Below are 57671 nucleotides of genomic sequence, written 5' to 3' on the forward strand. Positions count from 1 at the left end.
AACGCGCCAAAGCCACCCAAGCCCCCCATGGTGCCGGGGCGGTCCGTTGCCTTGGCGGCCGGACGGATGGCATCAATCAGGGCTTCTCCAGCTTCAATATCCACACCAGAGTCACGGTAGGTCAGGCTGGAAGATGGGGTGGAGGGAGAAGAGGTCATGGCGGCACTCTTAATTATTAAGGGTCGATGCAACGGGCTGGGTAGGGTAGATTCCCTGCGGGTAGTCTTTACGGCAGGTGAAGCGACACGCAAAGCGGCATGACACGGAATACAGGAACAAAAGCAGTGCAGAAGCCTGTTATTCTCCCATCCAGGCAGGGCGAGGCCTTACACGGAGGGGGCGAAGAGGGGTATTTCGCCCCATTAATGCCAGATGACGGTATGTCAGATGTGCAGGCGTCAAGCCGCGCCCCTGCGCAGATTGCGCTGCCTTTTGCGTACCGACCCCGATTCGGGCGCTCAGACTTTGTCGCGGCTCCCTCTAATGCTGCGGCACGCGCATGGGTGTTGGATGCAGAGGCGCAATGGCGCTGGCCGGAAGGCCGCATGGTTCTGTGGGGGGATGAGGGGACCGGCAAAACCCATTTGCTCTCCATCTGGGCTGCGCGTCATGGAGCGCCGGTTGTGGAAGGCAGCCTGTTGAATGCCCACGATGTTGCTGCCTTGTTTGAGGAAGGTGGCTTCAGGGCGTTAGCGCTGGATAATGCGGACCGCGTACAAAACGAGCGAGATCTGCTGCATCTGATTAATCTTGTTCGGGAGCAACGCATGGTTTTGCTGATGGCGGCCCGCACTCCTCCGGCCCGCTGGCAGGGCATTCTGCCAGACCTTGCCAGCAGGGTGCGCGCAACGTCTTCCGTGCCGATAGGTCAGGCTGAAGAGGCTTTATTACGCCGCCTGTTTTTGCGGTTGCTGGCAGAACGGCAGATTGTTGTGGCGCAACCGGTTACGGAATGGCTCTTGCGCCGTCTGCCACGGACTGCACGAGCAATACGCGACATAGCAGAGCGGCTGGACCATGCCGCTCTTGCGTCAGGCGGGAAAATTACGCGCGCTCTGGCCAGCACCATTCTGGAAGACGCCCAACATGAACGTGACCGCGCAGACGATCTGTAATGGTGGGTGCAGGTGGGGTGAGTATGGTCAGGAGCAGCGATTTTGCATTTTTCAGCTTTGATAAAGGAACGATCAAAAAGTAAATAAAGTACGTTGTATTTATTGTTGTAAATAGTCGAGACAAAAATATAGAAAGCAGAGTTGTTAGAAATTTCAAGTTAAAGCGGCTTAATATGTTTTGTAATAACAAACTAAGTTTTTTGACTCCATAACGATGTCTAAACGTAAAATGATGCCGAGATGGTTTCTAATATTCCCGTTATTTTTCACAGCCTTACATCTCTTATTAATCAGCTAAATGCATGAAACAAAGAGAAAATTAGAAAACATCCGGTAGATAATGTTTTTCAAAAACAAACACGGCAGGCCCCTCAACTTTTTTCGATTGTTCAATCATAGTAAACGAAAATACCTTGGCATGACAGAAAAAGCCAAACGGTACTCATGAGTGTATTTGTGTAGTGTTTGGCGATTTTGATGTCTAATTCAAGAGAGAGAACACATCATGACTGCTGTAACAAGTGGATTACTTTGGGTAGATAACTATACCTCCGGAAATAGTAACGTTCCAGGCGGTAGTTATAATGGAAGTTCTTTTTCCGGTGTTGTTATTGAGGCAGGAGGGACGTGGGCAGGCAGCCATGTGGTTGGAAGCGGTGGCACCATTACTCTCTATAATAATGGTGCTCTTACAGGGAACGTCGTTCTCAATGGCGGCCATATTGCCTCCTATAATAAAATTTCCGGTAATCAGAATTTCTCCTGGGGAGCATCTGGCGGAACCCTGGAACTGCGACAGGGCGCGATTGATTATGGTGAATCTCCCTTAGCAGGAAGTGCTGTAATCACAGTGTCCTCCGGAGCAACCATACAGTCCACGGCGTTGCAGTCTGGCAACCTCATGACGGTAAAAGGGAGTGCAATCAGCGCTATTATCTCTAGCGGTGCCACGCTGACATTCACGGATGGCGGGAGCGGCAGTTATACCTCTCTAGGTGCGGGCGGCACGCTTAATATTGGGTCTGGTACCGTTTACGATAACCAGCATACGACATCTCTGACAGCAGTATCCGGCGCCAGAATTAACGTGTTGTCCGGTGGTGTTCTCTCTAACGCAGATGCCGGAAATCTGGGTGCTATTATCGTGAGTGCTGGCGGTTCGGCTGCCGGTGCAATCGTCTCAAGCGGTGGTGGGTTAGGGATTCAGGGTACAGCCCTCAACACCGTTGTGAAGAATGGTGGTGTGGTCGAAATTGCTTCCGGCGGGAGTGCTGTCAGTAACACGGTAACTTCTGGCGGGTCTATTCAGGTTGATTCCGGTGGCACAGTCGCCACAACAACAGTGAGCAGCGGTGGTTCTGTGACGGTAAGAGGTACCGCCACCAGTACCACTATCTCCAGTGGTGCCACACTGACGTTCACAGATGGGGGCAGCGGGACCTACACGGCTCTGAATGCTGGCGGCACGCTTAATATTGGGTCTGGCACGGTTTACAATAACCAGCATACCACCTCTCTAACAGCAGTATCTGGCGCAAGAATTAATGTGTTGTCCGGTGGTGTTCTCTCTAATGCAGATGCTGGAAATCTCGGTGCCATTATAGTCAGCGCTGGCGGTTCGGCTGCCGGTGTAGTCCTCTCAAATGGTGGTGGTTTAGGCGTTCAGGGTACAGCTTCCAACACTGTCGTGAACAAAGGCGCTGTGATTGAAGTTGCTTCGGGCGGTAGCGTCGTAAGTAATACCGTGAATGCTGGCGGTTTTATTCAGGTTGATTCCGGCGGGACTGTAGGCACAACAACGGTCAGCAGCGGTGGCTCTGTGAATGTTGCCAGTGGGGCGAGCATTTCTGGCGTTCTGACAATTCAGAATGCGGGGTCAGCAACGATCTGGAACACGGCGAGTGGTACGGTTGATCTGCAAGGTGACACCAACGGTGGTCTGGTTATTTCCGGTCTGGCGTCTGGCGGCACACTTAATACCGTCATTAGTGGTTTCAGTGGCACTGCCGCAGGGAATTCCGACAGCATTGAGTTGGTGGGTGTAAAAGCTGCGGATGTAACAGCAGTCACCTATCAGGGGACGGATCAGGTTACGCTTGCCCTGACGAACGGTAACGCCATTGTTCTGAACATTGTTGGTGTCAGCACACGTGGCTTCGCGCTGACGGACGGAAGTAATGGCTGGCTGGATTACGAAGTGTGCTTCCTGTCTGGCAGCATGATTCAGACATCGGAAGGGGATGTTGCTGTAGAAGACATCCGTATGGGGGACTCTGTTGTTTCCTACACACAGGGAACAGCGCAGACTGCGACTGTCAGCTGGGCAGGCAAGGCACATGCTGTTGTGCGGTCAGAACTGATGGCTGATGAGGCGGGTTATCCCGTCCGTATTCTGGCCAATGCGATTGCTGAGGGCGTGCCTTACAAAGACCTGCTGATTACGCCGGAGCACAGCCTGTTCTTCGACGGTCGGTTTGTACCAGCCCGTATGCTGGTGAATGGCTCGTCTATACTCTATGATAAGTCCATCACCTCTTACGACTATTATCATATTGAAACGGAACAGCACTCTGTCATCCGTGCCGATGGCATGCTGACGGAAAGCTACCTTGATACCGGTAATCGTCGTGCGTTCCAGCAGGAAGGCGGTCTTGTCAGCCTTCACGGGGCTAACCGTTCCTGGGAAAACGATGCCGCAGCCGTGCTTTGTGTTGAACGGGAATTTGTAGAGCCTGTTTACCAGAAAATCAAAGCACGCGCGGAGGAACTTTACGAAGGGGTTTCAGCATCCTCTCTGCCTGAAGTCACCACTGATCCTGACCTCCATCTTGTGACACAGCAGGGGGCTACTTTGCGTCCGGTCCGGCACGAAAATGGGCAGTACAGCTTTATGTTGCCACCAAATACGGACTCTGTGCGTATCGTCTCCCGTGCAAGCCGCCCGGCAGATACGATTGGTCCTTTTGTTGATGACCGCAGACTGCTGGGTGTCGCTGTTGGCACTGTAACGCTTGTTACCTCCAACGGTAAGCTGGATATTATTGCTCATTTGCGGGCAGATAAACCAGCAGGCTGGCACGCAGAAGCTGAAGGCAGCCAGAGTGTCTGGACAAACGGCAATGCTGTTCTTCCTCTGGTTGAAAAACTGTCTCGTGACGAGATCAGATTGCTGTCTCTCAGCATTCATGCGGCAGGCCCATATCTTCTGGCTGAAGACAAACAGGCAGATGCTCGCATAGCATAATGGCTACATGATAAAGAAAGGGGCCGCCTCAGGAATGAGGTGGCCTTTTTTTGTTTCAAGGGTGAGAGGAGTGCATGAGGGGCAGTGTATAAGCATCCTGAAGGCTATTTATAATATCGAGTATTTTTGAAATCATAATGAATCCAATTATACTGGAATTTTTCCAACACAATATAGGCTTATAAGCTCTAAACAGTCTTTAAACGGAATGCAGTGTTGGAACTAATCAATATATCCCAACATATTTTGGCCGATACACTCACAGGCTTGCTGTGGACTGCTGCACTCTTGTGATTTGGTGACGGACGACGCACAGCGGGGTCAATATTTTCTGTCGGATGCCCTGATCATCAGGAAGATCCTTATATTGCGCTGAAAGGCTCATCAGTGGCTTTTAAAAAGAACACTGATGAGCGGTGTTGTATAATTTTAAAAAATTAGGAACCGATATAGTAACGGGTTAAAAGAATGGGAATAACGGAATGTACCGAGAATAGGAAAGTCAGGACAAAAACAGAAAAAGCGCACAGGTTTTTCCCGGTTATTTCGAACTTACCTAAAGAATAAGCCAGAAATAAAGCAGGTACGAGGAAGTAGCGCCCTTGAATGCCTTCAATAACCGGAGAGTCTGGGGCAGTCCAGGCCGCGTAGAGTGCAATGAAAATAAGAAGGAAGGATGCACATCCAGCAAAAAGCAGAAGCCCGGATGCTTTAAGCATGGCAAGAGGCTTGTCCCATTTTATGGATAATATCGTGATAACACATAAAAGAACGAGCATGGCATGGTAAAAGCGTGCAGGCAGAGGCGTGTCAAGCCATCCAAGATTGCCAATAAAAGAGGTAATATAAAACTCCTGCTTATCTTGGTTTAAGAGAGTACTCCCCACCAGATGCAGGAAATGAAATGGGTGGACAATAATGTCTTTGAATTTGCCAGAAGCAGATGCGTTGGGGGTCAGTGAAAAGACGTTTATTTTCATGGCAAGTAGCGTCCATCCTATAGTGAAGACGGAGCAAAATACGGCTTGCCACAACAAGGTTTTTTGCCGGGTGTAATACCATGCTGCAAAAGGTAACAGGAGCAAGGGGAAGGCGTGGAGCCTGCTTGTGGCAACCAGTGTTACTGCAATGGAAAGAAGGTAGAAAAGGTATAATGGAGCCCGTGTTTGTAATCTTACGATCTGGCAAAATGTAGAGAGGGCCAGCAGGGTAAATGCAGTAGCAAGACCATCCAGACTAGCGGAAGCGGATTGAAACAGGCTCATGGGAAGAACCACAAGAGCCAGAACAAGTACATTGGGACTGTAAATTGCAAAGGCTGCAACTGTAACAGCCGTTGCTGTGAGTGTGGCAAGAACCCGAGCTAGCCGGTAAGAGCGATCAATGGAAAGATGGCTCGCATGTCCGGCTAAAAGCCCGATAGCCTGCGGTGTGTAAATGAGGGGAAAATAATAGCCGGTACCTTGCGCCACAGCAAAATGCTGCTGATTGCTCCACGGAGTAGTCAGTTCAAAACGTGAATCACCTTCTGTGATTTTTCTTTCTTGATGAGCGGCGAAAGTGAAGAAATGAGCAAGATAGTCGTCCAGGCCAGAGTCAATATCTCCTCCGGATGCTTCGTGAGGTGGGGCTGTCAGGAGGATATGCCCCTGAGACAGAAAATATGCTCGTCTAAGATGTTGAACCTCATCCGGAGACTGTAGGGGAGGAATAATGCTTGTCGCGCAGAAGCAAAAAAAGCCGATAAAAAGCGCTGAAATGATAAAAAGAAACTTGGGTGATATTTTTTCTTTAATAAGAGAAAAATTCATAGTTTTTGCCCTATGGAAACAAGTATGCCGCTTATAATAAGGAAAACACCGACAGCGTATTGCCAGGTAAAATTTTCATGCAGGAAAATATAGCTGAGTAACGGGACGATAGCGAAAGCAAGCGCCATAAAGGGATAAACTCTCCCCAGTTCCGACCTTTGTAGAACCCAGACCCAGCCAATGGTGGTCACGCCATAAAGTGCTAGGGCAACCAGCAACACACCAAGGGCTGTGGGGTCCGTAAAACTGCCTGCTTTATGAAAGCCGTTTGCACTGACTTTGAAAAGAATTTGGCCAATTGAAATGCCAATGACACAGAGAATGGCAAAGAAAATATCAATCATCAGGGGTTTCCGGGAGGGATATTGGATGTGAGAACATGCAGGCTGGTCGCACCACTTTTTCCGGGTTCAGACTGTATGTCATAAGACAGGAAGCTTAGAAGAAGCTGAATGCCAAGAATGATAGGCAATGCGGCAAGCATAACGGTGCCAGCAGACGCATAAGTGCCCGTGTGCAAGCTGTTAAACCACCAGAAAGCGCCAAAAACCAATCCCCACGTGAGGAGGAATAGACCTGCAGGCAGCTCAAACGAGGAAATTGACATATCGCGAAGGTAGTAATTGTAAAAAATACGCTTCATGAAATTGCGAATATTCTTAGTCAAGAATTCAAAGAATATCTTCTTAATTTTAAGGCCACTGACTTCATCGCCGTAATGGGCCCGCATGGGAATATCTCGAACCACGGCTCTAACGGTATTTAGCCGGAAGAGAATATCTGTCTCAAAAAAATACCGAAGACTCAGTTTGTCAAATGGCAACAAAACAGCGGCATCCCGATGGATTGCGGTGTAACCATTTGTGGGGTCAAAGATGCTCCAATATCCGGACGAAAATTTGGTCAGGAATGATAGCCCTGCATTCCCGAAAATTCTTATTTTGGGCATGCTGACAACGTCTTCCGGGTTAAAGAAGCGGTTCCCTTTTGTGTAATCTGCCGCCCCGGCGAGAATGGGGCCGACAAAACAGGGAATGAGGGCTGGGTCCATTTGCCCGTCGCCATCAATTTTGACCATAATATCCATGTCATCTTTGATGGCTGCGGCGTAGCCGCTTAGCACAGCGCCCCCAACACCTTTATTGGTTGTGTGCCAGATGACCTCAACCCGGGGGTCGAGGCAATGTTCGGTCACATACGCCCCGCTTTTTTCCGGGCAGCAATCGTCAACAACATAAATTTTGGAAATATCAGCCCCAATGCGGCTAATGACATCCAGAATAAATGCTTTTACGCGATATGAAGGGATAACAACGGCAATATTAGTGTTCTTGCTTATACTCACCTGTTATTCCTCCTTGACGCGGTAAAAGCTGATTGTGCAGTAGTTAGGCGATTTGAAGCGCAAAGGCGATAGAAAAGGCATCAGATTATTATGCAAGGCGAACTTGAGGTTCAGTGATCGCTTATAAATCCCCTTGCTGATAAGAACCGCCCAGACGACTGAGGGCGCTTAAATTAATACGTGCGCTTGCTCTGTGAGCGCATCTGAGTCACAGTTCGGACACCGAAATGTTATGGTGTAACATTCTTAAAAGAAAGTGTGTCTGAACATGGCAAAAATTATAGGGCGAGCCCTTGTGCCGCTGGCGCTTCTGGCCTGCGCTCCCCTGACAGTGCCTTATGCCCATGCTGATGAAGGCATGTGGACAATGGATAATCTGCCCATCAAGCAGATGGAAGAACGTTACCATTTTACACCTTCCAAGGAATGGATTGAGCGCGTCACCAAAGCTTCAACCCGTCTGGCGCTAGGGTGCTCAGCATCTTTCGTTTCAGCCGATGGTCTGGTTATGACCAACCATCACTGTGCGAACGAATGCCTCCAGCAATTGTCTGACAAAACGCACAACTACTTTCAGGATGGGTATTCCGCCAAAAATGCAGCCGCTGAGCAGCGCTGCCCGGCTATGGAACTGAACCAGCTTGACTCCATTACCGATGTGACAGACCGCGTGCAGACTGCCCTGAAAGGCAAGGAAGGCGAGGCCTACACCAAAGCCCGTCAGGCAGAAGAAAGCGCGATTGAGAAAGAGTGCGCTGGCTCTGATGCCAAGGCATGGCGTTGCGATGTTATCAGCCTGTACCATGGTGGCCGTATCGCGCTGTATAAATACCGGCGTTATCAGGACGTGCGGATGGTCATGGCACCAGATCAGAACGCTGCGTTCTTTGGTGGCGACCCAGATAACTTCAATTTCCCGCGCTATGATCTGGATATGGCTTTTCTGCGCGTTTACGATAACGGCAAGCCTGCCAAGGTTTCTGCTTATCTGCCGTTTGATGGCGCAGGCCCTAAGGCGGGGCAACTGGTCTTTACGTCCGGTAACCCCGGTTCAACCGAGCGTGAAGTGCCCTTGGCGGACCTGGAGTTTTCCAGAAATATCTCCGTACCATTCGTGATCGATAATTACTCTGCGCTTAACGGTGCCCTATGGCAGTACAGCCGGGAGAGTGCTGCGCACCATCAGGAAGCGCAGGAACGCGTGTTCGGGATCGAAAACAGCCTGAAGGTTTATCGTGGCCGTGTTTCCGTGCTGGCAGATCCCAAATTGCTGACAGCCAAAGCCAAGAGCGAAGCCGAACTGCGCGACTGGATTAACGCAGACCCAAGCCGTAAAGCGACCTATGGAGATCCGTGGGCCAAAAATGCACAGGCTCTTGCTGTCAAGCGGCGTATCTTCAAGCCCTATGCCATGCTGGAAGGGTCTTTTGGTATTCAGGGTGAGCTATTCAGTTATGCCTCGCTGTTGGTACGGGCTGCCAATGAACGCCAGAAGCCTGATGGAGAGCGCCTGAGCGCGTATCATGATGGCCGCCTGCCTGCGCTGGAAGCAGAACTTGGATCAACAGCTCCGGTTTATCCAGACCTGGAAAAGACCGAACTGGCTTTCTCGCTCACCAAGCTGCGCCAGATTCTGGGTGCTGATGATGACAACGTAAAGCTGGTTTTGGGCAAATCCGCGCCTGATGAACTGGCTGTAGAGCTGGTGAATGGCACCAAACTGGCTGACCCCAAAGTCCGTCTGGCTTTGTGGAAAGGTGGTGCAAAGGCTATTGAGGCCTCTCAGGACCCCATGATTGTTCTGGCCCGCAAGGTGGAGCCGGTAGCGCGCGCCCTGCGGAAACAGATGGATGATGATGTTCTGGCTCCATCACGTCAGGCTACGGAAGCCATGGCTAAAGCCCGCTTTGCCATGAAAGGCATGACATCCTACCCGGATGCCACGTTCACGCAGCGCCTGTCTTTCGGGCAGGTGAAAGGCTGGGATGAAAACGGGAAAGAGGTAGCACCCTTCACCTATTTCTCCGGCCTGTATGACCGTGCAACCGGCTCTGACCCGTTCAAACTGAGTAAGCCATGGGTAGATGCGAAAAACCATCTGAACATGCAGACACCGTTTGATTTTGCATCAACCAATGACATTATTGGTGGCAATTCCGGTTCTCCGGTTATTGATGCGCAAGGTCATGCCGTTGGCCTGATTTTTGATGGCAACATCCATTCCCTGGGTGGGGACTTCTATTACGACGAAAGCACGAACCGTGCGGTCGCTGTTGATAGCGCTGCCATTCTGGAATCCCTGAAATCCGTTTACAAAAATCAGGCTCTGGCTAACGAACTTGTGACAGGCCACCTGTAACATGTAGTGCGTTCCCAATAGTCTTATTGTAAGCTCGCTGCACAGCCCACCGGGAAGGCATTTCCGGTGGGCTGTTGTGTTTTTGGCTGACATAAAAAGGTAACACTTGCTGCGCTTTTCCTGTGCAAATGCTTTGCGTTATGCTTTGCTTACCGACACTTGAAGTGGGTTGGTGCCTGCATTGGCACCAGATAAATATGACGCAAGGGAGAAAAGAGCAGTGACGGCACAGGGTAAAACAACAAGAAAGCCCGCTACCGCCACCTCAGCAAGAAAGCGGCGTGCTCCCAGCCGTTCTGTCGCGCCAAAAAAGCCAGCTGCTCCGGCTTATACACTGGAGACGCCACAACGCTTTATCAACCGTGAGCTCTCTTGGCTGGACTTTAACCAGCGCGTGGTGGAAGAGGCGGATAACTCCCGCAATCCTTTGCTTGAGCGGCTTCGGTTTCTCTCTATCAGCGCCAGCAATCTGGATGAATTTTACTCGGTGCGTATCGCCGGTCTGGTCGGGCAGGTGCGGGAAGGGTTGGTCAAACTTTCCCCCGATGGCCTGACACCCGTTGAGCAGCTTGAGGCAGTGCGTGAACGCTGTGCCTCCCTGTTGCGGGAGCAGCAGCGGATATGGACCGAACTGCGCGGCCTTCTGGCTGATGATGGCATTGTTTTATGTGAACCAGCCGACTTGAATGATGCCGACCGTGCATGGTTGGAAAACTGCTTTATGGATAGGGTTTTCCCGGTCCTTACGCCACTTGCCGTTGACCCGGCACACCCGTTGCCTTTCATTCCCAATATGGGGCTGGCTCTGGGGTTGCGTCTTTTATCAGCCGATAACGGCGCGTTTGCCATGAACGCCCTTATTCTGCTGCCAGCACAGGTTGAGCGGTTTATTCGCCTGCCGAGTGCGGCCGATGGTACGCGCTCCATACGCTTTATTCGTTTGGAAGACCTCATTACGCTGTGCATGGACAAGCTTTTCCCCGGTCTGACCGTGGGGGAAAGCGGTATGATGCGCGTTGTGCGGGATACGGACGTTGAGTTTGAAGACGAGGCCGAAGATCTTGTCCGCTCCTATGAAAGTGCGCTCAAACGCCGCCGGCGGGGTGTGGTCATCCATCTGGACATGGAGAAGCGCGTACCGGATGAACTGGCCGAGGCCATTGCGTCTGACCTTGACCTGCCGCCGGAAGAAATTGCCATCCATTCTGGCATGATTGGTGTGGTTGACCTCAAGCAGATGATTGTGGATGACCGACCGGATCTGCTGTTCCCTCCCTACACACCCCGTTTCCCGGAACGCATTCTGGACTTCAACGGCGACTGCTTTGCGGCTATCCGGGCTAAAGACCTTCTGGTCCACCATCCGTTCGAGAGCTTTGATGTGGTGGTGCAGTTCCTGCGGCAGGCGGCGCTGGACCCGAATGTTATTGCCATCAAACAGACCCTTTATAGAACCTCCCGCGACTCTCCTATTGTCAAAGCGCTGATTGAGGCTGCTGAAGCCGGCAAATCTGTCACGGCTATGGTTGAACTGCGCGCCCGGTTTGATGAGGAAGCCAATATCCGTCTGGCGCGGGCGCTTGAGGCAGCGGGCGTGCAGGTGGTGTTTGGGTTCTCGGACCTCAAAACACATGCAAAGCTCAGTCTGGTTGTGCGGCGGGAAGGAAACCAGGTTCGGTCCTACGCCCACTTTGGGACCGGCAACTACCACCCCATTACAGCCAAGATTTATACGGATCTTTCCTTCTTCACCTGCAAGCCGGAACTGGCCCGGGATTCTGCACGCCTGTTCAACTATGTGACCGGCTACGCCATGCCTGCGGAAATGGAAGCTATTTCCTTCTCGCCCATTACCATCCGCTCAACTCTGGTAGAGTTGATTGAGCAGGAAATGGCGCATGCCAAGGCGGGCAGGCCTGCCAATATCTGGCTGAAAATGAACTCACTGGTGGATCCAACGCTGATTGACCACCTCTATCGGGCCTCCTGTGCCGGTGTAAAAATTGCAGCGGTTATCCGGGGTATCTGCTGTCTGCGGCCGGGTGTTCCGGGCTTGTCTGAGAACATCCGTGTTAAATCCATTGTGGGGCGGTTTTTGGAACATTCCCGTATTTTTGTATTCGGGAATGGCCACCGCGTGCCATCGCGCTACGCAAAGGTCTATTTGTCTTCCGCTGACTGGATGACCCGCAACATGGACTGGCGGGTTGAAAGCATGGTGCCTGTCACGAACGAGACCGTGCATGCGCAAATGCTGAACCAGATTATGGTCTCCAACATGAAAGACAATCTACAGTCTTGGGCGCTGGAACAGAACGGCGTGTGGCGCAGGCTTTCACCGGGGGCACGGCCTTTCTCGGCGCATGACTGGTTCATGACACATCCGTCACTTTCAGGGCGCGGTTCTGCGGCGCATGAAGGGCCAATTCGTGCGCCGGCATCCTTACCTGCTTCCAAAGGCTTGATGTTTGGTGAATAAGCACACCTGAACAGGAGCGGCGGGGTTTTCGCTGCTCTTTTTACAGAGTAGAAAGCTGGAATGCAGACTGATACGCCACGCCGTTCGGCGGTTGTAGACCTTGGTTCAAACTCAGTGCGCCTTGTGGTGTTTGAGGGCGTATCGCGCAATCCAGTTCCTATTTTTAACGAAAAGGCAGTCCTGCGCCTTGGGCGTGGGCTGACCACCACTGGCCGCCTGAATGAAGAGGGTGTCAGTATGGCTATGGAAGTGCTTAATCGCTTCCATGCCATTGCGCGGGGCATGAGTGCAGACCCGTTTGAAATTCTGGCGACAGCCGCCGTGCGGGATGCCGCGAATGGTCCGGAATTTGTGGCTGCTCTGCGTGCCAATATGCCAGATGTTCCCATTCGTATTTTGTCAGGGGAGGAAGAGGCCGATCACTCCGCCATTGGGGTGATGTGCGGTATTCCCGGAGCCTCCGGTCTGGTTGCGGATGTTGGCGGTGGCTCATTGGAACTGATTCGCCTGACCAGTGACGGCAGGCACGATGCCAATACCCTGCCTCTGGGAGTTATTCGGCTGGGTGACCGGTCTAAAGGTGATTTAACAGCCGCTAAAAATCTGGCGGATGCGGACATCAACGGCGTTGAGTGGCTGTCCAAAGTTAAGGGCGACACGCTGTATCTGGTAGGCGGGGCCTTCCGTGCCATGGCGCGGTTGCACATTGCCCGGATGCAGTATCCGCTCAATATTGTGCACTACTATACTCTGGCAACGGAAGAAGCGCGGGAAATGACAGGCTGGCTGCTTCACGCACCCCGCCGCGCCCTTGAGCGTTTGCCCGGAGCCCCCAAGAAACGACTGGATGACGTGCCGTTTGCCGCTACGGTGCTGCGCCGTTTGCTGCGTAAGGTGCAGCCAGACCGGGTCGTGTTCTGTGTCGATGGCCTGCGTGAAGGCTGGTACATGCTCAATGTCGCGCCGGACTGCCTGCCACAGGACCCCATGCAGGCTGTGGCGCAGGACATGTGTGCCCGGTTGGGCCGTAGCAATAAGCTGCCAAAAGCCCTGATAAAATGGACCGCACCGCTTTTTGCCAAGGAAACTGAGCGCCAGCAGCATTTGCGGCATATTGCCTGCTGGCTTTCGGATGTTGGTAGTCACGACCACCCGGAATACCGGGCTGAGCAGACCTACTGGCGTATTCTGCGCGTACAGGGGGTTGGGTTTGACCACGAGGCACGCGCATGGTTGGCCTTGGCTCTTGCCGTGCGATACGCCGTGGACATAAACGCAACCTTTCTGGCGTCCTCCCGCGCATTGCTGGATGAAGCCGCATGGAAGCAGGCTGTGGTGCTGGGGCAGACGCTTCGGTTGGCCTATTCTGTCTCGGGTGGTACCGCAATCCTGCTGGATGGGACTGAGTTGGCGTGGGAGCAGAAAGAACTGGTGCTTCGGCTTGAAACGTCCCGCGTTGCGGTTAAGGGCGAAAGCGTCGGGCGCGGCCTGAGCCGCCTGGGGCAGGCGCTCTCTGTCATGACACGTCTGGTCGAGGCCGAGCACGACGCCAAGTAAACCCAGACCCAACACTGTTTACGCTATCTGACCCTGCCGCTATGGGCGGCGGGTTCTTTAAGGCTGGACAGACCTGATGGTTCTAGGCCAATTTGGTGGGGAAGCACCTGTTTTCGGCATCTGCTCGTCAAGGGGTGGAAACAAGCGGCACTGACCTACACAATGGGATGTGCATGACCAAGTAGTCAGTGGAAAATAGCCTGTGTCTTCTGATGAGATAGTTGATCCCACCTTCCAGCATGACGTTTCAATACGCCGGGTGCTGCTGCACCTTGTGCTGCCTTTGCTGGCCCTTGTGCTAGGTATTCTGGCTGTTGTGCTGATTGGCGTGCATTCCTACCGCACCACACGGGCAGGGGTTCAGTCTCTTACGCACGAACTGCTGGGTGCGGTGCAGCATTATATCGGGCAGGAAGTCTCAGATTACATCATGCCCGCTGCCGCAGGGAATATTATTGCGGCCGGTATGATAGGGCATGTGCCCGCCGCCGTGCAGGACCGTGTTTTCTACTCCTACGGCGGGGCAATGCTGCGGAGCGTGCCGCAGATACAGTCTTTTTATCTGGCAGATGATGAAGGGCACTTCACGCTTATTACGCGCCGTAAGGATGGTAAAAACCAGGAGCGCACAACGCTCCAGGTGCGGAATGGCCATAAGGTCTTCCATCATGACTATTATACCGATGATGGTGAAAAAATTGGCGAGGCCGATGATGACGCCAAGGATTATGACCCCCGCAACCGCCCCTGGTACCAGAACACTGAAAACAGTAACGAGATAAAATGGACACAGCCTTATCTGTTCGCAACAGATAAGCAGTTTGTCATGACCAGCTCCATGCGCTTCAAGGCGCAGGACGGCCACACGCTGGTTTTTGCCACCAATATCTCCCTGAACGAACTCAGTGGGTTTCTGGATAAAATCAAGGTCGGCAAGACAGGCAACGCTATTATTCTGGATAGCAAAGGCCGGGTCATGGCTGGTCGGCACCTGATGCAGCAGGCCGAGGCTGCCGGGTGGGACCCCAATAAAATGGTCCTCAATCCCAAGACGCATCCGGTTTTTGCGCGTGGTTTTGACCATTACCGTGTGCGCGGCGTTGGCGCACACAGCTTTGCCCTGAATGGCAAACGCTATGTCACCATAGCGTCGCTCCTGCCTAATTCTTCTGAAGGCTGGATTTTGCTGCTTTCCGCGCCGGAGAGTGATTTTTCGAGTTTTGCAGAACAAAGCAGCCGCCAGAGCCTTCAGTTTGCGGGCATTATTATTGTTTTCTCCATTGTGCTGGCAGGGTTGCTGATCCGGCAGGTGCGGCGTTCTGAGCGCAGTGACCGTAGGCTGGAAGCACAGGCAAACCAGATTTCGCGGGAAGTATCAGCGGTACAACAGGTGGCTGTCACGCCACGACTGTTTGAGCTTTCCAATGATTCTCTGGTGCTGACCGAGCAGTTGGCTCATATGGCGCAGGCCCGCAGAGCCAGCATCTGGCGCTTCCTGCATGATGGCTCTGCCATGATCTGCGAAGATTCCTACGACCTGAAGCAGGATACCCATTCCGGCGGCTTTGAAATGTCCCGCACGGAAATGGAAGCATTTTTCCAGGCGATTGAGGAAGGCGAGGCCTTTACCGTTGCCCGCGCTGCGTCAGACCCACGCACGGCACAGTTTGAACGACTGGTCATGCGTGAGGTTGGTACGCGCGAACTTTCGGTGCACCCGGTACATAATGCCGAAGGTATTGTGGGGGCACTGGTGCTGGAGGATGCCAGCATGGCTGAGCATCTGGTCTATTTTGTTGACCTTGTGGGCTCCATTACCGGTGTACGTCTGGCGTCTATTTATAACCGCTCAGCCGAGCAGCCGGATGCACAGAGCACTGCGGATGCAATGCATCAGGCGCTTCAGCAAGCGGCGTCTCTGCCTGCAACCCGGTTTGACAATATGCTCATGCGTGCGCCGCAGATGGGTGGTGTGTCAGCCTCCGGCATTTATCCGGCGGTGGCTGTGCTGGTCATTACCTTTAGTGACCCGGTGGTGGATGGCAGTGCAGAAACCGCGCAGCTTCTGGCGCTTATCGACCATCTGGCAACAGAAGTGCAGCGTATTGCACTGGAGCGCCATCTGTTTGCTGTAGAAGTGGCCGGTCACAGGCTGATTTGCATGGCAGGCTGCACGGCGGAAGAAGACCCAACTGCCCTTATTCGTATGGCAGATGCCGCCCTGACAATGCGTGAAACCTTTATGGCTGCATTGTCAGCGTCCAACCTTGAACCGGTCTTTACCATGGGGCTGGACTACGGTGCAGCCTTTGGTGGTGCCGTGGGGGAAGAGCCCAAGGTGTTTAACCTGTGGGGGCAAACTGTGTCCGTGGCCGAACTTATGGCGCAAGGGGCATCAGACGCCGGGACCATTCAGGTGACCGAGCGGGTTTATACTGAACTGCGGGACCGCTACCTGTTCAGAAGCCGCGGCGCGTTCTTTGCTCCGCACCTTGGCCTTGCCCGCGCTTATATTCTGGCCGCGCGCCGATGAGTGAGAGCAATGCTAACCCGCGTGAACCGGGCAGCGACCGCGACCCTATTCTGGAAGCCGAAAGCAAACGGCAGACACAGCATACCCCGTTTGTGCTGCATGTCTGGGTCCGGCAGAAACTGGCCCTGCTGGGGCGGCTAACCCGGCACCAGCTCTGGTTTTTCCTCATCATGCTGGGGGCCTGCTGGGGTGTTGTGTTTGAGAGCTTTCGTGCCCATTCCTGGCGCAGGACGGTTCGGTATGAATTTGGGGTGACACTGAACAGTGTTGTTGGTGGCGGGCTGATAGCAACCCTGTTTGCTGGCACACTGACCGGCGTTGCGGCAGTTTCCCAAACCATTTACTGGCTGGGTCTGGCTGGGTTGGCCAAAATGACCGGGTCCATTCTGGTCAATGTGGTGGTGCGGGAAATTGCGCCCATTCTGGTTGGTATTCTGCTGCTGGGCCGGAATGGCATGCTGTCTGTAACCGAACTAGGGTTGCTGACTACCAGCGGGCAGATCCGGTCCTTTCAGGCGCAGGGGCTGGACCCGTTTCTGCTGCTGGTTCTGCCGCGCACATTGGCCTTTACGGTGGGCGGGTTCACGCTGGGTATTCTGTTCTCGTTTGCATCACTGGTGACGGGGTATGTCATCAGTCGTATTTCGGGCGTGATTACCAATCCGGTCTGGACATTTTTTTATGACGTAGTGGGCGGCATGTCCGGTGCGGACTATATCATCATACCGCTCAAGTTCATTACGGTCGGGTTCGTGGTTGGCGTTGGCGGGTGCCTGACCGGCCTTACGGCGACCAATCAGGATAACCTGCGTACCTTGCTCCCCCGGGGATTTTCTCGTGGCCTGCTGATTGTTATGGCCGTGAGCGTTCTGTTCAGTCTGGATCTGTAACGCCATGGATACACGCGCCACAGGCCCCGTTCTGGAGTTGAACAAGGCCGTTCCATCCTTTGATGAAAGTGGGTTGCCACCTGTACCCTTCAGCATGAGACTCATGCCGGGGGACTGTGCCGTTGTGGAAGCGCGCGATGCCTCCCGCACTACTATTTTTGCGGATATGTGTTCCGGTCTGGTGCCGCTGACAGATGGCTCTGTTAAGTTCATGGGGCTGGATTGGAACGAACTGCACGACCGGGAAACAAACGCCCTGCGTGGCCGTATTGGCCGTATGACACGGCGGCAGAGCTGGGCGGATTTTCTGGGTACGCATATGGGTATTATGCTCCAGCAGCTACACCACACCACGCGGGATATGGAAGATGTGGTGGCTGAAGCGACACGACTGAGTGAATGGTTTGGGCTGCCCGGTTTGCCGGTGCTGCGGCCAACCATGCTCTCGGATGGAGATTTGTTGCGGGCGGCCTGTGTTCGGGCTTTTATGGGCCGTCCGCGCCTTCTGCTTCTGGAAGACCCGCTGGAAGCAAGCTCCGCAGACCTGGAGGCCGCCTTTCTTGGCGCGCTGACAACGGCGCGGGACAAGGGGGCTGGTGTTATCTGGCTGGTGCGCAATAATGCCGTATGGCAAGGCTACCGGCAGGGTATAACCAGTATGTGGCGTCTCGCCGATGACGGGCTAGTAGCAGTACGGACGGGGTAATGTTCCAGATCCGCTTACGACAAAAAGTAAAACCGCTGATCTCTCTTCGCTATGCGGATGAGTGGGTAGGCTTCCTTGTACTTCTGAGTCTGGTGCTTTTTGCAGGTGCCGTGATTGAGGCCGGGGTACTGCGGGACTGGTTGACGCCCCCGGCCAAATTGCGGGTAACCCTGCCAGATGGCGGCGTTGGCGGCCTGACGGTTGGGGGCGATGTGCAGCTTCTGGGCGCACATGCCGGGACTATTCGGTCCATCAAGCTTAATCCGTCTGGCGATATGTATGTGATGGTGGACCTTGACCCGCAGGCCAAGCCGTTCATCCGCCGGGATAGTACCGCCCTTATCCGCAAGCAGTTTATTGTGGCCGGGTCAGCCTATCTGGACCTCAACCGTGGCCACGGAGACGCCATGGACTGGGATTACGCGGTTATCAGCGCAACGCCTGCGCCAAACCCTGCTGATATGATTACGGCGACCTTGAATGACATTCAGGCCGAAATTATGCCTGCGCTGGGGAATGCGCGCCACATGATGGCCCAGATGGATGCCACCATTACAGACATGCATGCCGGCAAGGGCACTATTGGCCAGTTGATGACCAATGATGATCTGATCCGTCAGGCGCAGTCTGCGGCTGTGTCGCTCAACACGATTATTGAGCGGTTGAAGCCTCTTGAAAAGCAGATGTCCGGCATCATGGCAAAAACCGATTCAACAATGGGTAATATCAAATCCGCGACCCATGACCTTAAAGGCGCTACGCCACATCTGCCCGCTATTGCTGGCAGCCTTGAGGCCAGTACGGCAGACCTGCCCGCCATGTTGGCGCAGGCGCAGGCCACCTTGTATGGGCTTGAAAAGCTGACCGATCAGCTCCGTGGGATGTGGCTGTTGGGAGGCTCAAAAGTGGATAGCAAGAACCGTCTGGCACCACAGCAGGTACGCCCATGATGCAACTGAGAGTTCTGGTCCTGTTTGCTCCCCTGACGTTAGCGGCCTGCGGCGGGGCGCAGGAAGCCCCAACCGCGCGTGATGATGCCCAGTGGGATCAGGCCATGACGGCAGGGAAAAGCGCTTTTGACCTTGGCCGCTATAGTGTTGCCATCAGTCAGTACCGGCGGGCCGCCAGTCTGGCCCTGCTGCGCGATGATGGTGTGGCAGCCAGTGAGGCAGGATATGATCTGGCTGTAGCGCAACTTGCGGCAGACCAGCCGCAAGACGCGCTGCAAACACTTCAGGCCGCCCGTCAGGCTGCGGCCGCGCGGGGTGATACGCATACAGCATCCTTTGATCTTGTGCAGGCCGCAGCGTTCTACCGGTTGCATAATACAGCCCAGTCCATTGACGCGGCTGAGCGCGCCGTTGGGGATAGCGATCAGGCGTTAGCAGGCCGAGCCGCACTGATTATGGGTCTTGCCGCGGACGATGCTGGCAATAGTGCGGCCTTGCAGCGCGCCAACACGGTTTTGCAGGGCTTTAAAAAGCCACTCCCGCGCAGTGTGCAGGCAGGTCAGGCGGAAATAGCTGCTCGGGTTGCCTTGTCCTCCACCCCTGCAACGGCGCTTGGCCTTGCCAAACACGCAGCGGAACTATGGCGGGATGAAGCGTCTTACCGGGATATGTCTCGCGCTTTGGCCTTAGGGGGCACGGCGGCCAGCCGCATGGGGGACACGGCACAGGCCAAAAGCCTATGGGCACGGGCGGCGCAAAGTGCTGCCATGCAAGCCAGTGATGAAGCGCAGGGTGATGCAGCCACCTTGGCGCATGGTGCGATCAGCCGTGGCAACCCGCATACCGCCCAGAGCGATGCGGCTCTATGGAGCCAGCAGGCAGGGGGTGTGCTGCTGCACCCCTTTGAGAAGCCAAAGACCCACTAGCGGCTGAGAGCCTTTCGTCAGTTCTGTTATTTCAGGCGGCATAAGTGTGAAAAATCGCTTATGTCTGTCCCGATAAGTTCTCGGCCGGCGGTCAGTTTTTTCTTCTCGTAACGGGGGACCTGGGTGGTCGTGCTGGGATAATGGCGGCCACTGAACTCCAGCCGTTCAGCGTAACCATGTTCCTTGCCTGCCTCAGCGTTTCCAAACCCAAGGTCAGGCCATTTATAGTGTTCGCTGGGTAGCACCTGAATGGGAAGGTGGGCAGAGGCCACATGCCCTACCACTCTGTACCGGTTTTCCGGTTTTTCAGGATGGGAGGATATCTGATTCAAAATCAGCATACCGCACCCGCCAGATGCACAGAAGTCTTTGGAAATCAGATAAATCAACACGTCATCATGACCCTGGCGGAGAGTCGCAACGGACACGACTGCTGCACCATGTTCTAGCAGTGTTTCAAACGGCGTTGTCTTCACCCCATTTCGGGTCGCGTGGAATTTCTGGACATATGTTTTCAGCATATCGCTCTGCTCTTTGGTGAGCGCGCCGCCTGTACAGTCCGGGAGGGAGCGGAAGGCGTCCTCCACAGACCGAGCCTGAGCGGACTGAAGAGGGACCGAGAAAGCTGTGACCAATAAAGCCGTGAAAAGCCCATAAATCTGTTTCATGCGAGTAAGTATACAAGGAAATTGACACAGATTTAAGGCGAAGCACGGAGGCTGCCTGCTGCTTTCATGAATTTGTCAGATTTCATGCACACACGCACCATGGACCCACGTTGCCTGTATGCATCTGTCATCCCCCAGCATCATCAGGGCGAACAGAATATCCGCCATAGTCTTGCTGGTCTTGACCCGTTGTTTCAGCAAGGGCGTTGCATTGGGGTTCAGGACGCACAGGTCAGCCTCCAGACCAGGCGCAATGGTGCCAATTTTATCAGCCAGATGCAGAGCCTGCGCGCCGCCCGCCGTGGCCAGCCAGAAGGCCTGAATGGCATGCAGTTTGGTTCCGCCTGCAAGGAGTGACACCTTATAGGCTTCCGCCATGGTTGCCAGCAGGGACAAGCTGGTACCCGCGCCTACATCCGTGCCCAGACCAGTCCGTACAGGGCGTGCTTTTGAGGTTACGTCGAAAAGCCTGAAAATACCGCTCCCCAGAAACAGGTTGGAGGTCGGGCAGTGGCAGAGCGTGCAGTCTGCTGCGTGACAATGCTGAAGATCGTGCTCGTTCAGGTAAATGCCGTGGCCAAACAGGGCGCGAGGGCCAACAAGGCCAGCTTTGTCATAAACATCCAGATAGGAGGATCTGTTGGGGAAAAGTGTCGCAACATCCGCACATTCCTGCTGTGTTTCCGCCAGGTGCGTTTGCATGAACAGGTCATCGCGGCTTTTAAAAAGCGCGCCTGCCATTTCAAGCTGTTCCGGGGTGCTGGTAATGGCAAAGCGGGGGGTCACGGCATAAAGCTGGCGGCCGTTTTTATGCCAACGGTCAATAAGGGCGACAGAGTCTGCATAGCCCTGCTGCACGGTGTCCCGCACTGTATCGGGGGCATTGCGGTCCATCAGCACTTTTCCGGCAATCATGCGGGTGCCAATACGGCTGGATTCTTCAAAAAAGGCATCAACAGACTGAGGGTGAACGGTGCAGTAAACAGCGGCGGTGGTGGTGCCGTTACGCAGCAGTTCGGTCATGAAACCACGGGCAACGGCGTGTGCCAGCGCTTTGTCTTCAAAGCGTGCTTCGGCGGGGAAGACGTAGTGTTTCAGCCATGCCAGCAGTTCTTCCCCCCAGGAGGCAGTAACCGGCATTTGTGGGTAATGGACATGGGTGTCGATAAAGCCTGCGGTGATGATGCTGTCCGGGTAATGCGTGATGGTGCAGTTGTCCGGCACAAGAGGCCTAACCTGCGTATAAGGCCCACAGTGTGTAATCATGCCGTCCTTTATCAGAATGAGCCCGTCTTCCTCCACATGCAGGGCGTCTTCCGGCGGCATGATAAAAGGGTTGCCCCGGAACGTGATGAAGCATCCACGCAGGGCCGCGTGGCGGGAGGGCAGGGTCATACACAGGGTCCTGAACACTGAGGGCAAAACCGATCATGTAAATGTTATGCGCCACAACGCAACGGTTCCATGCGCTTTTGGAGGCTTTGCACTGGCAGGGGGGCGTGTATCACCTTTGCTGGTAGCATAAAGGCAAACAGCATGAAGAGCATGTGGCGACGGCTGAAAGACAAGCGGGAGGCGCGGCTTGCGGCCCGTTATACGCCGTTGGACGAGGTAGCCGCACCCGAAGACGCTAAAACAGGCTCTTCCCACAAGCTGCACCTGACCACCAAAGAGGCGGTCAGGCGGTTCAAGGCACATGCGCTGGTTGAAGAAAAAACGCACCGGGATATTGTGCGTGTGGGTTTGCGGGACAGTATATGGACCGACTTCTACCACCACGCCCTTACCGCAAGCTGGCCAGCTTTTGCCTATTCCGCAGTGGTTTTTTACTTTCTGATAAACTTGTTCTTTGCGCTACTTTACTGGATTGCGCCTGATCAGGTGACAGGGGACGGTCAGCATACCCTGCTGTCTCTGTTTTTCTTCAGCGTGCAGACCCTTTCAACCGTTGGTTACGGGGGGATGGTGCCTGTAGGGTTGTATTCCAACACGGTTGTGTCCTTTGAAGTGCTGGCAGGCATGATGATCAATGCTCTGGCAACAGGCGTGGTTTTTTCCCGTTTTGCACGTCCACGGGCGCGCATCATGTTCAGTAATACCGCCGTTATCAGTAATGAAAACGGTGTGCCCGCACTGTGTATTCGTATCGCTAATCTGCGCGTCAGCGTCATTTTATCGGTGGATGTTGAGGTCGCGCTCTCACGGTTGGTTATGAGTAAAAACGGGCATCTGGTCAGGCAGTTTGACCAGTTGCTTATTGTACAATCTCACGTGCCGGTGCTGCGGTTTGCGTTTGTCATGGCGCATGTGATTGGTCCGGACAGTTCGTTACACGGTAAAACGGTTGCAGAACTGGAGCAGGAAGAAGCGGAAATAGTCGTAACCGTTACCGGAACAGATGAAGCTTTGGGCCAGACGGTCTTTGCCCGTACCGCGTATCGTTTTGACCATGTCCGCCACAATCATCGGTTTGTGGATATTGTCGTGTCACGCCCGGATGGTCGCATTTCCGTGGATTACACCCGCTTTCATGACATTGAGGAACATGCAACCCATAACGCCCCCTGACAGCCTGTTAGGGGTGCTGTTGGGAGGAGACGTGGAAGCGGCGGGTTGTGTCCAGAAACGTCGCATTAGTCTCCAGTTCGTATCCTATTACTTCCAGACAACTGATAACCCGTGTGAGTTCTAGATGAATGGAGAGATTGCCCTCTGACAAGGCAACCGGCAGGAGCTGGTTGAGCGCGCGCGTTGCATTCTGTGCAGGCTCAAGCGTGTAACCCCGAATATGGGCAATACTTTCCAGCACTGTGCGGACTGGTTCTGCCTGTGCCTCGGTCAAGCTACCATCCGCCAGAACATGCCGGAGGCGTAACACCAGCAGCCCTACTGTCATCAGCCCCATGGCTCCTGCCAGATAGGCTTCGGTCGTGGCATCCGGGGTGTTCCCGGCATGGCGGATAATTTGTGCCAGCCTGCCGCCAGACCGGGCAATCCAGTCAGAGGCGGTACACGGCGTGTCTGATGCCGCAACGTGGCGGAGGTCGCGCACCAGTTTGCACCGCAAGCGCCACCGCTCGCCAGCAGCATCAAAAGGCAACACGAGCCGGAAGACCCACACGCCAAGCCCTATGCCAAACACCACGGCGGTGGTGGTGTTAAACCACAGGAGTTCGTTCAGGCGGCTATGGTTGGCAGGCCCCACCATAAAGGGCAGAAAATTGTTATAGGCTGCGGCTGTACCAATGGAGTTTGGGGCTCGCACAGCCAGCCCGCCAATCAGCATGGGAAAAAACAGGGAGGCCACAAGTGTCTCGTTGCTGGCCTGTTGCGGCAACACCAGAAAGACCAGAAAAAACGAGACAACCGCCGCCCAGGCTGCACCACGCAAAAAACCACCTGATGCGACAACGGGGTTTTCGAAGGATGCAAAACGTGTGCTGGTCACTGCAACAAACATGGCAACGGTTGCCCCCTCCGGCCAGGCCGTCACCTCCCACAATAGGCCACCCAGACAGATGGCAACGGCGGCGCGTAAGCCATTATTCAGGGCGAGTGTAAAATCTTTTTCCGGGTGGCGGTCAAAATGGAAATGGTCTTTGGCAGGTGGCTCCTGGGTGGCAATGAAGTGCGCTAGAGCAACGTCAAATTCCAGAAGCAGCTTTGTCAGTGCGGCTTCCAGAATACGGCATTCCAGCAGTTCACGCATGAAGGGCGTTGGTGTGTCAGACAGCACCCGCAGGCGTTCAAATTCCGTCAGATAGTCAACGGAGCGTTGGAGAGAGTCTGACCGATAACGTTGCAGATCGTCCCGTATGGTTTTTGCGGCGGCAACAGGGTCTGCCCCTTTCAGCCTATTGGGGATCTGACTGAGCAGGAGGGAGAGGGCGCGTAACCTGTCCTGAAAGAAGTCCGGCAGGTGCGGGGTGGCTTGCATGTGCCGTTGGAAGCTCAGCCCCCTCGCCAGAAAAGTGGAAATGGCGGCAAGAGCTGCGCGGGTGTGATCACCGGCATGGCTATGTCGGCCCATCTCAATATCGCTGAACTCTGTTTGGTCTGCGAGGGATGGGATACTGCCAAGCAGTGCGCGAGACCGCATCAAGCCATCCTGCTGCCCTAAAAGCAGGTCGGTCATGCTGCGGCTTGCCCCACACAGGGCGTCTTGCAGGCGCGTGCGTATTTCCTGCTGCGCGACTTTATCAAGGCGCGGTGCAAACAGTCCCGCCAAAGCACTTTCACATACAATACCCAACGTAATGTAGGTTGTGCGGGAAAGCGCGATCATAAAAACATTGTCTGGCTGGTTGGCAGCACTCAGCACAATAATGGTGCAGGTAAAGGCAACAAGAACTAGAGCGTAGGATCGAAAGTTCCTCAGGAAGGTAGCCCATGCGCAACATGCTCCGGCACCCAACGCCAGAAGAGGAAAAAGCAGCCACGGGCTTTGCGGAAACGCTGCCAGAAAAGCAATGCCTGCAACAGCCCCAATGAATGTGCCAATTAGTCGCCAGCGCGCCTTGGAAAGGCTTTGCCCGCGGGAGTTCTGGGCCACAATCCAGGCGGTCATGGCGGCCCATTGGGGGCTGTCCATTTCCATCCAGAAGGCAATGCTTAGTGCCAGAAGGGCCGCGCAGGTTGTGCGCAGGGCAAACCCCAGATTGGCGGGGGAGGGCGCAAACAGCCAAGCCAGCGGCGTGTTCTCGGACAAACCAGAGGGAGCGCGTGCCGTATTATAAACCCAGTTGCGTAAGCGCTGAGGAAAAAGGGCCGCCAAAGAAAATACAAGCACGGGTCAGACATGTCCTCCTTCCTTGTTATAACACGAAGAAGAAGGAGCGGACGATGTTAAAATAGTTTTTCAAATAGCGAGGGAACACCCCTTACAAGAAGGGGTTTTGGGTGTGTTCAAACGGCCTTGTAGGGTTTGGACGCATCAAGGAAGACGGCATTGGCCTCCAGTTCATGGGACACCACAATCAGGTAGGCGATGGCGCGTGTCATCTCAATACGGGTGGTAATGTTTGGCTCCATGGCTTCAATGCGCCGGAGGGTTTGCGTGGCAATGCGGGCGGAGCGGGAGGTACGCCCATACTTCCCTGTAAAGCGGCTCATGCGTTGCATCACCACTTCAATCGGGCGGCGGGCATTGGGGGGCAACTGGTCTCGGGCCAGCAGGGTGCGGAGCCGAATAATATTCAACCCGATTGTCATGGCCGCCAGCGTGCCTTGCAAGCAGCCTTCAATCGTGGGGGTGGGGGTGGGGCCTGCATGACGAATAAGGCGGGCAAACCGGTCAATGTTGCGGCCAATCCAGTCGCGGGTTTGCGGCATGGGCTCGGCGGAGGCCAAGGTACGCAAATCCCGAAGCATGGTGCGGCGCATCCGCCACCGCTCCGCCGCACTGCTGAAAGGCAGGATGGACCGGAACATGACCACGGCAAACGCCACCCCGAGCAGAATAGCGGTCGTGGAGTTGAACCACCCCAGTTCGTTCTGTCTGCCTTGGTTTAGGGGGTGTACGAAATTTGGCAGCAACAAGGTGTAGGCGGCGGAATGGAGCGCTGTTGCCGCGTTACGGGCGGCCAGGCCGCCAGCAATCATGGGAATAGCCAGAGATGCCACGAGCATTTCGTAATTGGCTTGGGTCGGTAGCACAACAAACACCAGAAAGAACGAAACCAGTGCGGCCCACATGCTGCCAATCATGAACTGGGTGCTAGCCACAACCGGGTTTTCCCGGGTGGCAAAAAGCCCGCAGACAATGGCGACAAAGGTAATGAAGGTCAGGCCGTCAGACCATGCCGTCACTTCCCAAACCAACCCGGCGCAGGCAATGGCAACGGTTGCCCGAATACCGTTTGATGCAGCCTCACGCCGGTCAACATGGGATTGGAGGCGGAAATGGAAGTGGTCACCGCGAATAAAATGCTGGCTGGCATCATATTCCCGAATGGCCTGCTCAAGCTCACCCAACAGCTCGTCCAGAGCATTATGCAGGATGCGCCCATCCAGCAAAACCTGAATGGCGTCCTCATTCCGCTGGTCAGCCGAGAGGCTGATTTCATGGGTCAGGGCGTCCACAATCTGCTGGCGGCACTCTGCACGCAAAAGTTGCAGGTTGCGGAGCAGTTCCTGCACACTTTCATCCGTCTCCAGTTGCGGGGAGAGGGTGTTCAGGAATGTGCTGACACGTACGGCTGTCTGGCGGAAATTGGCTTGGTCTGTATCCAGATATTGTAGACGGACTGCCATACCCAAGCCGCGCGACAGCAGCACGGAAACAGCAGCCAGAGCCGCACGCGCATGGTCCCCCTCGTGGCCGTGGGGGCCCATTTCCACTTCTGAAAACTCGATCTGATCATTAATGGACAGCAGGGGGCCGAACATGGCGCGTGACCGCACCAGCGCCTCGTCATCTCCTGAAAGCAGGCTGGCCACGGAATTTGAGACATTTCCCAGAGCTGTGCGGAGCTTATCTCGGATGTTCAGCCGAGCCGTTGTGGCCAGATTATGGGCAAATATGCCAGCAACAGCGCTTTCACAGACTATGCCCAGCACAATATAGGTGGCGCGGGACATGGCGGTGATAAAGACGTTTTCCGGGTTGTTAATGGCCCCAATGGCAATAATGGCGCAGGTATATCCTGCCAGTACCAGTGCATAGGAGCGGAAGTTCCGCACCAGCGTTGCCAGCCCGCAGCAGAGCCCTACCCAGATGGCCAGTGCCGGGAAAAACAGCCATGCCTGCTGTATGAAAGCGGAAATAAGGGTGATGGACATAACCACCCCCACACCCGTGCCCACCAGACGCCACCGCGCTTTGGACAAGCTCTCCCCGCGGGAGCCTTGGGCCACAATCCAGACCGTCATGGCGGCCCATTGCGGGTCATCCAGTTCCATCCACAAGGCAATGACCAGAGAGATCAGCGCCGCTATGGTTGTGCGGATGGCAAAGCCCAGAGCGGGCAAGGACGGGGCAAAAAGCCATTGCAGCCGCATGTTCTGCTGCTCGCCGGGGCGCCGCAAGGGGCGGAAATGGCGCAATGGACCAATACGGTCCAGAATGAAGAGCGGAAGACTTGGCAAAGCAGGTACTTTACTGACTGCGGCTGTAAGGCAAGGCGGAGGCACGGAACTTAGCGCGATTCCCGGAAATTTCCTTGGGGTGTCCTCTGCATATCAGCTATCGTAAAGCCTAATGCGATGGATGGTTTTCCAGAATGGCCGGGTTATAGCTCTCGCATATGTCAGCTATTTGGTCCATGATGAAGTATCGTAACCATTCTTGCTGCTGGTACAGGCGAGTTGTGGTGCCTAACTGAGAGAACAAGTGGAGACCTGCCTGATGTCCGATTTTCTTTCCGGTCTTGTTGGAAAGGTAGAGAGCGCACTGGGGACCAGCCTGTCTGGCGCTGTCCAGCAGCAACTGCAAAGCCTGTTGCAGCCCGGCACACTGGAAGGCATTTTGTCCAAGGCGGATGAAGCTGGCCTTGGCGACAAGGTGCGCTCCTGGATTGGGCATGGTGAAAACCTGCCAGCAACACCTGATGAAATTCGGGATATTCTGGGCAGCAGCACGGTCCATGACCTTGTGGCGCGCACCGGCCTGCCAGCGGATGCTGTTTTAACGGCCGTGGCACATTTTCTGCCAGCCGCAGTGGACAAAACCACGCCTGATGGCACCTTGCCCACGCAGGCTCCAACCAAAGACGCCTGAATTGCACAGCGCCTTTCCGGCGGGGCCTATCTTCCTGCCCGGAAAGGCGACGCGTCCGGCTGCCCGTAAAAGCTGGAGAAAGTGCAAGGTGCGTTCAGGACCATAATCCCCTATGGTGGACACATGAGTTTAGGTGAACGCATAACCGCAATAGATAGCTGGCTGCTGGATAAAGCGTGCCAACCCTTGGCTGACCGTCTGCCCGAAAAGCTGAATGCGCTTGATCTGGGCATGAGTTTTCAGTTGGGGTCTTTGCTCTTTTCGGCCGTCTCCATCATTGCGGTTTTTGTGCTGAATGGCATGAGTGACTTCAGCAACATGATTTTCAATGTGCTGATATGGGGCCTGTGCATTACCTTTTTTGTCGCCCTGACCCGTATGCGGGTTCTGGTCAAACCGGGGCATCCAAACCCTTTCCGGTACATGCTGCAAGGGGTCAGGCTTATGTCTATCCCTTTCACGCTTTATACGCTGTATCAGGCCTATACCGTGCCGCCACCGTATTTTATGCCAATGTGGTTTAATGCCCTGTCCAACCTGGTTTTTGTGGTTGGCCTGTATCTGATTTCCTGCCAGCCTCGTCCACCCAAAGCGCGTGCGCGAGAGGATGTCTGGACCCGTCACCTGCGTGAAGTGGGTACCAACTAATTTTCTGGCAGGGTCTGGCCGGAGCCTGCATTCACGGCGGCAGTAGAGTGTTGGTCCGCTGGATAGGTATGGGACGGACCATGCAGGCTCCGCCCCAATAGCGTGGCTCACCTAAAAAAAATTATAGCAAGATCCTTCGTTTGTGGCCCGATACCAGCATAAACTCCGTTGATGTTTGCCTGAATAATCCGAACAAAAAGCAGTCCGGCCTTCTTGGAGGTGCGGCTTTACCCTCCTTTTTTCTAAGCCAGTAAGGACAAGTGTGTGACCACGACAAACATGACCGAACCGGGGCAGAAACTGCCCTCCGCAAAACTAGCGCTGCTTTCTCTGGCATGTGGTGCGTTTGCAATTGGCGTGACGGAGTTTACCCCAATGGGGCTGCTGCCAGTGCTTGCTGAAGGGGTGCATGTCAGTGTGCCCAAAGCAGGCGGCCTGGTAAGTGCTTATGCCTTTGGCGTGATGGGCGGTGCGCCTGTTATCACGCTGTTTCTGGCACGGTACCCGCGTAAATATGCTTTGATCGGGCTGATGGTCCTGTACGCCATTGGAAATCTGGCCTCTGCCATGAGTGGGAGTTACAGCCAGTTGCTATGGGCGCGTGTCCTGACAAGTTGTGCCCATGGGGCCTTCTTTGGTCTGGGGGCTGTTGAAGCCGCAAGTCTTGTCGCACCCAACCGTCAGGCGAGCGCTGTGGCCAGCATGTTCATGGGGCTGACTGTTGCCAATATCTTCGGTGTGCCTGCGGCTACATGGCTGGGGGACACACTGGGCTGGCGCTCCGCTTTTGCAACCATATCCTCTTTAGGGCTGATTGCCGGTGTGGCGTTGTGGAGCGCACTGCCCTTGGCAGAGGCTGGCCCGAGGCCGGATGTTCGGGCGGAGCTGAAAGCTATCCTGCGGCCCAATACCCTCATGGCGCTCGGGGTCACGGTGATCGGGGCGGGGGCGATGTTTGAACTCTATACTTATATCGTGCCCATGTTGGAGACGATTACCAAAGCAGGCCCCACGCTCATAACAGCAGCCCTAATGCTTATCGGGGTTGGTTTTAGTGTCGGGAACAGTCTGGGCGGACGTGCTGCGGACCGGTCTCTGGTTGGCACATTGCTGACAGTGTTTCCGCTGCTTGGCGCGATTATGCTCATCTTCCCGTTTGCGGCGCGTACACCTGTGGGGGCTTTGGTGGGTGTGTTTCTGTGGGGCGTGGCGTGCTTTTCCCTTACACCAGCCTTACAGATCCGTACCATGACAGCCGCACACGATGCCCCGGCCTTGGCTTCAGCCGTCAATATTGGTGCATTTAATCTTGGGAACGCACTCGGGGCCGGTTTGGGCGGTGCTGTTCTGTCCCTTGGGCTCGGCTACCCCATGGTCTCTGTTGCTGGTTTGGGGCTGGGGCTGCTTGGCGCACTGATGGTACTTATGTCGCGCACCGGGCGGCTTGCTCCCTAACGGGCTTTCTTAAGCCTAAGGTCTGCACGCATATTTCACCATTTATGCGTGCAGCTTTTAACAAAAAAAATCAGGGATTATCCTGATCGTGCTCGCCTTGCGCTATGCGGGCCTGCACAGAGCTGCGCCACGGTGCATCTTTAGGCGCGGCATCCAGTGCTTTACGGAACAATTCAAGCGCGTCAGGTGTCACGTGACTGTTGGCACGTGTCATGGCCTCAGCCGTACGGGCGGCAACTTCCGGGTCAAAGCTGATCTGGAGCGCGTGGTTCCAGGCCTCCGCAGCTTCTGCGTAATGCGCGCGGGACGCTTCAGCCTGACCTAATAGCAGATATCCCTGCCGCCGGTTGGGGTCTGTGTCAGGAAGCTGTGCCAGAGTTTGCCGCAGGCGGGCCAACACACCATCGTTGCGGGTGTTTTCCATATGTTGTGCCACAAGCCGGGGGCCGAGGGGCTGCGCTGGTAGGTTTGGCACGCCGTTGGTCAGATAAAGCCCAATGGCAGCAAGTGGGATGACCCCAAGCCCGACCCACACAAGAGGGGAGGCTATGGCATCGCGCGCCTCTGTCGGTGCTGTATCTGCTGTTAAAATACGGCGTTGAATTTCCAGCCGGGCAATATCGTGCTCGGTCGGGGCGATCAGACCTATGGCAAGGTCACGGTCAATTTCTGAAAGCTGAGCCTCGTGCAGCGCAAGTGCTGCGCTACGTTCATCCCGTATCAGGCGTGTGCGCCGCCACAGGGGCAGCGCTGTGGGAGTGAGAGCCAGAAGGCTTAAAAGAGCAATGGAGAGCCAGATCATGTGCTCATTCCTTCGTCAGCTTGGCAAGACGGGCTTTTTCTTCGTCTGATAGGGGCGGCGGCGCTTTGGGGGAAGTAGCACGACGGCGATAGGCAAAAAACGCCAGTGCCAGCCCAATGCTCAGCGCCAGAGCAGGCATGCCCCACAACAGCAACGTACCGCCAGAAAGCGGCGGGCTTAAGCGGATAAAGTTGCCATACCGTGCGACCATCCAGTCCATGACCTGACGGTCTGTCTCACCTTTGGCAACATGCTCCCGCACAACGCGGCGCAGGTCTCGCGCAAGGCCGGCACTGCTGTCTTCAATGGATTCATTCTGGCAGACAAGGCAGCGCAACTGGGAGCCAATGGCCTCGGCGCGCGCTTCCTGCTTGGCGTCTGGCAGCATTTCGGACGGGTCATCTACCGCCAGAACCAGAGCAGGGGCCAGCAGAACACTCAGGCCCAGCAGAAATGCGGGTATGAGGCGGCGAAGGCGGAAGGATGGCAGACAGTTCATGGTGTTTTCAACTTTGCCAGTAAAGGCACCAGCGTCTGGCGGATTGTCTCTACATCAAGTGGAGTGGCCGTATGCCAGCGGATAACACCCCCCGGCCCGATCAGAAATGTTTCCGGCACGCCGGAAATTCCCCACTCAATACCCACGCGTCCATCCCGGTCGCTGCCAAGGCGCGTGAAGGGATTGCCGGAATGTTTCAGGAAGTTGGCTGCGTTTTCCGGGCGGTCCTTGTAGGCAATGCCCCAAAGCTCAAGGTCATCTTTCAGGGCAACCAGTGTTGGCATTTCCGCAAGACAGGGAATGCACCATGAGGCAAAGAAATTGACCAAAACAGGTTTGGTCAAGGCTTTGAGGTCCTGCGTTGCAAAGCCCTGACCGGGGGCTTGGTCAGGGAGGGTGAAGTCTGGCACAGGGCGGTTAAGGACCGGGGCGTTCACATCATGCGGGTTGAAGGACCCGCTCTGCATCCCGGCCAGCATTTTCCAGAACCCGACCCCCAGTACGGCGGCCCCGGCAAGGGGCAGACCCATCATGAGCCTGCGGCGCGTGAGGGAAGGCTGTGGCTGTTGGGGTTGAGTGGTCATGCTGCTGTCACCGTGCTGGTAGAGGCGTTGCGGGCCCGGCGGGGTGCTCCCACACGCATCCGTCGGTCAGAAAGGGAGAGTGCGCCACCCAGCGCCATAATCAGGGCGCCAAGCCACATCCATGGCGCAAGGGGGTTATAATGCAGGCGCAACACATAAGTTGGGGCAGCATCCGTACCGTGCTTGTCACCCAGAACGCCATACAGGTCTGAAAGCAGGTTGGTGTGAATGGAGACCTCGGTTGTGGTCTGGTTCTGGCTGTTAAAGCTGCGCTTTGAAGGGTGCATGACGGTTACAATTTTCCCGTTGTGCCGAACCTCTAGCGTGGCGACCATGGCGGTATAATTGGGGCCGGGTTCCTGCTCTACTTTTTGCAGCGTCCAGTCGTAACCAGCAAGATGCTCGGTCGTGCCAATGGGAACATCCACAATCTTGTGCTGGGCCTGAGACATGGCAGCCAGGCCAAGAACGGTAACACCAACCCCGGCATGGGCCAGAGCAGTCCCAAAAATGGAGCGGGGGAGCATCCGGGCGCGTTGCAGGCTGCCTGCGAGCGGCATACGGAACAGTTTTATGCGCTCTACAATATCCGTGATGCTGGCCGTAATAATCCAAACCGCCACAGCACAGGAAAGAGCAGGCAACACGCCAGAAACACCATAGAAGGCCACAGCGCAGGCAAGAGCCGTCAGAAGGGCAGCAACCCAGAGCCGTTGCAGAACTGGCCAGAGTTGTGCGCGCTTCCAGGGGAGCATGGGGCCGAAACCCATGAATATGAACAATGGCAGTGCCAGCGGAATGGTAGTGGCATCAAAGAAGGGTTTACCCACAGAAATGGTGCGGTCAAACAGCAGGGACATGAAAGGCGGGTACATGGTACCTGTCACCACAACGGCGCAGATGGAGCACAACAGAATGTTGTTGAGCACTAAGGCGCCCTCGCGGGACACAGGGGCGAAAAGGCCGCCTGCGGTAAGCGCCGGGGCGCGATAGGCGAACAGAGCCAGAGAGCCGCCAATAACAGCAGCCAGCAAGCCAAGAATAAAGATGCCGCGTGCGGGGTCGTTCGCAAAGGCATGAACAGAATTCAGAATACCCGAACGCACCAGAAATGTTCCGGAGAGCGAGAACGAGAAGGTGGCAATGGCCAGCAGGACTGTCCAGATTTTCAGACCTTCGCGTTTTTCAACCACAATGGCGGAGTGCACGAGTGCCGTGCCGGTGAGCCATGGAATGAGAGACGCGTTTTCTACGGGGTCCCAGAACCAGTAGCCGCCCCAACCCAGCACGTAATAGGACCACCAGGACCCTAGCGCGATGCCACAGGTCAAAAAGCACCAGGCGGCCACAGCCCATGGGCGTACCCAGCGGCCCCATGCGGCATCAACCCGGCCTTCCATAAGCGCGGCAATGGCAAAGGCAAACGGTACGGCAAAGCCAACATAGCCGGTGTAGAGAATGGGGGGGTGGAAGGCCAGACCGGGGTCTTGTAGCAGCGGGTTCATGCCCTGACCGTCCATCGGGGCGGGCCAGACACGGGCGAAGGGGTCAGACGTAGTCAGGCAGAAAAGTTCAAACCCGGCAGCAACAAGGCCCAGCACGGCAATAACCCGCGCCCGTAAGGCTGTGGGCAAGTTACGCCCAAAGGCCGCTACGGCCGCGCCGCAAATGCCCAGAATGAGCGCCCAAAGCAGGACCGAGCCTTCATGGTTACCCCACACGCCCGTAATTTTATAAAGCAGGGGTTTGGAGACAGCGCTGTTGGCCGCAATGTTCTGAACGGAGAAGTCATTTGTAACCGCAGCGTAGATCAGACACAGGAAGGATACTGCCAGCCCGATAAGCTGACCAATGGCCAGCCCCGGTGCAAGCATCATCACGCGTCTGTCGCGCCGGTGCGCGCCTATAAGCGGGAAAACGCCCTGTGCGGCGGCAAAAATACAGGCAAGTGCCAGGGCGTAATGTCCGAGTTCGGGGCTCAGCATATCTGGGGGGTAACTCCCGGGGGCTTAAAAAACTGTCAGATCAGGGCTTGGTGGCAGCCGGTGCGGGAGAGTCCGGGTTTGCCTTTGTCTTCTGGGCATCCTGCGCGGTCATGGTGTTCCAGCTTTCCGCGCTGGGTGGTGGCCCGAAACGCGGATCCCACTTGCCGGATTTTTTCAGGGCTTCAGCCACTTCCTTAGGCATGTAGGTTTCGTCATGCTTGGCAAGGACCTCACTGGCAACAAACCCATCCTTATGCATGGTGCCGACAGCTACAACGCTTTGCCCTTCCCGGAACAGGTCAGGCAGAATACCCTCAAACCGCACCGTGACGGCAGCCTGTCCGTCTGTCACGTCAAAACGGGAAACGGGGGTTTCGCCCTGTTTTTCCTGTTTGACAGACCCGGCAACAACCATACCACCCAAACGAACTGTGCGGTCGGCAGGTGGGGGCTTGGCCTCAACCTGTGATGGTGTGACAAAAAACACGATATCGGAGGAGAACGCCTGAAGCATCAGGGCTGCGGCGGCGCCAAGGCAGGTCACACAGGCGATAACAAGCCAGAGACGGCGGGTCTTGCGGGTCATGGAGAAGAAGAAGCTCCTGGAGGGCGCGAAGAAGGACGTTCCAGCAGGGCCAGTCTGGCCCGTGCTGTTTTAAGGCGCAGGGTGGCGTTCACTGTCAGCGCAATGGCAAGACCGGCAAACAGGCCATAGCTGGCAAGAATATAAGGTAGATGGGTCATGCGGCGTCTCCCCGACGGCGTGGGTTGGAGAGCAGGCTACGCACCCGGCTTTCCATGACCGCAGCTCTCAGGCGTGCGATGACAATGGCGGCAAAGCCCAGTGAAATGCCGAGCATGGACAGGCCAAGGGGCCACAACATGCTGCTGGACATGGTTGGCGCACCGGTCAGGGTAATGCTGTCTGGCTGGTGCAGTGTATTCCACCATTGCACGCTGAATTTAATAATAGGCAGGTCAACAGCACCGGCCAGTGCCAGAATGGCTGCCGCGCGGTAGCCACGTTGTGGATCATCAAAGGCACGGATAAGCGCAATATGGCCCAGATATAGGAAAAACAGCACCAGAACAGAGGTCAGGCGTGCGTCCCACACCCACCATGTGCCCCACATGGGCTTACCCCAGAGTGAGCCGGTAGCAAGGCAGACAGCAGTAATACACGCGCCGACCGGCCCGATTTCCACCGCGGCAAGGTCTGCTAGAGGGTGCCGCCAGACTAGCGAAAGCAGCCCACATAACGCAAGGGCCGCGTAGCCGCTGGATGCCAGAATGGCAGTTGGAACATGCACATACATAATGCGCACGGAATCTCCTTGCTGCCAGTCTGCCGGCGCAAAAAAGAGCCCCCAGCCAAGACCTGCAAAGGTGAAAAGCAGCGCAAGCCCGGTCAGCCACGGTTGCAGCCGCGCAGCCAGTCTTAAAAATCGGCCGGGGTTGGCATACCGATGAAACAGGCTGCCAGTACGGGCAACAAGAGACGGTGAGGCGGTCAAGGGTCTGTCCGTTTCGTTTTCAAAACCAGTAGAGCGGCACCATCATCTGCTCTGTGGGGGGCGTCAAGACGTATGCTCACATCTTCTCCTATATCATTCAGCCCCTCTTGACACGAGGCCGTTGTTCATGGGCGTCCTGCCTGCACAACACAACAGGAGAGCATGATGCTGTTTGCCGTTATCTGTACCGACCGCCCGAATGCGCTTGAAACCCGTAAGGCTACACGCGCGGAACATGTGGCGTTTCTGGACCAATACAAGGCATCAATCCAGTTTGCGGGACCTCAACTCGATGTGAACGGAGCCCCTATTGGCAGTCTGGTCCTTCTTGATGTGGCGGATCGTGCTGCCGCGGAAGGCTTTGCCGCAGCGGATCCCTACGCAAAGGTAGGGTTGTTCGAAAGCGTGATTATTCGTCCGCTTCGCACGGTTTTCCGTGATGGCGCACTGGTGGAGTAGCCCATGGCATACTGGCTGGTAAAAAGTGAGCCCGATGCTTTTAGCTGGGACGAACAGGTAGCCAACGGGGTTGAACCCTGGACCGGGGTAAGAAACCATCAGGCCAAGAAAAATCTTGCCAGCATGAAGGTGGGGGATAAGGCCTTTTTCTACCATTCCAACGTGCAGAGAGCCATTGTTGGTGTGGTGGAGATTGTGCGGGAAGCCTACCCTGACCCAACGGCAGAAAGCGGACAGTGGGTGTGTGTGGATGTCAAAACGGTAGAGGCTGTGCCGCTGCCTGTAACACTGGCAACCATTAAACAGACGCCAGAACTGGAAGATATGGCGTTGATACGCCAGTCTCGCCTGTCGGTCTGCGCGGTCTCAGCAGAGCACTGGCGTATTCTGTCCCGTATGGGTGGGCTGAAAACACCAGCCTAGTTTTATAAGCACAGGCACCCGGTTTATGGGGTGCCTGTGCACGGCAGGCTCAGCCTTGTGTGGCAAGCGTCCACAACTGGCCAGCGCGGTTGCCCGAGCGACAATAGCTGAAGACTGGCCCCGGCAGTGTGTTCAGTGCTTCCTGCATCTCAATGACCGCATCGGATGACGGTGCCTGACCGCCCACAACCGGAATGGCAATAAAAGACAGACCAGCGGCCTGCGCAGCTTCTGCCACGGTTTGTGCTGTGGGCTGGCCGGGGTCTTCATGGTCCGGGCGTGTGCAGATAATGGTCTTGAACCCGGCATCACGGATGGCAGGAATGTCCTGAACCGTGATTTGGGGAGCAACCACAAAACTGTCTGAGAGAGCGCGATAGGCAACCATTGTTTATATCCTGACTAGAGTGGAAAAGCGGACGGCTTAGCCACGAATGAAGTAAAGATCCGAATACAGGTTTTTCAAAGCAGCCTTGGTGGCCATGCACCGGCGGACAAGGTGGGCCCGCAGATCAAAAGCAGCTTTCTGCACCATGGGGTCTTTGATAGTGGAACTGATTTCCGGGTGGCGTGCAATGCAGGCTTTAAGTTCCGGCTCGTTCAGGTTCAGCCCGGAATTAATTTCCTTCATGGTGTCATTGTAGTCTTTTTCTACAAAGGCATCAGAGTACCATTCCGTCAGAGCAGACTGGGTTTTGCCCTGCTTGACCAGATAGGTGAAGGTCAGAAAGCCGGTTTCTGGCGCGGCATTGCCAACCTTTATGGTCATGCGGCAGGAGCGGCGGGAATAAGGCGGCACATTAATATCCGGCATGGCTGTTGCCGCCGTAACCTGTACAGGGGGCAGGGCCGCAGCAGGAGCGTTTGTAACGCTTTTCTGGCCGTTATCTTCATCCCGCGCACGCTGCCATGCTTCAGCCAGAAGGCCATTATAGCGTGGGGAATAGCAATAATCTGACCCGGTCTGGGCAGATTTCAGTGCGTCTTGCTCAGCTTTTTCCTGCGGCGTGAGCGCGCAGGCCGTTACGCTCAGGAGCGTTAAAACACAGCCTGCATGCAGGGCTGTGCGGAAACGCAGGGGGAGGGAAGAGCGTCGTGGCTCTGGCATGACTCGACTCCTGTTGTGGCACCGTGGGCGCAGAGAAAAAACACGGTTTAGTTCTGTAAAACCTTCGGGCGGTGGTTACAATGCCATTGCCTGCGCCTGCTGCAATGCAGATACCTGACAGGGCAAAGGGAGTAGCGTGGTACCCCGCCGTTCCCCCGAATTTGTAAGGTGCGTCCTGTTTGCGCAGTGTGAAACTTATTGCGCCGCCACGCTTTTATGAGAAACACGCAGAGCATATGCTCTGCCAGCACGTTGTGTCTCTTTAAGCAGTGATATGATAGAGACATGACAACCGGATATGAGAGAGCAGCGCACACCCTGCGCCGCTGGTCGATATGGCGGTAGCGTGGCGGCCATGAAAGAGAAGAGGCACAAATGAGCACCAATGACACAGCCAGCAGCGATATGGTCTCACTCAAGCTTAGTGGCCAGGACCTGACCGAGCTTGAAAACGCACTGGCACGGGTTGAGGCTGGTAAAGGGGTGCTTGTGCGGCTGGCAGACCTTATGGGCGGTGCTGTTGGCCATGCCGCACGCCTCGGGCTGCGTGGGTTGGGCATGGCTCCCAGCTTTGAAAGCAAACTTCAGGGCCTTGCCGAAAGCGCCATTGCCCGCGCGTTTGATGTATCCGTTCTGGGTATGCGCTCTGTTGATGACAGCCCGGCGGAGCTGAATGCATGGCGTACCCCAGCCTTGCAGGCAGCCGTTGCGGTTTCAGGTGCTGTCGGCGGCTTTGCTGGTCTGGCTGGTCTGGCCCCGGATATTGGCTTCACCACGCTTACCATCATGCGGGAAATTGCACGCATTGCGCGGGAGGAAGGGGAAGACCTGTCAGACCCGGACGCCCGTATCGCCTGCCTTGAAGTCTTCGCCCTCCGCGCTTTCCCCAATGCGCGTTCTGAAGAAGAAAACGAGCTTGGCTATTTCTCGGCTCGTGCCCTGCTGCGTGGCCGTCCCGTGGTCATGCTGATCTCTGAAGTGGCGTCTCACTACGGGTTGGCTCTTGGTCACAAAATCTCGCTTCAGCTCATGCCAGTTGCAGGTGCGTTGTGTGGCGCGTCTCTCAACACAGCATTTTTAAACCATTATCAGGCCCTGGCGCGGGCGCACTTCACTATCCGCCGTCTGGAGCGTGAGCATGGTCCTGTTGTGCGGGATACCGCCATTGCCATGCGGAGCCAGCCACGGAGCTAACGTTTTTTGAGCAGCCATTGCCTGCTGTTTTGTATGGCAGGAGGCAATGGCTCTGCCGTCTCTTCCGCTAGTCGGGAACACCGGAGTGACTGTTTCAGCAAATGTGGGAAAAGCTTGCTCTAACTCTGCCCCTTATTCAGGCCCCTATGGCAGGGGTTGCGACACCTGCCTTGGCGGCGGCGGTCTCCAATGCCGGTGGGCTTGGTTCCTTGGGGCTGGGTGCCTCAACAGTGGAGCAGGCCCGGCAGATGGTTGCTGCCCTTAAAGCACAAACGCGCGGCCCGTTTAATCTAAACGTGTTTATTCACGCAGCACCACAGAGAGATCTGGCGCAGGAACTGGCGTGGTTGAAACAGGCCTCGCCCGTGTTTGAAAAATTTGGTGCCACGCCTCCATCAGCATTGCAGGAAATTTACACCAGTTGTCTGGATAACCCGGACATGGTTCGCCTGCTTGTGGAAGAAAGACCGGCGGTCGTCAGCTTTCATTTTGGTGTGCCGTCTGCGGACCTCTGTACGGCCTTGAAAGCAGAGGGTATTCTCCTGTTGGCAACGGCCACCTGCGTGCAGGAGGCTCGGTTACTGGAGAAAGCTGGCATTGACGCCATTATCGCCCAAGGCTTTGAAGCCGGAGGCCATAGGGGCATGTTTGACCCCCAAAGCCCGGATGACCAACTGAGCACTTTGGTGCTTACCCGTTTGCTGGTGCGGGCCTGTCAGGTTCCCATTATTGCAGCGGGCGGCATTATGGATGGGTACGGAGTGGCGGCAGCACGGGCATCAGGCGCAATGGCGGCCCAGCTCGGCACTGCGTTTATCGGGTGTCCTGAATCCGCTGCGGATGCAGCGTACCGCGCTGCCTTGACCGGTCCAGGCGCTTACCATACCCGCATGACACCGGTGATCTCGGGCAGACCCGCACGCACCTTGCCAAACATGTTTATGGAACATTTTGGTGAACGGCCTGCGCATCAAGTCCCAGCCTACCCCGTGGCTTACGATGCTGCCAAAGCTTTGCATGCGGCAGCCAAAAATCATGGCGAATTCGGGTTTGCGGCACAGTGGGCGGGGCAAGGTGCGCCGCTGGCACGTACCTTACCTGCGGCAGAACTGGTGGCTGTGCTCATGCAGGAGGCCGGAGGGGTAGCCTTGTGACGCGTAGGTACGCACCGCAAGGTTACGTTTTTTTCGCCCTGTAACATCAGCGGGTAAACATCAGGCTTGTCGTTAGCCTTTTTGATTTATTCCCGCTGGCTTTGTTTCATCAATTACAACAGTTGCTACCAGCGCAAACAGCAGCATCAGCCCTGCTATAATTTCTGCGGTCAAATGGTAATGGGGGGCACAGAACCTCAAAACCCCCGCCAGAACAATGCCAATAACGCAGGCAAGGCGCAGTGTCATTTGCATGGTGGGGGTGTTCTCCTGTGCCAGTCTTGTTTGTAGCGCTTATGCTGTAACCGGCGAGGGGAGTGGTGTGCCCGCTGCCATGGCCGCAACATTATCAAGCGCTAACATACACATTGCTGTCCGGGTTTCCACTGTTGCGCTGCCAACGTGGGGGGTCATGAACACATTAGGTAAAGCCAGAATGCGGGGGTCGGGGTTGGGTTCGTTCTGGTAAACGTCCAGACCGGCACCGGCCAGTTGCCCGGAGCGCAAGGCATCTATCAAGGCGCGTTCATCAATAAGGGAGCCACGGGCGGCATTAACCAGCACGCTACCGCGCGGGAGCAGCCCCAATGTACGCGCAGTCATGAGCGGTGGGCCGTTAGGGGCACCGGGCATGTGCAGTGTGAGGATGTTGCATTTGGGCAGCATATCCTCAAGGTTGGCATAATATGTAGCACCTTGTTCCTGCGCGGCATCAAGCTGGCGGCGGTTATGGTACAGAACGGTCATGCCAAACCCGCGGGCGCGCTGTGCAACAGCCTGCCCAATGCGGCCCATGCCAACAATGCCAAGTGTCTTGCCACTCACGCGATGGCCCAGCATCTCATCCATACCCAGGGTATGGCCCCAGCCTTTCTTCATGAGGGTGTAATATTCCGCTGCCCTGCGGCAGGCGGCAATAATCAGCATCATGGTCAGGTCGGCGTTGCAGTCGGTCAGCACATCCGGAGTGTTGGAGACCGCAATGCCGCGGGCCAGCAGGGCCGGTACGTCAAGATGGTCCAGACCCACGCTCACCGTTGCAACCAGTTTTACGCAGTCTGGCAGGGCTGCAACATCCTCTCCTTTCAACGGAGCATGATGGGTAACAAGGATGGCTGAGGGCTGGAAATCACGCGCCAGTTTGAGGATGGCCGCCGTATCCAGCGGCGCGGCAGGAGACGGGGGCGCCTGAAATTCCGTCTCAATGCGTTTTTCAGCAGCGGACAGCAGGCGAATGGAGCGGATAAGGCGCGGTTTATCAGCAGACATGAGCAGTCCTGAAAAAGAAGGTAAGATTGAGTTTTTGCACAGCCACGCTAGCATGGTGCTTATAAAAGATCATGGGACGGCATAACTAGAAAGGAAAGGGCTTGGGCGCGCTCTTTCGTCAACACTATCGTGACTGGTTGCATGGCAGCGCAAAACACAAACGCAGATTGGGGAGCAGGAAGGCAGCATGGCAGAGCAGGGGGTAACGCCGGAAATCTTACTGGGTGCCTATGCCGCTGGCCTGTTCCCAATGGCTGCGAGTGCTGAAGACCCGGAACTGCAATGGTATGACCCGGACCCCCGTGGCATTTTGCCGCTGGAGGGTTTCCATTTGCCCAAACGGTTGCAGCGGACAGTTCTGTCTGACCGGTTTGAGGTCACAACGGATCAGGATTTTCCGGGCGTTATGAAGGGCTGTGCCACCCCGGCACCGGGGCGGGAGGACACATGGATCAATCAGGAAATTTTCCGGTTGTTCTGTGCCCTGAACCAGATGGGGTATGCGCATAGTGTGGAGTGTCGGCAAAATGGGGCGTTGGTTGGGGGGTTGTACGGCGTAGCGTTGGGCGGTGCCTTTTTTGGTGAGAGCATGTTCAGCCGCGCAACAGATGCCTCAAAGGTGGCTTTGGTGCATCTTGTCGCCCGCCTGCGGTTGCAGGGGTTTTTGGTGCTGGACACACAGTTTGGTACAGACCATCTCTCTCGTTTTGGTGGCGTTGAAATCCCGGCGGATGACTATAAGGCAACGCTGGAACGGGCTGTCCAGATGCTGCCATGTTGGCGTAATACAGTACCGGACGATATGCTAAGAGCCGAAATAAAGGCCATGCGGAGTGGGTGAGACACTCACGGCAAGGACCACCAGGCGATAATAAGGAAACAGACGCGTTATGACACTTAGCCACTTACGCCGGAAGACGGGCCTTCTGACCCGATGCTGCCTTCTGGCAGGCATATCGCTTGGTATGGGCGTGACAGTACCGTCCGTAGTTTTTGCGGAAGATGCGCCCGCCGCGTCTTCCATGCCCACACCTGCTGCACCAGCGGCGGAGCACCCCCGCCTTACCCCGGCGCGGGATGCGATTGTGGATTACATTTTCCAGCCGAAACCTCCGGCAGGAGGGGCTCAAACCGCAACACCCCCTGTGGCCACGCCTGAGCGGCATGTGCAGGTTCTGTTCTCGGGTGATGGCGGGCTGATGCGCATTCGCTACCTGAAAGACATGACAAACGATAACTCGCGTGGCTCGGTTATTATCAACCGTGCGGCGCAAGAGGTTATTATCATTCGGGATGACCAGAAAATTTACACCCGTCTGGTGCAGCAGGATGTGGCGCGTAATTCGTTCCTGCTGGATATGTCCATGCAGTTTACCCGCAAAGGGGCTTCTCAGGTTATCGGGCAGGCCTGCACACTCTGGGATGTTCAGAGCGCGCAGGGCAAGGGTACAGCTTGCGTTACGGAAGACGGATTTGTGCTTGAGCAGGATGGCGTGGATGTTGATGGGCTGAATGGCCACCTCAAGGCTATCCGCATTTCCTATGATGCTCTGCCCGCAAGCGTGTTCACTCCGCCCACGGGGTATCAGGAAGTGCGGATCCATGCCCCAAAAGGCGCACCAACGGACGGCGATGGCACGGAGAAAGCTCCCACGGCCCCGTCTATTCCAGGTGGTGTAGGCCCGACTGCAACCGTACCGTCTGCCCCTACAACCGATACGCAGCCCCCTGTCCCAGCCGATGGGCCGACGCAATGAGGTTTGTGCGGCTGGGTCGTGCGCTTCCGGCCTGTGTTCTTGCGGGAGCAAGCATGGTGCTGGTGGGGGGTATCACTGTACCTTCCCATGCTCAGACAGGAGCACCCGTCGCGTCAGGGGCTTCGTCTGACGCCTGCAATCAGACGGCCCCGTGTATTACGCCTTCCACTGATGCTGATGTGCTCTACGAACTGGCGTCCCCTACCGGGGATGCTACCATGAAGCAGCGTATGCGGTGGCAGGTTGCCTCTCTGCGGCAACGGTTGGACCCTGAAAATTCTTCTGTTTTCATGGTGACATCGTGGCCTGAGCATACATTGAGCGTGGTGGATGTGCCCCGGCACAAGCAGAGCACAATGCCAGCCCCAAGCCAGAACCTGACCCCGCCCGGCCATCCCGCCATGATAGGCACCTATGCGCGTTTGGGGAGTTCCATAGTGGCGGGGGAAAGCTGCACAGTATGGCGCACAAAGGATACGGACGGACATGCCAATGACGTCTGTTATACGTCAGACGGCTTGCTGTTGCAGGTCGCGCAAGGGCAGCAGATTACGGTACGCGCCCTGAGCGTAAGCCGAAGCCCGCAGCCTGACTCGGTTTTTGCCATTCCGGCAGGCCTGCGTCAGGAAGCTCCGGCAACACCCTGACATGCAGGCCACCCGGCCCGTATCCGGAACGACAGGGTTGCGGAGTGATGATGAGAAGGCAGACTAAAGTTCATTCATACGGTGCTATGCTGGCAGTAGTATTAGCCGGTGCTCCCTGCTTTTCTGCTCCGGTTCTGGCGCAGGCACCCGAGCATGGGCCCGTTGCTGCTAACTTGGCGCCGATTGTTACCGGGCAGGGTGGGGTGTCCGTTTGTCTGACCTCCCAGCAGGACGAACAGGCGACATCTCTGCTGGTTGTACCCTCCGGGACAGTGTTTGAGGCTTCTACCGGGCCGGGTGGCCACACGGCGCAGGCCTTTGTCACGACCGAGACGGTGACCCTGACCAAGGCTCAGCCCTGTGGCATTGCCGATGCTTCAACCGTCGTGTCCCACACGCGGCACTGGCTGGTAAACCCGGTCAAGCCTCAGGCGGACACCCAGTTTCATCCGGTAGGAGATGTAAGCGGCAACGGGGTGGATACCTCCTTTGGGGATGAAGATGAGACGTTGCGTCATGCCATTTCATCCGGCCATCTTCTCGCGCGTGTGCAGGGGAGTTTGCACGATACGGTGTTTCTGACCGAAAGTGATGCGGATATTGAAGATCCGGACGCGCCCGCCAAGCCCTAAAAAATCTTACGCAAGAGCCCCGGCAGCAGAATGGAAAGGGGGTTTACATGAAAATCCGGCTTGTCCAGCTTGCCCGAGAGATTAAAGGTCATGGCCAACAGGCCACCGTTTTTCTCAGGGCTGAACAGGCGCCCAATGCCGGGCAAGCGGCCGGGTAGGCGGTTGAGTGCAAAAATGGGCACAACCGTGCCGTCCAGATCCAGCTTGCCGTGGTCAAGATCAATGTTCCCTTCCAGCGTGGCACCCAAGGCATCGTTGCCTGTGCTGCTGTCATGAATACGCAGAACACCGTCTGAAAACGTGACCGGCATGCTGAGGTGCGTGATCTCAAATTCCGGGGATTTGCGGCTGTTGATCCAGCCGTAAAGGGACAGATTACGGGCCAGCAGAACAGTCTCTGGTGCTTTGGTAAGCACAAAGGGGCTGACTTTCAGAACGCCGCTGAAGGGCGCTGCGGCCAGTGTGTCGTCAAATGTGCCCTCTAACAAGGCATGACCGCCTTTGACATTGGGCATGATGTTGAATGCGGTCAGAAAACCGCCCATGTCGGGAATGGTCACATGCAGGCTGCGTTTTGCCCCCTCCGGGGTCAGATGCATGGTAGCGGGAGCAGGGCCACTCATGCTGAACTGCATTTTTTCCAGCCTTAGCCCGTTATGTTCAAAATGACCTTTCACCATGCTCAGGGCTGGCTTGGTGTAGTTATAGAGCAGCGCATCGCTTTGCAGATCAATGACCCACGCATTGCCGGGCGGGCCATGCAAGGTTCCGCTGGCTGCTTCTGGGACATGATAGCCTCCCGTGGTTTTACCAGCAGGGGCAGGCGTTGCCGGGTCATTCTCCAGCAGAGGCGTCAGATCCAGCATGGAGGCATACACCCCAACCTGAATGGTTTTGTCCGGCGTGTTGTAAGGCAGGATAAGCCGGGCGTGCCCCTGCGAGCGTTCAATATGGAACGAGGAAATAAGCAGTTCCGGCGCTTTGTTAGGCTGGAGAAAAGCGTACCCCTTAACCGCCAGATTGGGGCCAGAGGCAGAAAGATTGTCAACTCCGGTAATGGTGCCGTCAAACAGGTTGAGGTCGGCTGATGCCTTGGCAGCACGCCCTGCGGCCTTGTGCCAGAGCGGAATGCGTATTTTGGCGGGTGTCAGGTCAAGATTCAGGCCTACGGTGGCCTGTTTGTTTTCTAGCTTGGCGTAGTCTACCGCCAGTGTGGCGCTCCCATCAAAATGGTCTCCCGCAGCAAAGCCTGCGCTGGCGGCAGAGGCCGGAGTGATGTGCGCCAAAACATGGGCTTTTTCTGAAACCTCTGTGGGTTTGAGAGACCGGAAATCCATGAAATAGGCGACATCTGCCGGTAGCCCACCCAGCGCGGCATGGCCGCTGAGATCCATTTTCTCAGTGGTGGCATTAATCTTGAAGCTGCCGTTGGTAATGGCACGCCCCATCACAACATTGCCAAGATGCGTTTGCGTAACAGTGGCGTGGGCATCCACGCTCATCTGGTCCGTGGTGACATCGCTCTCCAAAGGCAGGCTGAGTGTAAAGGCCGCCGTGGCTTTACCGGAGGGTGCGGTAAAACTGAGCGGGTGGCGTGAGAGCAGGTGCAGTCGGGGTTCGGCCAGAAGTGCCAGAATATCGCGTAAATTCCCATGCAGTTCGGTCGCAATGGTGGCGGTCTGGTCCTTTTTGGTCAGGCCAAAGATCGTCATGCTACCGGCCCCAGCATCTACCCTGCCAACGCCAGTTGCGCCGACATTCTTGTCCGCCAGATTGATCAGTTGGTAGCCGTGATCAAACGTGATTTTCAGCGTATCAAGGTCAGAGACAGACAGGTGGGCATTCATGCCCAGCAGCGGGGAAATGGGGCGGAGCCAGTGAACCGTGAGGCCGGAGGCATCCACCCCGCCGGTAGCCCCTGTAACATCCAGCCCTTTCCAGCCCTGCGCACTATGTAGCGCCAGCGTAACATGCAGGTCACGGGCCTGCCCGGTGGTGATGTTTTTCATCACCCACTCACGGCCACCCTTGGCCATTTTTGTAGGCCAGAACTGGGCTATATTATCAAAATCAACATGCGGAATATCAACATCAACCTGTCCGGCCAATGCCTGCGGGCTGACCAAGTCTGACGCATTAAGCGTGCCGCGAGCCTGAATACTGACCCCTTTTTCGGGTGCGTCTGGTTTGTCAGGGTCCAGCAGGTCCAGCGTCAGATCTTTAACTGCCAGAATGGCAGGCACATGGGTGCCAGACTGATGGTTGAGGTCAACATGCACAGCCGCATGACCGTGTTTGAGCAGAAAACGGGAATGAGCCGCTTCCAGCGGGCCTGCGCCAATATCTGCTGTCAGATCAAGTGCTGTGGGCAAAAGCCATGTGCTGCCGGGGGCGGGTGCAAAAACAGCATCAGCCGTCAGGGCGACAGTGTTTTTTACGGTGGCAAGTGCCGGGGCCAGAACAGCAAATTGCGCAGGCTGAGCGGGTGCAAGGGCAATATGCCACTGTACGGTTTTGTCCGGCATACGGGTGCCGGTTGCTGTCAGGTTAAGCCGTGCGCCGGATTTTGCGCCAGTCAGTGTCAGGCTGCCCGTTCCGGTTACACCGTATTTACCATCATTTTGTGTAAGGGTGACGTCACCTTCAACTGGCGCGGCAGTCCAGTGGGTGCCGGTCAACTGATCATCCATCGTCACGGTGGCGTTATGGAGGCTTAGCCGCGTAATATCCAGAAAATCAGGCACGACAGGCGTTTTGGCCGTCTTGTCCTGCGTTGGGTGCTGGTCAGGTTTCAGGGCAGCAAGGGTTACACTGCCATCTTTCCCTCTGCGTAGCGCAAGGTGCACGCCACTCACATCCAGCATCCGCAGGCCTATGGCCCCACGCGCCAGAGCCAGAGGGTCCAGTGTTGCGTCCGCCTGTTCAATGACATCCGGGGCAGAGTGATCCGCTTTCTGCATCTGCACGTTACGGAGGGACAGCACTAACGGTGCGCCCAAGCCATCATGCAGGCTGTCCCAGCGGAGTTGGGCGTGCTTCAGTGTCAGCGTTGTTTCTGGCGGTTGGCCGGGAGCGCCCTCCTGCACGGTCAGGGGCAGGAAAGGCCGGACAAGAGGTGTAATATTTACTGGCCCGAACATCATCCGCACCAACAATGCGCCACAGCCAGCAAGCGGGACGCTCACGCTACACGCTACAACAACAAGGCCAATGCGGAGCAGCTTTTTGTGCAAAGGGCGCGGGAGGTCTTGACCTGTTGAAGTCAACGCAGCAACCCTTTGTTCTTCACCAGAATGGTCAGACTATGCAGCCCGTTACACAGCCCCTGTTTAAAGATATTCGCCAGACCAGAAGCGCGCGCACCCAGCGTATCTGGCCGGATGCGGCATGGCCAGCCGCAGCCAACGCGCGGTCGGCCTCCCTTTTCAGGGAGGACATGCAACAGGCCCTGCACGCGCAGGGGCGTGAGGTCGTTCTGGCCATGGCAGGTACGGATGCCCTGCTGGACTGCCTTGGTGGCAACAGCCCATATTTGTCTGATCTTGCGTTGCAGGATGCGGTGTTCTTCGCGGCCCTGCTGGAAAAAGGGCCGAGTGCTTGTGCTGCGGACGTGTTCGCCACGTTGAATGCCTGCGACATCACCATAAGCTATGACCATGTGGCCCAAACCCTGCGTATTGCCAAAAAACGGGTGGCACTGCTGTGTGCCGTGGCCGATCTTGGCGGATTCTGGCCGCTGGAGGATGTGACGCAAACCCTGAGCCGTCTGGCGGATGTTACGCTGGAAGTTGCTCTCAGGCATTTGATGTGGGCCGCTCATCAGTCCGGTCAGATACAGGTGAAAGACCCCAAACGTCCAACATACGGGTGTGGTTTTTTTGTGCTGGCAATGGGGAAGCTGGGGGCACGGGAACTGAATTTCTCCTCAGATATAGACCTGATGGTGCTCTATGACCCCTCCGGGCACAAGCAGCCGGATGCGGTGCGGCGTGTATTCATTCGTATGACTAGCGATCTTGTCCGCCTCATGGAAGCACGAGATGCGGATGGTTACGTTTTTCGCACCGATTTGCGCCTGAGGCCGGACCCGGCCTCAACCCCGCCTGCGGTCTCCGTGCAGGCGGCAATTGTTTACTATGAAAGCCTCGGCCAGACATGGGAGCGTGCTGCCATGATCAAGGCACGTCCCGTTGCAGGGGATCTGGCTTTGGGGCGCAGCTTTCTGGCAGCCATCCGGCCATTCGTGTGGCGCAGACACCTCGACTTTGCGTTGATTGACGATATCCACACCATGAAGGCGCGGATAGACCACTACCGCAACACCGGGCGCACTGGTCTGGCAACCTTACCGGAAAACGTTGTGGCAGACCCGCACGCCAGTATGGCGTGGTTGCTGGGGCATAACCTTAAATTGGGGCAGGGCGGTATTCGGGAAATCGAGTTTATTGCCCAAGCCATGCAGCTTGTATGGGGCGGCCGAGACCCGGACCTACGCGAGAAAACGACATTTGGTGCCCTGAAAAAACTGGTGCGGCTGGCCTATCTGCCGCGGGAAGAGGCAGAAGTTCTGGCTCGCACCTATCGCCTGCTGCGGGATGCTGAGCACAGGCTACAAATGCGCTCGGACCAACAAACCCACTCCCTGCCAGAGCAGGCAGAAGCGTTTGACGCGTTTGGCGTGTTCATGGGCTTTGCAGATGGGGCGGCTCTGGCGCTTGATCTCCTCCCGCGTATGCGGGAAGCCAGACGTATTTTTGAGCGGCATTTTGTAACCCAACCTCCTCCGGCGGGTGAGCAGGATCAGGCACTTCTTGCCGTTGCGCCAGAGAGTGAAAACTCACCCGTCATTCTTCAAAAACTCGGTTTTCCGGATCATCAGGCAGCGGATGCCGCGCAGGTTCTTGCGCGGTGGCAGGGTAACAGCTTGCGGGCTTTGCGCTCGGAGCGGGCACATGCCTTATTACGCACTCTGCTTCCTGCTCTGCTGGCCAGCTTTACGGCACGGAGCAACCCGCTTGCGTGCCTGCGGCGGTTTGATGCGCTGCTCACACGCCAACATGCCGGGGTGCAGCTTCTGTCCCTGTTCGAGCGGAATCCGGCGCTGATTGACCGCATTACAGCGCTTTTTGATGCGTCCGCCTTTCTGGCAGATCACCTGGCCGACACACCTTCAGCCCTGGAAGGGCTTTTGGAGCCGGAGCCTGAGGAAGGGCGCAACGTGCAGGCGCGTCTGCGCCAGTTGGCACAGGAAGTAGAAGATACGGAAATGCTGGTGACAGCGCTCCGCCCCCTCCTGCGTGGGGAGGAGTTCCGCCTCTCTGTTGCCGTGCTGGAAGCACGCATGAGTGAGGACGAGGCAGAGCGGGCCCGGACAGCCCTTGCTGATACCATCATGACGGTTTTGAAACAGGCTGTTGAGAAAGACCATGTTCGCCGGTATGGCCGTGTGCCCGGCGGGAGTATGGCCGTTATTGCCCTGGGTAAGGTTGGCTCACGGGAAATGATGCCGGGGTCGGACCTTGATCTGCTGCTGGTATTTGACCATCCGGAAGATCAGACGGTGAGTCAGGTGGGTAAAGCCGTCCGGCGGGTGACGGCGGAGGGCCTGCCTCTTGCGGCACCCCGCAGTGTGGCGGTGAGCCAGTATTATACGCGTCTTGCTCATGCTTTTATTGCGGCACTTACCGCACCTGGCCCGGAAGGTCCCCTATACGCTGTGGACATGCGGTTGCGCCCTTCCGGTGCGGCTGGTCCTGTTGCCGTGCCGCGCCGTGGGCTTCTGCAATATCATCGGGAAGCCGCATGGACATGGGAGCGTATGGCCTTGACCCGCGCGCGTATCATCACAGCCCCGGTAGCGTTGCGCAAAGCTTTTTCTGAAGATATTGCCGCCATTCTGGAGGGGCGTACGCGTGTGCCAAGCGCGGAGGTTGCAACCATTCTGGCCGATGCCTGTGCCATGCGGGCACGGCTTGCCCGCGACCTGCCAGCTACCAGCCCGTGGGATGTAAAAAGGCGTGCCGGTGGGCTGATGGAAGTAGAGTTTATTGCGCAAACTCTGCAACTTGTGGGGGCAAATAAAGCAGTGCGAGATACCTGCACGCGGCGGGCGCTGGTCAAGCTTGGTAAAGCAGGCCTGATAAACTCGGCGGATCTCAGGTTACTTTTGCAGGCTGACAGTGCCTGGCGGCGCTTGCAGGGTCTATTGCGGCTGTTATGTGGGCCTGTGCCGCCGCTTGATCTGGAAAAGGAACTGGCCCCTCCGTCCCGCGCTGTTGTTTTGCGGGCCATGCGGGTGGAAACCCTGCCGGATTTGGTAAGCCAGACCGGTGCCATGGCTCGCACGGTGCGTCAGTGCTTCAATAGGCTTATTGGCCCCGTCGCGGAGGGCGATGCCTTTGCCGAGGTCATGGTAGAGGGCGGCTGAAAAACGCGGTGAACTGATTTTTTTTATTACGACAGAAGAGGGAAACGAAACAGCATGTCTCAGGATCAGCTTTTGCAGGAAGGGGCAGTTGCTCCAGAGTTTTCCATGCCAGCAAGCAGGAACAGGCATGTCAGTTCGCAGGAACTGAAAGGCAAACCGTTTGTGCTGTATTTTTACCCGAAGGCCGATACACCCGGCTGCACTAAGGAGGCCTGCGGCTTTAACGAAACCCTGCGTGAATTTGAAGGGGCAGGGCTGACGATTATTGGTGTGTCCAGAGACCCTGTCAGCAAGCTAGATAAATTTGCCGATAAATATGACCTGACATTTCCTCTTGCCTCTGATGAGGAAGGGAGTGTGACAGAAGCCTATGGCGTCTGGGTGGAAAAGTCCCTGTATGGCAAGACCTATATGGGTATTGATCGGACCACTTTTCTGGTGGGAGCCGATGGCAAAATTGCCCGCATCTGGCGCAAGGTGAAAGTGCCCGGCCACGTTGAGGCCGTGCTTGAAGCCGCCAAAACCCTCTAGACGTACAAACTAAAACAGGGCGCCTGAGCGCCCTGTTCCGGATTTCGAGATCTAAGGCCCGCTTCTGCCTCAGTAACCGCCGTAATAATAGCTGCCGGGAGCGTAATAGCCCGGAGCTGGTGCAACAGGGACAACCGGCACGGCTGGTACAGCATAAACTGGCGGCGGAGGGGGAGGCGGAGGCCCATACGCCATCGGCGGTGGAACGGAAGGCCCGCTCATTGCTGCTCCAGCCAAGGCGCCAACGGCCAGTCCCCCAATCAGGGCCCCTGCAATTGCTCCGCCATGCCCACCGCGGTGACGATAGCCATAATCGCGAGGGCCCCAGCCGCCTGCATAACGTGGTGGGGGTGGCGGACCGCCCCAGTGGCGGCCGCCGCCACCCCAACCATAGGGGCCGCCAGGGTGCGCCTGAGCTGCCGGAACAGTTGCCAGCAGGGTGCCTGCAATGAGTGGCAGAGCGAGAAGAGTTTTTGTCAAACGGCGCATGAAATGCCTCCTTCAAACAGGAAGCGGAGAGCAGGCCCTCCGTTTCTAAGTCTCTAATAAGGCGCGAGTCATGGCAATTTAAAGGCCGGTTAAGGGCCTCTTTTAGGCCCTTGTAGAAACCGGTTATTTGCGGCCTTCAGGCAGTGTGGTCAGTCGTCTCGTTGAGGGTTGTGGTCTTTTTCAGTGTCAAAACTGTCAGCAGGGTAACGGCTGCACAGGCGGAGACATAGTAGGAAAACCAGCCTTCATGCCCGGCCTGCTTGCACCAGAGGGCAATATATTCGGTGGTGCCCCCAAAGACGGAGACCGTCACCGCGTAAGGAAAGCCCACACCCAAAGCCCGGACCTGGGTGGGAAAAAGTTCGGCCTTAACAATCGCGTTAATGGACGTGTAGCCAGACGCGATAAAGAGGGCGCAGGTAATCAGGCCGAATGCTGCCCACGGTGAGTGCACACCAGATAGGGCAGACAGAAGCGGAATTGTGCCCAACGTGGCGCACACACCAAAGTAGATCAGCAAAGGCTTACGGCCAATTCGGTCTGACAGTGCTCCAAAGGCAGGCTGAATAAGCGCGAAGACAACCAGCGACGCTGAAGAGACCAGTGTTGCGGTGTCTTTGGGAAAGCCCAGAGTGTTAGCCAGATATTTCTGCATGTAGATGGTGTAGGTATAAAACGCGACCGTACCGCCAAGCGTCATGCCACATACTGTCAGGACAGCACGTTTGTGCTGCACCAGCATGGCAAGACCACCTTTTTCTTTCTTTTCCTGGCTTTTTTCAAAGCGCTCGCTCTCGACCATCTGGCGGCGTAGCCAGAACACCAGCACAGCGCCTGTGGCGCCCAAGAAGAACGGGATACGCCAGCCCCACGACTCAATTTGCTGGGGTGTGAGGAAAATATACTGCATGAGCAGCAGAATAATCATGGCCAGTAGCTGGCCCATAACCAGCGTGACATAGAGAAAACCGGACCAGAACCCCCGATTACGTGGGGTAGCCATTTCCGCAAGGTAGGTGGCGGACGCGCCGTATTCGCCACCAAGGCTCAGGCCCTGCACAAGGCGGGCCACTAACAGGACAATGGGCGCTAAAAGGCCAATCTGCTGGTAGCTGGGGCAGATGGCAATGGCCAGAGACCCAAGGCACATGGCGGTAACAGATATGGTGAGGGCTGCGCGCCGACCGTAGCGGTCTGCGGCGGAACCAAGCAGCCAGCCACCAATGGGGCGCATGAAAAACCCAACGGCAAAAATAGCCGCAGCGTTCAGCAGTTCTGCCGTTTTATCCCCTCGTGGAAAGAAGGAGTGGGCAAAGTAAATGGTGAAGGAGGAATAAACGTACCAGTCGTAATATTCCAGTAAGTTGCCGGCTGAACCTGCCAGAATGCCGCGAACGCGCTGAGCCGTATTCATATGAGCATTATCCTGTTGTTAGCACGTTTCCTGAACGGGCAAGGGGCGTCATCAAGGGATGGTCAGAAAGGAGAGGGCGCTCCAAAACAGGTTAAGGAGCGGGCTTATGTTCAAGGGCTTTGTGCAGTTGCGCGGTATCCAGCGTTCTCTCCCAACGGGAAACAACAATGGCAGCCACAGCATTCCCCATCAGGTTGGTGAGGGAGCGGCATTCAGACATAAAGCGGTCAATGCCCAGAATAAGCGCCATGCCTGCAACAGGCACGTTGGGCACAACAGACAGGGTGGCAGCCAGCGTAATGAAGCCTGCCCCGGTAACACCCGCAGCCCCTTTGGAACTCACCATGGCAACCAACAGAAGAGCCACCTGTTCGCCAAGGCTCAGATGCACATCTGTTGCCTGAGCAATAAACAGGGCGGCCAATGTCATGTAGATATTCGTGCCGTCCAGATTGAAGGAGTAGCCCATAGGCACAACCAGCCCGACCACGCCTTGGGGGCAGCCGGCGTTTTCCAGCTTGGCAATAAGCCCCGGCAGTGCGGATTCAGAAGAACTGGTCCCCAGTACAATCAACAGTTCTTCCTTCAGGTACCGGGCAAGACGGAATATGCTGAACCCCATCATGCGGGACACAACGCCCAGCACACCAAAGACAAACACGAAAGCCGTGAAATAAAAGGTCAGGATCAGTTCCAGCAGGTTGCCAATGGAACTTACGCCAAAGCGCCCAACCGTGAAGGCCATGGCACCGAATGCCCCGATGGGGGCCGCATACATAACCAGCCGCACAACCCCGAAGACCAGTTCCGTCAGTTGGCGGAAGAGGGAGAGTACTTTCTCACCCTTCGGGCCCATTTGCGCCAGACTGATGCCAAACAGAATAGCAACCAGCAGAACCTGTAGAATTTCCCCAGACGTAAAGGCTCCCGCTGTGGTGGTGGGAATGATGCGCATCAGGAAGTCTGTGAAGGAGTGGGCGTGCGCTTCTGTCACAAAGGAGGATACCGCCCCGGAATTGAGTGATTTCGGGTCAATATGCAGTCCGGAACCTGGCCTCACCACGTTGGCAACAATCATGCCAATAACAAGCGCAAAGGTGGAGAAAAACAGGAAATACCCCATGGCCTTGCCTGCAACACGGCCTGTCTGTTTCAGGTCGGCCATGCCGGCAATGCCGGTGCACACAGTCAGGAAAATGACCGGGGCAATGACCATTTTAATCAGTTTGACAAACCCGTCGCCCAAGGGGCGGAGCGCACTGCCAAGGTTAGGAAAGAAATAGCCGACCAGAATCCCAATCAAAACAGCAGCGATAACCTGCAAGTAAAGTGCTTTATGCCGGGATGACGAGGAGTGTGGAGAGGCGGATAACGCTGAGGGATTGGGCAGATCCACGCTAGTATTTCCCTGTTCTGAATTGTTATTATTGTTTATCGTTTTCTGCTTCTGAAAAACCTATATCACCCAGAAACAGCACATGTCATTGCATTATCGTGATGGATCAACACTTTAGGCCGCGGGTTGTTGCATGGAAGCCTCTCTGACCTTCGGGTGAACCCTGTGCGAATAGGAGTAATGCATTTTTTATACTTGGTGTTGCCCTTAGTGCCCCTGTTCTCGATGGTGTGATCGGAATGCGGGCTTTGTGATCGGTTTTGGGATTATAAATCTGACAGGTTTCCCGCTGTGGTATCCTCCACTAGTCTGAAATGAATTTTACTGGCGCACCCCGCAAGAAAGCAGCATCAGGATATTATGACTGAACACACACACCATGACGATCAGCACGACCAGTCAGATAAGCAGTCAGGGCGTATTGCCCGTGGGTCTGTTCTTCTGATTGAAGATGACAGCACGATTGCTGAGGAAATTGTGGCCGAACTGACCGGGCACGGTCTTGACGTTCTGCACCGTGCCACAGGGGATTCCGGCCTTGCAGCAGCCCTTGCTGGCGGAGCCGATGTGTTAGTGGTTGACCGCCTGCTGCCCGGGCTGGACGGGTTGAGTGTTATTGAGACACTGCGCCAGCGCGGTATTCGGACACCCGTTCTGGTGCTGTCCGCTCTCTCCGCTGTGGATGACCGGGTAACAGGCCTCAAGGCTGGCGGGGATGACTATCTGACCAAGCCCTTTGCCATGGAAGAACTTCTCGCACGCGTGGAAGCCCTGCTGCGTCGCCCGGATGATACGCGGAGCACAAAGCTGTGCGTAGGCCCGCTGGAGATGGACCTGATCGAGCGTCGGGTCTGGCGGGATGGGCGCGAAATTGACCTGCTGCCGCGTGAGTTTCGTTTGCTGGAGTACCTCATGCGCCGCCCTGATCAGGTGCTGACACGCTCCATGCTGCTGGAGGATGTGTGGCAATACCGCTTCATTCCCAGAACCAATCTGGTTGATGTGCATATAGGCAAGCTGCGCCGCAAGGTTGATAGCCCTGGCGAGGAGCCTTTGATCAAGAGTATTCGCGGCACCGGATTCCTGTTACGTGTGGCTGACTGAACTTTGCCGCACTGCGGCGTTTCGCCTCACGCTCATGGCGGTTGCCGCCATGGCCGGTGTGATGGTGATGCAGTTTGGTCTGGTTTACACACAGATGGAAGCGGTTGAATCTCACCGTTCAACCGCCCTGTTGCGTGGTGAGGCCGAACTGCTGGCGCAAATGACACCAGAGCATCTTGAATATGTCGTCCGTAAACGCGCAACCGATGATATGCGGCTGGTTATCAGCAGCGCCGGGCTGTTTGATGCCAGTCACGCCCTGATCGCCGGAGACCTGCGGGCCTGGCCCCATGGGCTTAAGGCGGACGGCAAACCCCATAATATTGAAATTTACCCGGAAGAGGGCGCACCGTATCCGCTGCGGCTTCTGGCTGAAACCATGCCGGATGGCACTATTCTGGTGCTGGGAAGAAGTTTTCATCTTCTGGCAGAGCAAAAGCTTATGCTCCGCCACGCAACGGTTTTGGCCGCTATTCCCACGTTGCTGTTTGCTCTGCTGCTCGGCATGGTTCTCAGTCATCGTGCCCTGTCCCGTGTCAAGGACATGCATGAAGCCATAGACCTGATCATGGCAGGCGATATTCACGAACGCCTGCCCGCCGGGAAAGAGCGTGACGACCTTGAGCGGCTGGCGGGCAGTGTTAATCGTATGCTCGACCGGCTGGAAAATTTGATGGATGGCATGCGCGAGGTCGGTAACGACATAGCGCATGACCTCCGCACACCGCTTTCCCGTGTGCGGGCCAAGCTTGAGCGCGCCATGTCCACCGGCAGTACGGGAGAGGTGCTGGAAAATGCGGTGGCGCGTGCCGTAGATGACCTTGACCAGTGCCTTGGTATCATCACGGCCTTATTGCGTATTGCCGAGATTGAAAGCAGCCGCAGGCGCGCAGGCTTTGGTGTGGTCAATTTGGCCGAGCTTGTTGCGGATGTAGTGGATCTGTACGAGCCAATTGCCGAGACAGAGGGCATTGCCCTGCTCACAAGGGTTAGTTCTGTTCCAGTTTGTATAGACGGAGACCGCCATCTGCTGGTGGAACTGCTGGCCAACCTGGTGGACAACGCCATCAAGTTCACACCGGACGGAGGGACCGTGACGGTTTCCGTCATCCGGCAGGGCACCACGCCGGAACTGATCGTGACAGATACCGGTATAGGAATTGCGGTGGATGAGCGGCAGGCCGTAATGTCCCGCTTTTACCGCTCTGACAAAAGCAGGCATGTGCCCGGAAGCGGGTTGGGCCTGAGCCTTGTTCTGGCCATTGCACACCTGCATGAGGCTACCGTGACAATTGAGGCCGGACCGAACGGGCAGGGCACCCTGTTTCGTATTACATTTTCATGACGAACGGCGGCTTTTAGTCTTATTAAAACCATTTTTATTGGCGCAGGCAGGGGATATCTGTATCTCAAAGAGTCATGACCGATTCATCTGGATGCAGCCTTTTGTGTGCGCTTACCGGGGGTAAACGCGCATGAATGAAATTGTCGTTACGGCGCTAAAAAAGCCCTACACGTTCGTCGTTCTCTCTATTCTCATTCTGGTGTTCGGCATCAGAGGGATTTTCAATACACCAACGGACGTGTTCCCCAGCATCAAGATTCCGGTCGTTGCTGTTGTGTGGACCTATACGGGCCTGATGCCTGAAGATATGTCCGGTCGCGTTGTTTATTATTACGAACGCGCGTTGACCGCCACGGTCAACAATATCGAACATATTGAAAGCCAGTCCTACTACGGCCGCGGTATTGTCAAAATCTTCTTCCAGCCGGGCACGGATACCGCCGTTGCACAGACGCAGATTACCTCTGTGTCGCAAACCGTCATCAAGCAGATGCCAACGGGGTCCACGCCGCCGCTGGTCTTGACGTACAATGCC

At 56.0% G+C, this 57671-nt stretch carries 50 protein-coding genes (2 of these 50 cut by a window edge); 27 read left to right on the plus strand and 23 right to left on the minus strand.

Features of this window, described 5'->3' with window-relative positions; all coding sequences use genetic code 11:
* On the minus strand, nt 1-158 hold the beginning of the coding sequence (purM, locus tag Abci_RS04985) for a phosphoribosylformylglycinamidine cyclo-ligase (RefSeq protein WP_048838047.1). 925 nt of this gene lie to the left of the window's left edge; only the first 158 of its 1083 coding nucleotides appear in the window; its start codon is at nt 156-158; the stop codon falls past the left edge of the window.
* A 207-nt stretch (nt 159-365) separates the two neighbouring features.
* Between purM and Abci_RS04990 the strand changes: the two genes are divergently transcribed.
* Together Abci_RS04990 and Abci_RS04995 are read left to right on the plus strand one after the other, a co-directional pair.
* Nucleotides 366-1115 carry a P-loop NTPase family protein gene (locus Abci_RS04990; RefSeq protein WP_146806753.1) on the plus strand — a complete coding sequence of 250 codons (750 nt, stop codon included), beginning with the start codon at nt 366-368 and terminating at the stop codon, nt 1113-1115.
* Nucleotides 1116-1620: 505 nt separating this feature from the next.
* Complete coding sequence (locus Abci_RS04995) at nt 1621-4359, plus strand: Hint domain-containing protein (protein ID WP_084597530.1); 2739 nt, start codon at nt 1621-1623, stop codon at nt 4357-4359.
* Nucleotides 4360-4796: 437 nt separating this feature from the next.
* Here the strand turns inward: Abci_RS04995 and Abci_RS05000 are convergent, their stop codons facing one another.
* From Abci_RS05000 to Abci_RS05010, 3 genes are read right to left on the minus strand one after another with little or no spacing between them, the layout of a single operon-like run.
* Entirely contained in the window at nt 4797-6170 is a 1374-nt protein-coding gene (locus tag Abci_RS05000) for a DUF2142 domain-containing protein (RefSeq protein ID WP_048838048.1), read from the minus strand.
* Nucleotides 6167-6514 (minus strand): DMT family transporter, encoded by a 348-nt coding sequence (locus Abci_RS05005; RefSeq protein WP_048838049.1) that lies wholly within the window; start codon nt 6512-6514, stop codon nt 6167-6169. The genes Abci_RS05000 and Abci_RS05005 overlap by 4 nt, the downstream gene beginning before the upstream one ends.
* Entirely contained in the window at nt 6514-7515 is a 1002-nt protein-coding gene (locus Abci_RS05010) for a glycosyltransferase family 2 protein (protein WP_084597531.1), read from the minus strand. Before Abci_RS05010 ends, Abci_RS05005 begins: the two co-directional genes overlap by 1 nt.
* A gap of 268 nt (nt 7516-7783) precedes the next feature.
* Between Abci_RS05010 and Abci_RS05015 the strand changes: the two genes are divergently transcribed.
* The 8 genes from Abci_RS05015 to Abci_RS05050 all read left to right on the plus strand — a co-directional run bounded on the left by Abci_RS05015 (nt 7784) and on the right by Abci_RS05050 (nt 19915).
* Nucleotides 7784-9874, plus strand: a complete 2091-nt coding sequence (locus Abci_RS05015) for a S46 family peptidase (protein ID WP_048838050.1) — start codon at nt 7784-7786, stop codon at nt 9872-9874.
* A 220-nt stretch (nt 9875-10094) separates the two neighbouring features.
* Nucleotides 10095-12353: an RNA degradosome polyphosphate kinase gene (locus Abci_RS05020; protein ID WP_048838051.1), complete on the plus strand. Its 2259-nt coding sequence runs from the start codon at nt 10095-10097 to the stop codon at nt 12351-12353.
* Nucleotides 12354-12413: 60 nt separating this feature from the next.
* The gene (locus Abci_RS05025; protein WP_048838052.1) at nt 12414-13910 is read left to right on the plus strand and encodes a Ppx/GppA family phosphatase; all 1497 of its coding nucleotides are present in this window, start codon (nt 12414-12416) and stop codon (nt 13908-13910) included.
* A gap of 202 nt (nt 13911-14112) precedes the next feature.
* Entirely contained in the window at nt 14113-16443 is a 2331-nt protein-coding gene (locus tag Abci_RS05030) for an adenylate/guanylate cyclase domain-containing protein (RefSeq protein ID WP_048838053.1), read from the plus strand.
* Nucleotides 16440-17333: an MlaE family ABC transporter permease gene (locus Abci_RS05035; protein WP_048838054.1), complete on the plus strand. Its 894-nt coding sequence runs from the start codon at nt 16440-16442 to the stop codon at nt 17331-17333. The genes Abci_RS05030 and Abci_RS05035 overlap by 4 nt, the downstream gene beginning before the upstream one ends.
* Nucleotides 17334-17337: 4 nt before the next feature.
* On the plus strand, nt 17338-18039 hold the full coding sequence (locus tag Abci_RS05040; RefSeq protein ID WP_048838055.1) for a P-loop NTPase family protein: 702 nt from the start codon (nt 17338-17340) through the stop codon (nt 18037-18039).
* On the plus strand, nt 18039-18989 hold the full coding sequence (locus Abci_RS05045; protein WP_048838056.1) for an MlaD family protein: 951 nt from the start codon (nt 18039-18041) through the stop codon (nt 18987-18989). Before Abci_RS05040 ends, Abci_RS05045 begins: the two co-directional genes overlap by 1 nt.
* Complete coding sequence (locus Abci_RS05050) at nt 18986-19915, plus strand: hypothetical protein (RefSeq protein WP_048838057.1); 930 nt, start codon at nt 18986-18988, stop codon at nt 19913-19915. Before Abci_RS05045 ends, Abci_RS05050 begins: the two co-directional genes overlap by 4 nt.
* Nucleotides 19916-19941: 26 nt before the next feature.
* Here the strand turns inward: Abci_RS05050 and Abci_RS05055 are convergent, their stop codons facing one another.
* Together Abci_RS05055 and guaD are read right to left on the minus strand one after the other, a co-directional pair.
* Nucleotides 19942-20583 (minus strand): hypothetical protein, encoded by a 642-nt coding sequence (locus tag Abci_RS05055; RefSeq protein ID WP_048838058.1) that lies wholly within the window; start codon nt 20581-20583, stop codon nt 19942-19944.
* A 75-nt stretch (nt 20584-20658) separates the two neighbouring features.
* Nucleotides 20659-21978 (minus strand): guanine deaminase, encoded by a 1320-nt coding sequence (gene guaD / locus Abci_RS05060; RefSeq protein WP_048838059.1) that lies wholly within the window; start codon nt 21976-21978, stop codon nt 20659-20661.
* A gap of 141 nt (nt 21979-22119) precedes the next feature.
* On the opposite strand from guaD, the gene Abci_RS05065 reads away from it, so the two are divergent.
* Nucleotides 22120-23151, plus strand: a complete 1032-nt coding sequence (locus Abci_RS05065; RefSeq protein ID WP_048838060.1) for an ion channel — start codon at nt 22120-22122, stop codon at nt 23149-23151.
* 7 nt (nt 23152-23158) lie between these two features.
* On the opposite strand, the gene Abci_RS05070 is transcribed toward Abci_RS05065, so the two are convergent.
* Nucleotides 23159-25372, minus strand: coding sequence for an FUSC family protein (locus Abci_RS05070; RefSeq protein ID WP_244877587.1), 2214 nt, complete (start codon nt 25370-25372; stop codon nt 23159-23161).
* A gap of 116 nt (nt 25373-25488) precedes the next feature.
* On the minus strand, nt 25489-27669 hold the full coding sequence (locus tag Abci_RS05075) for an FUSC family protein (protein ID WP_048838169.1): 2181 nt from the start codon (nt 27667-27669) through the stop codon (nt 25489-25491).
* A gap of 259 nt (nt 27670-27928) precedes the next feature.
* Between Abci_RS05075 and Abci_RS05080 the strand changes: the two genes are divergently transcribed.
* The 3 genes from Abci_RS05080 (at nt 27929) to Abci_RS05090 (ending at nt 30403) form a co-directional block, all read left to right on the plus strand.
* Nucleotides 27929-28300, plus strand: a complete 372-nt coding sequence (locus Abci_RS05080) for a YidB family protein (protein ID WP_048838061.1) — start codon at nt 27929-27931, stop codon at nt 28298-28300.
* A gap of 123 nt (nt 28301-28423) precedes the next feature.
* Complete coding sequence (locus Abci_RS05085; protein WP_048838062.1) at nt 28424-28948, plus strand: hypothetical protein; 525 nt, start codon at nt 28424-28426, stop codon at nt 28946-28948.
* 279 nt (nt 28949-29227) lie between these two features.
* A complete protein-coding gene (locus Abci_RS05090; protein WP_048838063.1) occupies nt 29228-30403 on the plus strand; it encodes an MFS transporter in 1176 nt (391 codons plus the stop codon).
* A 70-nt stretch (nt 30404-30473) separates the two neighbouring features.
* Here the strand turns inward: Abci_RS05090 and ccmI are convergent, their stop codons facing one another.
* The 7 genes from ccmI to Abci_RS05125 are packed head-to-tail and all read right to left on the minus strand — an operon-like array spanning nt 30474 to nt 35787.
* Nucleotides 30474-31205 carry a c-type cytochrome biogenesis protein CcmI gene (gene ccmI, locus Abci_RS05095; protein WP_048838064.1) on the minus strand — a complete coding sequence of 244 codons (732 nt, stop codon included), beginning with the start codon at nt 31203-31205 and terminating at the stop codon, nt 30474-30476.
* A gap of 4 nt (nt 31206-31209) precedes the next feature.
* A complete protein-coding gene (locus Abci_RS05100) occupies nt 31210-31704 on the minus strand; it encodes a cytochrome c-type biogenesis protein (protein WP_048838065.1) in 495 nt (164 codons plus the stop codon).
* Nucleotides 31701-32288: a DsbE family thiol:disulfide interchange protein gene (locus Abci_RS05105; protein ID WP_048838066.1), complete on the minus strand. Its 588-nt coding sequence runs from the start codon at nt 32286-32288 to the stop codon at nt 31701-31703. The genes Abci_RS05100 and Abci_RS05105 overlap by 4 nt, the downstream gene beginning before the upstream one ends.
* Nucleotides 32285-34273 (minus strand): heme lyase CcmF/NrfE family subunit, encoded by a 1989-nt coding sequence (locus Abci_RS05110; protein WP_048838067.1) that lies wholly within the window; start codon nt 34271-34273, stop codon nt 32285-32287. The genes Abci_RS05105 and Abci_RS05110 overlap by 4 nt, the downstream gene beginning before the upstream one ends.
* A gap of 40 nt (nt 34274-34313) precedes the next feature.
* Complete coding sequence (gene ccmE, locus Abci_RS05115) at nt 34314-34859, minus strand: cytochrome c maturation protein CcmE (protein ID WP_048838068.1); 546 nt, start codon at nt 34857-34859, stop codon at nt 34314-34316.
* On the minus strand, nt 34856-35017 hold the full coding sequence (locus tag Abci_RS05120; protein ID WP_108912397.1) for a heme exporter protein CcmD: 162 nt from the start codon (nt 35015-35017) through the stop codon (nt 34856-34858). Before Abci_RS05120 ends, ccmE begins: the two co-directional genes overlap by 4 nt.
* Complete coding sequence (locus tag Abci_RS05125) at nt 35014-35787, minus strand: heme ABC transporter permease (protein WP_048838069.1); 774 nt, start codon at nt 35785-35787, stop codon at nt 35014-35016. The genes Abci_RS05120 and Abci_RS05125 overlap by 4 nt, the downstream gene beginning before the upstream one ends.
* 165 nt (nt 35788-35952) lie before the next feature.
* Here Abci_RS05125 and Abci_RS05130 point away from each other — a divergent pair, with 165 nt between their 5' ends.
* Together Abci_RS05130 and Abci_RS05135 are read left to right on the plus strand one after the other, a co-directional pair.
* Complete coding sequence (locus Abci_RS05130) at nt 35953-36246, plus strand: YciI family protein (RefSeq protein ID WP_048838070.1); 294 nt, start codon at nt 35953-35955, stop codon at nt 36244-36246.
* 3 nt (nt 36247-36249) lie between these two features.
* On the plus strand, nt 36250-36669 hold the full coding sequence (locus Abci_RS05135; RefSeq protein ID WP_048838071.1) for an EVE domain-containing protein: 420 nt from the start codon (nt 36250-36252) through the stop codon (nt 36667-36669).
* A 49-nt stretch (nt 36670-36718) separates the two neighbouring features.
* On the opposite strand, the gene Abci_RS05140 is transcribed toward Abci_RS05135, so the two are convergent.
* Both Abci_RS05140 and Abci_RS05145 read right to left on the minus strand, forming a co-directional pair.
* Nucleotides 36719-37057, minus strand: a complete 339-nt coding sequence (locus Abci_RS05140) for a TIGR01244 family sulfur transferase (protein WP_048838072.1) — start codon at nt 37055-37057, stop codon at nt 36719-36721.
* Nucleotides 37058-37093: 36 nt separating this feature from the next.
* Nucleotides 37094-37777 (minus strand): hypothetical protein, encoded by a 684-nt coding sequence (locus Abci_RS05145; RefSeq protein WP_048838073.1) that lies wholly within the window; start codon nt 37775-37777, stop codon nt 37094-37096.
* Between the two features lie 375 nt (nt 37778-38152).
* On the opposite strand from Abci_RS05145, the gene Abci_RS05150 reads away from it, so the two are divergent.
* Together Abci_RS05150 and Abci_RS05155 are read left to right on the plus strand one after the other, a co-directional pair.
* On the plus strand, nt 38153-38971 hold the full coding sequence (locus Abci_RS05150; RefSeq protein ID WP_048838074.1) for an EcsC family protein: 819 nt from the start codon (nt 38153-38155) through the stop codon (nt 38969-38971).
* A 101-nt stretch (nt 38972-39072) separates the two neighbouring features.
* Nucleotides 39073-40125, plus strand: coding sequence for an NAD(P)H-dependent flavin oxidoreductase (locus Abci_RS05155; RefSeq protein ID WP_048838075.1), 1053 nt, complete (start codon nt 39073-39075; stop codon nt 40123-40125).
* 72 nt (nt 40126-40197) lie between these two features.
* On the opposite strand, the gene Abci_RS05160 is transcribed toward Abci_RS05155, so the two are convergent.
* Nucleotides 40198-40380: a hypothetical protein gene (locus Abci_RS05160; protein WP_048838076.1), complete on the minus strand. Its 183-nt coding sequence runs from the start codon at nt 40378-40380 to the stop codon at nt 40198-40200.
* A 39-nt stretch (nt 40381-40419) separates the two neighbouring features.
* A complete protein-coding gene (locus tag Abci_RS05165; RefSeq protein ID WP_048838077.1) occupies nt 40420-41394 on the minus strand; it encodes a 2-hydroxyacid dehydrogenase in 975 nt (324 codons plus the stop codon).
* Nucleotides 41395-41581: 187 nt separating this feature from the next.
* On the opposite strand from Abci_RS05165, the gene aat reads away from it, so the two are divergent.
* From aat to Abci_RS05185, 4 genes are all read left to right on the plus strand, one after another.
* On the plus strand, nt 41582-42235 hold the full coding sequence (aat, locus tag Abci_RS05170) for a leucyl/phenylalanyl-tRNA--protein transferase (RefSeq protein ID WP_048838078.1): 654 nt from the start codon (nt 41582-41584) through the stop codon (nt 42233-42235).
* Between the two features lie 49 nt (nt 42236-42284).
* The gene (locus Abci_RS05175) at nt 42285-43151 is read left to right on the plus strand and encodes a DUF4412 domain-containing protein (RefSeq protein ID WP_048838079.1); all 867 of its coding nucleotides are present in this window, start codon (nt 42285-42287) and stop codon (nt 43149-43151) included.
* Nucleotides 43148-43798 carry a hypothetical protein gene (locus tag Abci_RS05180; RefSeq protein ID WP_048838080.1) on the plus strand — a complete coding sequence of 217 codons (651 nt, stop codon included), beginning with the start codon at nt 43148-43150 and terminating at the stop codon, nt 43796-43798. Before Abci_RS05175 ends, Abci_RS05180 begins: the two co-directional genes overlap by 4 nt.
* Before the next feature lie 86 nt (nt 43799-43884).
* The gene (locus Abci_RS05185; protein ID WP_048838081.1) at nt 43885-44430 is read left to right on the plus strand and encodes a hypothetical protein; all 546 of its coding nucleotides are present in this window, start codon (nt 43885-43887) and stop codon (nt 44428-44430) included.
* Here the strand turns inward: Abci_RS05185 and Abci_RS05190 are convergent.
* Complete coding sequence (locus Abci_RS05190) at nt 44427-47663, minus strand: AsmA-like C-terminal region-containing protein (protein WP_048838082.1); 3237 nt, start codon at nt 47661-47663, stop codon at nt 44427-44429. The genes Abci_RS05185 and Abci_RS05190 overlap by 4 nt on opposite strands.
* Before the next feature lie 71 nt (nt 47664-47734).
* Between Abci_RS05190 and Abci_RS05195 the strand changes: the two genes are divergently transcribed.
* Together Abci_RS05195 and bcp are read left to right on the plus strand one after the other, a co-directional pair.
* Nucleotides 47735-50857 carry a bifunctional [glutamine synthetase] adenylyltransferase/[glutamine synthetase]-adenylyl-L-tyrosine phosphorylase gene (locus Abci_RS05195; RefSeq protein WP_181015817.1) on the plus strand — a complete coding sequence of 1041 codons (3123 nt, stop codon included), beginning with the start codon at nt 47735-47737 and terminating at the stop codon, nt 50855-50857.
* A gap of 54 nt (nt 50858-50911) precedes the next feature.
* On the plus strand, nt 50912-51388 hold the full coding sequence (gene bcp / locus Abci_RS05200; RefSeq protein ID WP_048838083.1) for a thioredoxin-dependent thiol peroxidase: 477 nt from the start codon (nt 50912-50914) through the stop codon (nt 51386-51388).
* A 69-nt stretch (nt 51389-51457) separates the two neighbouring features.
* Here bcp and Abci_RS05205 read toward each other — a convergent pair whose 3' ends face one another.
* From Abci_RS05205 to Abci_RS05215, 3 genes are all read right to left on the minus strand, one after another.
* A complete protein-coding gene (locus tag Abci_RS05205) occupies nt 51458-51877 on the minus strand; it encodes a hypothetical protein (RefSeq protein WP_048838084.1) in 420 nt (139 codons plus the stop codon).
* 136 nt (nt 51878-52013) lie between these two features.
* A complete protein-coding gene (locus Abci_RS05210; RefSeq protein WP_048838085.1) occupies nt 52014-53291 on the minus strand; it encodes an MFS transporter in 1278 nt (425 codons plus the stop codon).
* 91 nt (nt 53292-53382) lie between these two features.
* A complete protein-coding gene (locus Abci_RS05215; RefSeq protein ID WP_048838171.1) occupies nt 53383-54681 on the minus strand; it encodes a dicarboxylate/amino acid:cation symporter in 1299 nt (432 codons plus the stop codon).
* A 366-nt stretch (nt 54682-55047) separates the two neighbouring features.
* Between Abci_RS05215 and Abci_RS05220 the strand changes: the two genes are divergently transcribed.
* From Abci_RS05220 to Abci_RS05230, 3 genes are all read left to right on the plus strand, one after another.
* Entirely contained in the window at nt 55048-55791 is a 744-nt protein-coding gene (locus tag Abci_RS05220) for a response regulator transcription factor (RefSeq protein ID WP_244877588.1), read from the plus strand.
* Entirely contained in the window at nt 55778-57136 is a 1359-nt protein-coding gene (locus Abci_RS05225; RefSeq protein WP_052944773.1) for a sensor histidine kinase, read from the plus strand. Before Abci_RS05220 ends, Abci_RS05225 begins: the two co-directional genes overlap by 14 nt.
* Before the next feature lie 130 nt (nt 57137-57266).
* Nucleotides 57267-57671, plus strand: partial view of an efflux RND transporter permease subunit gene (locus Abci_RS05230; RefSeq protein WP_048838086.1) — the 5' end (the start) only. Its footprint extends 2766 nt past the window's final position; the window shows 405 of its 3171 coding nt (coding positions 1-405); it begins with the start codon at nt 57267-57269; its stop codon lies beyond the right edge, outside the window.

This window comes from Acetobacter cibinongensis (assembly GCF_000963925.1).
GTDB lineage: Bacteria > Pseudomonadota > Alphaproteobacteria > Acetobacterales > Acetobacteraceae > Acetobacter > Acetobacter cibinongensis.

Coding starts and splice junctions, on each gene's coding strand:
- Abci_RS05065 (WP_048838060.1), top strand. CDS start 22,120: ATGAAGAGCATGTGGCGACGGCTGAAAGACAAGCGGGAGGCGCGGCTT.
- Abci_RS05210 (WP_048838085.1), bottom strand. CDS start 53,291: ATGAATACGGCTCAGCGCGTTCGCGGCATTCTGGCAGGTTCAGCCGGC.
- aat (WP_048838078.1), top strand. CDS start 41,582: ATGGCAGAGCAGGGGGTAACGCCGGAAATCTTACTGGGTGCCTATGCC.
- Abci_RS05045 (WP_048838056.1), top strand. CDS start 18,039: ATGTTCCAGATCCGCTTACGACAAAAAGTAAAACCGCTGATCTCTCTT.
- Abci_RS05080 (WP_048838061.1), top strand. CDS start 27,929: ATGTCCGATTTTCTTTCCGGTCTTGTTGGAAAGGTAGAGAGCGCACTG.
- Abci_RS05005 (WP_048838049.1), bottom strand. CDS start 6,514: ATGATTGATATTTTCTTTGCCATTCTCTGTGTCATTGGCATTTCAATT.
- Abci_RS05050 (WP_048838057.1), top strand. CDS start 18,986: ATGATGCAACTGAGAGTTCTGGTCCTGTTTGCTCCCCTGACGTTAGCG.
- Abci_RS05025 (WP_048838052.1), top strand. CDS start 12,414: ATGCAGACTGATACGCCACGCCGTTCGGCGGTTGTAGACCTTGGTTCA.
- Abci_RS05035 (WP_048838054.1), top strand. CDS start 16,440: ATGAGTGAGAGCAATGCTAACCCGCGTGAACCGGGCAGCGACCGCGAC.
- Abci_RS05135 (WP_048838071.1), top strand. CDS start 36,250: ATGGCATACTGGCTGGTAAAAAGTGAGCCCGATGCTTTTAGCTGGGAC.
- Abci_RS05220 (WP_244877588.1), top strand. CDS start 55,048: ATGACTGAACACACACACCATGACGATCAGCACGACCAGTCAGATAAG.
- Abci_RS05120 (WP_108912397.1), bottom strand. CDS start 35,017: ATGACCCATCTACCTTATATTCTTGCCAGCTATGGCCTGTTTGCCGGT.
- Abci_RS05055 (WP_048838058.1), bottom strand. CDS start 20,583: ATGAAACAGATTTATGGGCTTTTCACGGCTTTATTGGTCACAGCTTTC.
- Abci_RS05090 (WP_048838063.1), top strand. CDS start 29,228: ATGACCGAACCGGGGCAGAAACTGCCCTCCGCAAAACTAGCGCTGCTT.
- Abci_RS05195 (WP_181015817.1), top strand. CDS start 47,735: ATGCAGCCCGTTACACAGCCCCTGTTTAAAGATATTCGCCAGACCAGA.
- Abci_RS05105 (WP_048838066.1), bottom strand. CDS start 32,288: ATGACCACTCAACCCCAACAGCCACAGCCTTCCCTCACGCGCCGCAGG.
- Abci_RS04995 (WP_084597530.1), top strand. CDS start 1,621: ATGACTGCTGTAACAAGTGGATTACTTTGGGTAGATAACTATACCTCC.
- guaD (WP_048838059.1), bottom strand. CDS start 21,978: ATGACCCTGCCCTCCCGCCACGCGGCCCTGCGTGGATGCTTCATCACG.
- Abci_RS05000 (WP_048838048.1), bottom strand. CDS start 6,170: ATGAATTTTTCTCTTATTAAAGAAAAAATATCACCCAAGTTTCTTTTT.
- Abci_RS04990 (WP_146806753.1), top strand. CDS start 366: ATGCCAGATGACGGTATGTCAGATGTGCAGGCGTCAAGCCGCGCCCCT.
- Abci_RS05165 (WP_048838077.1), bottom strand. CDS start 41,394: ATGTCTGCTGATAAACCGCGCCTTATCCGCTCCATTCGCCTGCTGTCC.
- Abci_RS05155 (WP_048838075.1), top strand. CDS start 39,073: ATGTGGGAAAAGCTTGCTCTAACTCTGCCCCTTATTCAGGCCCCTATG.
- Abci_RS05145 (WP_048838073.1), bottom strand. CDS start 37,777: ATGCCAGAGCCACGACGCTCTTCCCTCCCCCTGCGTTTCCGCACAGCC.
- Abci_RS05085 (WP_048838062.1), top strand. CDS start 28,424: ATGAGTTTAGGTGAACGCATAACCGCAATAGATAGCTGGCTGCTGGAT.
- Abci_RS05185 (WP_048838081.1), top strand. CDS start 43,885: ATGCTGGCAGTAGTATTAGCCGGTGCTCCCTGCTTTTCTGCTCCGGTT.
- Abci_RS05110 (WP_048838067.1), bottom strand. CDS start 34,273: ATGCTGAGCCCCGAACTCGGACATTACGCCCTGGCACTTGCCTGTATT.
- Abci_RS05160 (WP_048838076.1), bottom strand. CDS start 40,380: ATGCAAATGACACTGCGCCTTGCCTGCGTTATTGGCATTGTTCTGGCG.
- bcp (WP_048838083.1), top strand. CDS start 50,912: ATGTCTCAGGATCAGCTTTTGCAGGAAGGGGCAGTTGCTCCAGAGTTT.
- Abci_RS05040 (WP_048838055.1), top strand. CDS start 17,338: ATGGATACACGCGCCACAGGCCCCGTTCTGGAGTTGAACAAGGCCGTT.
- Abci_RS05205 (WP_048838084.1), bottom strand. CDS start 51,877: ATGCGCCGTTTGACAAAAACTCTTCTCGCTCTGCCACTCATTGCAGGC.
- Abci_RS05175 (WP_048838079.1), top strand. CDS start 42,285: ATGACACTTAGCCACTTACGCCGGAAGACGGGCCTTCTGACCCGATGC.
- Abci_RS05130 (WP_048838070.1), top strand. CDS start 35,953: ATGCTGTTTGCCGTTATCTGTACCGACCGCCCGAATGCGCTTGAAACC.
- Abci_RS05140 (WP_048838072.1), bottom strand. CDS start 37,057: ATGGTTGCCTATCGCGCTCTCTCAGACAGTTTTGTGGTTGCTCCCCAA.
- ccmE (WP_048838068.1), bottom strand. CDS start 34,859: ATGACCCGCAAGACCCGCCGTCTCTGGCTTGTTATCGCCTGTGTGACC.
- Abci_RS05100 (WP_048838065.1), bottom strand. CDS start 31,704: ATGAACTGTCTGCCATCCTTCCGCCTTCGCCGCCTCATACCCGCATTT.
- Abci_RS05015 (WP_048838050.1), top strand. CDS start 7,784: ATGGCAAAAATTATAGGGCGAGCCCTTGTGCCGCTGGCGCTTCTGGCC.
- Abci_RS05180 (WP_048838080.1), top strand. CDS start 43,148: ATGAGGTTTGTGCGGCTGGGTCGTGCGCTTCCGGCCTGTGTTCTTGCG.
- Abci_RS05150 (WP_048838074.1), top strand. CDS start 38,153: ATGAGCACCAATGACACAGCCAGCAGCGATATGGTCTCACTCAAGCTT.
- ccmI (WP_048838064.1), bottom strand. CDS start 31,205: ATGATCTGGCTCTCCATTGCTCTTTTAAGCCTTCTGGCTCTCACTCCC.